The sequence below is a fragment of the Aeromonas sp. INTO2 genome, assembly GCF_049860605.1.
Taxonomy (GTDB): domain Bacteria; phylum Pseudomonadota; class Gammaproteobacteria; order Enterobacterales; family Aeromonadaceae; genus Aeromonas; species Aeromonas caviae.
The window spans coordinates 2,146,688-2,203,526 of the sequence record NZ_CP187588.1 but is presented as its reverse complement, the minus strand read 5'-3'; the positions used below and the strand labels follow the sequence as shown (position 1 = coordinate 2,203,526).

Here is a 56,839-nt window from a genome sequence, read left to right as displayed (position 1 = left end):
CGAGCGCACGCCGGGCACGTTTTTCAGGGCCTGCTGGACGTGCTCGGCGCACGACGTGCAGGTCATGCCTTCGATGTGAAGGGTGATCGCTTCGGCCATGACAGTGCCCTCACTGCTTGACGCTGGAGGGGTAGCCCGCGTTTGCGGTGGCCTTGGTCAAGGCGTCGGCATTGGTCTTCGCGTCGTCGAAGGTGACGACGGCTTCCCGCTTCTCGTAACTGACCTCGGCCTTTTGCACGCCGTCCACCTTGGTGAGTGCCTTCTTTACTGTGATCGGGCACGCGGCGCAGGTCATGCCGGGCACCGACAGGGTAACGGTCTTGGTGGCGGCCCAGGCGGGCGTGCTCAGGGCGGCGGCCAGGGCGATCAGGGTGGCGAGTTTCTTCATGGCAATTCTCCTTTCAATAGAACAGCGGCAGGATGTAGGGGAAAGCGAGGGCAACCAGAACCAGGGCGGCCACGACCCAGAAAATCACCTTGTAGGCCGTCCGCACTTGGGGCACGGCGCAGACGTCGCCCGGCTTGCAGGCATGGGCCGGTCGGAAGATGCTGCGCCAGGCGAAGAACAGCGCGACGAGTGCCGCGCCGATGAAGATCGGCCGGTACGGCTCCAGCACGGTCAGGTTGCCGATCCACGCGCCCGAGAAGCCGAGCGCGACCAGGACGAGGGGGCCGAGGCAACAGGCCGAGGCGAGGACGGCCGCGATGCCGCCGGTCGCCAGTGCGCCGCGGCCGTTCTTGGGTTCCGACATAAGGTTCTCCTTCCGGGACTTCGCTTGATGCTGTAACGTTACTTCCGTAGTCAACTACGGAGTCAAGCACCATGGAGAACGCTCAAGAGAATCTGACCATCGGGGCCTTCGCCAAGGCCGCCGGGGTGAACGTGGAGACGATCCGCTTCTATCAGCTCAAGGGCCTACTGCCCCAGCCGGAGCGGCCCTACGGGGGGTCGTTTGCGGGAGAGGGCGAAATCCTACGCTAAGGCTTTGGCCAACGATATTCTCCGGTAAGATTGATGTGTTCCCAGGGGATAGGAGAAGTCGCTTGATATCTAGTATGACGTCTGTCGCACCTGCTTGATCGCGGCCGCGATAGCTAGATCGCGTTGCTCCTCTTCTCCATCCGCGTTCCAAGCTGCGGAAAGGCACCCATAAGCGTACGCCTGGTCGAGCAGGCGACGCGGATCGACGTCCAGCGCACGAGAGAATGCGTCCGCCATCTGTGCAATGCGTCTAGGATCGAGACAAAGGTCGTCTCTGTCAGCCGGATCGTAGAACATATTGGCGGCGCCAAAGCCCACTTCACCGACCAGACCGACGGGATCTATCACCAGCCAGCCGCGACTGGAGAACATGATGTTTTCATGATGCAGATCGCCATGTAGCCCACGCAGTTCCGAGGCATTGCTCATCATTTGATCGGCTATAATCGCCGCGTGGACGTAGTCAGTTTGACAACCTGCGTTTTGATCATCGCGCGCCCGCTGAAACAAAGCTGCAAAGCGATCCCGGATCGGGAGAAGGGCAGAAGGCAGGGGTTCCTCAGATGCGGCATACAGCTTCGCCATTAGTTCCGCTGCAATTTCGGTCGCCTGGTAGTCGCCGTGCTCGGCAACGATGTGAGAGAGCATTCGCTCCCCGGCATATTCGAGCAACATCAGATTGTTCTCACGACCGAGCAACCGGACTGCTCCCCTCCCATTGCGCCATACCAGATAGTCGGCCCCGCGCAGTTCATCAGCAATGTCTTCTATAGGTTTCAATCCTCAGAGATCCCCTCATTTTTAGAGACTCAAATAATTCCAAGTGTGCGGGTATATAAGCGGTGTTGCTTCAGGTAGTAGATAAATTTATCCATCAACAAGACCGCATTGGCTTCTTTCATTTTAGGCAGCAACTGGTAATAGATGACCCCTTGCCGAAAGAACGAATAGGTTCGGCTCTTGCTGGTATTGACCTTGATCGTTCTCTCTAGACCGACACTGTCTCCAGCCTTACCCAGCAGCGTCAGCAAGACGATGGCCAAGGCACTGAACAAAAACAGTCGGTCACGCCGGACCGGATTACTGATGTGCACATCTCCCATACCCATGCCGAATTTGTAATCTTTGATATCCCGAAAACTGGTCTCGATACCCCAGCGCTGGCCGTATAGTTGCAACGCCTTGGCGGCACTCAGATCGGTCCGGTTACTGGCCAGAAACCACGCGTCTTTCATGCCACTCTTGTGACAACAATAGACCCGCTCGACAGGCTGTCGTTGCCCAGTGAGCTCCACCTCCTTGAGGGTTCGGGTGCGCCCGGTCGGCGTTAGCCAGTCGCGGGCGGGAACCTGCTCTCCACCAGAGTAACCAACCAAAATATTTCCTTTAAATCTAATGATATAGGCAAAGCCTAGCTCTTGTTCCAGGCGCTCGAACAGCTCCATGTAACCAAACCCACGGTCAGCGACTACCGTCACGAAGATACCTTCTGGCAGGGTCTGCTTGAGTTTGGTGAGCAGCTCTTTCTCATGGGCATTGCGTTGCCCTTTGAGCAACGATTTTCGATGGGTTTTCCACAGCAGCGGAGTACTGCGGCCATGGTTGGTTTGCAGGCTGATAACCAAGGTGCTGTGATCATCGGCATCGAATTCGGTCCAGTCCATGGATACCACGATCTCGGTGCGTTCACCGACCACATAGGGAACCCAATCGTCAAAGAGGCTCCAGACGTTGAGCTTGGTGTTAGTGAGCAGGCGGTCCACCTGTTTCACCGCATGTTTGCGCTCGAGACCATTGGCCAAGGAGAGACCATTCCCGATGGCGTGGATGGCCAGCGAACCGGATTCGATAACCCCGAGGGTTGCATTGGCCAGGGAAAGAACACGCTTGGCATGCATGTCCTGTCCAAATATCTCGTTGATGTGGTTGAGGATTAGATCGTGGTTAAACATGGCGATTATCTGTCGGGTATTAGCTGGTCAAGGATGGCGATCATACCTCAGAAGCCGCGCCACGCCTCGCTCATACGAGGGGATGGTTAAGGTTTCAATCCCTTGACGATTGCAGGAGTCCCGTCTGGCAATGAAACTTTCCAAACGAGGCTGGAAAAGGTGTCCGCAATGAGAACAGGTTGCGAAACGTGCCAATGAGCAGGAAAAACAGGCGGCATGAACATCAACCCCAAGTCAGAGGGTCCAATCGCAGATAGAAGGCAAGGCGTTCGCGGTCGGGGGCTTCGATCCCCAATACATTGAATAGGACAGCGAAGGCGCGCTCTGCTTCATCTGGCGCTGCCCAGTTCTCTTCGGCGTTAGCAATCATGAGTGCCAAATCGGCATAGCGATCTGCTGTTCCGAGCCGCCCAAGGTCGATCAGACCCGTGCATTGAAGAGTTTTAGGGTCCACCATGAAGTTCGGCATGCAGGGATCACCATGGCAAACAACCATATCGGTGCGCTCTTGGTCGAGCCGCACCGGTAGCTCTCGTTCGACACGAGCCAAAAGATCGAGCTGCGGCGTACTCTTGTCCTCGTCCGGTAAGAAGTCGGGATTGACGGCATTGCGGGACACCACATCAACGGCGCGTCCGAACATTCGCGACAGCCTGCGCTCAAACGGACATTGATCAACCGATAGGCTGTGAACAGCGCCAAGTTGCTGCCCCATTGACGGCCACGCTTTGAGCAAATCCGCTCCAGACAGATCAGCCGCCGGTACTCCCGGAATTGCCGTTATCACCAAGCATGCACCCTCCTGTTCCTCCTGCCAGTTGATCACCTCGGGGCAAGCCACACCTCGACCTTTGAGCCAAATGAGGCGGTCACGCTCTCCAGCGAGCTCACCGCGGCGGGAAGCAGGTGCGATTTTCGCGAAGGCATGCCCGTCACCACGTCGAAAAACAAAATCACCAGATTCTCCGCCTCTGACAGGCAACCAGTCAGAATGCGATTCACCAAAAAAAATATTAGTTCGATTCAATGGAGGTTCCTTCAGTTTTCTGATGAAGCGCGGAGGTGGCTCAACCTGCGAAAAGAAACGAGTTGCTACGTAAGTCCGAGAACATGCTTTCCATGGTCTCTGAGCTCGCCTTTGGGACCGACATATCGGTAGAGAGTGACGCGCTCGATGCCGAGTTCCTTGCAGAGATCGGAAACTGAAGTATCGCGCTGGGCCATGGCGGCTTGCGCGAGACGCACCTGAGCTTTGGTGAGCGCGAATTTTCGTCCGCCCTTGCGACCGCGCGCTCTCGCGGAGGCGAGACCCGCCATGGTGCGCTCTCGGATCAGATCCCGCTCGAACTCGGCCAAGGTGGCGAAGATTCCGAACACCATGCGACCGGACGCAGTCGTGGTGTCGATCTGAGCGCCCTTTCCAGTCAGAACCCGCAGGCCGATCTTGCGGTCTGACAGCTCCTTCACCGTGTTGACCAGATGGGCAAGCGATCGTCCGAGGCGATCGAGCTTCCAGACCACCAGCACATCGCCGTCACGCAATGACTTGAGGCAGGCAGTCAAGCCAGGGCGATCATCACGACCGCCGGAAGCAAGATCATCATAGATATTGTCCCGTTCGACACCTGCGGCGCGCAAGGCGTCGTGCTGCAGGTCGAGAGACTGCGAGCCATCGGCTTTGGAGACGCGGGCATATCCGATCAGCATGTATCACAAACGTTGGTTTGAGGCGGCGCTTCGGCCACGATTGCATTGACCTCTGGAAATGTATCTCAACCAGCTTCATAAACAAAGCGTCTTGAACGCTATCAGATTTTGAAAAAGGAACATGTATGCCGCGTCGCGTCACTCTAACCGATCGGCAGAAAGACGCGCTGTTGCGCTTGCCGACTTCACAGACGGATTTGCTCAAGCACTATACGCTGAGTGATGAAGACCTTGGGCATATCAGGCTGCGTCGGCGCGCTCACAACAGGTTCGGCTTCGCCCTGCAATTGTGTGTCCTGCGCTATCCCGGCCGGGTGCTGGCTCCAGGCGAACTGATCCCTGCAGAGGTCATCGAATTTATCGGAGCGCAGCTTGGCCTGGGTGCCGACGATCTCGTAGACTATGCTGCCCGCGAGGAAACACGGCACGAGCATCTTGCCGAGTTACGGGGGCTCTACGGCTTCCGCACCTTCTCCGGACGTGGTGCGAGCGAGCTGAAGGAATGGTTGTTCCGAGAAGCCGAGATGGCGGTGTCGAACGAGGATATCGCCCGTCGCTTCGTAGCCGAGTGCCGACGCACCCGCACTGTCCTTCCCGCGACATCCACGATCGAGCGGCTTTGTGCCGCGGCTCTCGTCGATGCCGAGCGACGCATCGAGACGAGGATCGCCAGTCGGCTGCCTATGTCGATCCGAGAACAGTTGCTGGCATTGCTCGAGGAGACGGCTGATGATCGGGTGACCCGTTTTGTGTGGCTGCGCCAGTTCGAGCCTGGCTCGAACTCTTCGTCGGCCAACCGGCTGCTCGACCGGCTCGAATATCTGCAACGCATCGATCTCCCCGAGGATCTGCTTGCCGGCGTTCCTGCCCATCGGGTGACTCGTCTGCGCAGGCAGGGTGAACGGTATTATGCCGACGGCATGCGCGATCTCCCGGAGGACAGGCGGCTTGCGATCTTGGCTGTTTGCGTCTCGGAATGGCAGGCGATGTTGGCCGACGCAGTGGTCGAAACCCACGACCGGATCGTCGGCCGTCTCTACCGTGCTTCGGAGCGTATTTGCCATGCAAAGGTCGCAGACGAAGCGGGGGTGGTGCGTGACACCCTGAAATCCTTCGCCGAGATCGGGGGCGCCCTGGTCGATGCACAGGATGATGGCCAGCCGCTGGGCGATGTCATCGCGAGTGGGTCAGGGTGGGACGGCTTAAAAACCCTTGTTGCAATGGCAACCAGGCTGACCGCCACCATGGCCGACGATCCGCTCAATCATGTGCTCGACGGTTATCACCGCTTCCGCCGATACGCTCCACGCATGTTGCGCCTGCTCGATCTGCGAGCTGCGCCCGTTGCACTGCCGCTTCTGGAAGCGGTGACGGCCCTTCGTACCGGTTTGAACGATGCCGCGATGACCAGCTTCTTGCGGCCCAGCTCGAAATGGCATCGCCACCTTCGGGCCCAGAGGGCTGGCGACGCTCGCCTATGGGAGATCGCGGTGCTGTTCCATCTGCGCGATGCGTTCCGCTCCGGAGATGTCTGGCTTACTAGGTCCCGGCGCTATGGCGATCTGAAACACGCACTCGTTCCGGCACAATCCATCGCGGAAGGCGGTCGTCTCGCTGTGCCATTGCGGCCGGAGGAATGGCTGGCAGACCGGCAAGCTCGCCTCGACATGCGGTTGCGCGAGCTTGGCCGTGCCGCTCGCGCAGGCACGATCCCGGGCGGGTCGATTGAAAACGGCGTTCTGCATATCGAGAAACTCGAAGCCGCCGCGCCGACAGGCGCCGAAGATCTGGTGCTCGATCTCTACAAGCAGATCCCGCCCACGCGCATCACCGATCTCCTGCTGGAGGTGGATGCGGCGACCGGCTTCACCGAAGCGTTCACCCATCTGCGCACAGGAGCACCCTGCGCTGACCGGATCGGGCTAATGAACGTTATCTTGGCGGAAGGGATCAACCTCGGCTTGCGCAAAATGGCGGATGCGACAAACACCCACACCTTCTGGGAATTGATCCGCATTGGACGGTGGCATGTCGAGGGCGAAGCCTATGACCGGGCGCTGGCCATGGTGGTCGAGGCACAGGCAGCGTTACCCATGGCCCGGTTCTGGGGCATGGGCACGTCGGCTTCGAGCGACGGACAGTTCTTCGTCGCTACAGAGCAAGGTGAGGCCATGAACCTGGTCAACGCGAAATATGGCAATACCCCGGGCCTGAAAGCCTATAGCCACGTCTCCGACCAATATGCGCCGTTCGCAACCCAGGTGATTCCTGCAACGGCAAGCGAAGCGCCTTACATCCTCGATGGCCTGCTGATGAACGATGCTGGACGCCATATCCGCGAGCAGTTCACCGACACGGGCGGCTTCACCGATCACGTCTTTGCCGCATGTGCCATTCTCGGCTACCGGTTCGCTCCGCGCATCCGCGACCTGCCATCCAAACGGCTCTACGCGTTCAATCCGTCGGCCGCCCCGGCGCACCTGCGAGCGTTGATCGGCGGAAAGGTCAACCAAGCCATGATCGAGCGCAATTGGCCCGACATCCTGCGCATCGCCGCCACCATTGCTGCCGGGACCGTCGCGCCAAGCCAGATTCTGCGGAAACTCGCCTCCTATCCGCGGCAGAACGAGCTCGCGACAGCCCTGCGGGAAGTCGGTCGCGTCGAGCGCACCCTGTTCATGATCGACTGGATTCTGGATGCCGAACTCCAACGGCGTGCCCAGATCGGGCTCAACAAAGGCGAAGCTCATCATGCGCTGAAGCGGGCAATCAGCTTCCACCGCCGCGGTGAAATCCGCGACCGTTCCGCCGAAGGCCAGCATTACCGCATCGCCGGCATGAATCTGCTCGCCGCCATCATCATCTTCTGGAACACCATGAAGCTCGGCGAGGTCGTTGCAAACCAGAAACGCGATGGAAAGCTGCTATCGCCCGATCTCTTGGCCCATGTTTCGCCGCTCGGATGGGAACACATCAATCTCACCGGAGAATATCGCTGGCCAAAGCCTTAGCGTAGGATTCCGCCCCCTCCCGCAAACGACCCCGGTGACGGGATTGGCAAGGTAGCCGGGTCCAGCCTGCACGCCGGCGTGGCGGCCAGGGCCGATGAACGCAAGAAGCTCGAACGGCTGTGCCGGTACATCAGCCGTCCGGCGGTATCCGAGAAGCGGCTGTCGTTAACACGAGGCGGCAACGTGCGCTACCAGCTCAAGACGCCGTACCGGGACGGCACCACGCACGTCATTTTCGAACCATTGGATTTCATTGCAAGGCTGGCCGCCCTGGTACCGAAGCCCAGAGTCAACCTAACCCGCTTCCACGGGGTGTTCGCACCCAACAGTCGGCACCGGGCGTTGGTCACGCCGGCAAAACGGGGCAGGGGCAACAAGGTCAGGGTGGCTGATGAACCGGCAACACCAGCACAACGGCGAGCGTCGATGACATGGGCGCAACGGCTCAAGCGTGTTTTCAATATCGACATCGAGACCTGCAGCGGCTGCGGCGGCGCCATGAAAGTCATCGCCTGCATTGAAGACCCTATAGTGATCAAGCAGATCCTTGATCACCTGAAGCACAAAGCCGAAACCAGCGGGACCAGGGCGTTACCCGAAAGCCGGGCGCCACCGGCTGAGCTGCTCCTGGGTCTGTTTGACTGACGAGCCTGAAGGCCAACGATACCAATCAAAATGCTGCGTTCACAGCGCCGCGGCAGGGATCCGCCGTGCTGGTTGTCGGAAAAGGAGCCGCTAGTGGGAAAGAGGAGGGTAAATTTTCAGCGTTGCTGGCTCCCCGTCAGCCGGATTGGGTTGCATCGCAGGGGTGTCGAAAGAGTCAACTGCGGTCCAAAGCTGTTGGACTTGGGTGAAAAGGGCGTTTATTCTTCCTATACGTGCCGCGTTCCAGGCGGCGACTATGAGGGCTATGTCGATGCCCATGTGCGCCGGCTGGAGGCGCTACGCCGGGCCGGTATCGTCGAGCGGATCGACGCCGACCAATGGCGCATCCCCGATGATCTGGTCAGCCGTGCCGCCGCCCATGACGCCGGCCGAGACAGTCAGGCCAGCGTTCGCGTCCTTTCCCCGGTCGATCTGAACAAACAGATCGGATCGGACGGCGCGACCTGGCTGGACCGGCGGCTGATCCACGGCGAGACGGCCGACCTTGCGCCAACCGGCTTCGGGCAACAAGTCCGCGAAGCCATGGACCAGCGCCGCGAGCACCATATCGAACAGGGCGACGCCACCCGCAGCCGGGACAGCCGCGTCTTCTACCGGCGCAACCTTCTCGCCATCCTGCGGGAGCGCGAGGTAGCCGGCGTCGGATCGGATATGGCTTTGAGTAAGGGCCTGCCGTTCCGCGCCGCCACGGACGGCGAGAGCGTCAGCGGCAAGTTTACCGGAACCGTGCATCTATCGAGCGGCAAGTTCGCCGTGGTCGAGAAATCCCATGAGTTCACCCTTGTCCCGTGGCGGCCGATCATCGACCGCCAACTCGGCCGCGAGGTTATGGGCATCGTGCAGGGCGGGTCGGTGTCGTGGCAGTTAGGGCGGCAGAGGGGGCTGGAACGCTGAGTGCGCCCATGCCGCATTGCGAAGCAAAAGATAATCGGATAAAATGTAGCAATTCATATTCGTAAGCGTGGAGTAATCAGATGGGAAATTCCAAGTCAGCAGACAAGTAAGCCGCAACAACCAGTATTGTTGTTGCGGCGCTCTGTAAGGCTAGTCTCATCTGATTGCTGACGAGCAGACGTCGCCCGGTATTCCTTAATCGAGGGTTGATTCGTCATGACCACCACACGCCCCGCGTGGGCCTATACGCTGCCGGCAGCACTGCTGCTGATGGCTCCTTTCGACATCCTCGCTTCACTGGCGATGGATATTTATCTCCCTGTCGTTCCAGCGATGCCCGGCATCCTGAACACGACGCCCGCTATGATCCAACTCACGTTGAGCCTCTATATGGTGATGCTCGGCGTGGGCCAGGTGATTTTTGGTCCGCTCTCAGACAGAATCGGGCGACGGCCAATTCTACTTGCGGGCGCAACGGCTTTCGTCATTGCGTCTCTGGGAGCAGCTTGGTCTTCAACTGCACCGGCCTTTGTCGCTTTCCGTCTACTTCAAGCAGTGGGCGCGTCGGCCATGCTGGTGGCGACGTTCGCGACGGTTCGCGACGTTTATGCCAACCGTCCTGAGGGTGTCGTCATCTACGGCCTTTTCAGTTCGATGCTGGCGTTCGTGCCTGCGCTCGGCCCTATCGCCGGAGCATTGATCGGCGAGTTCTTGGGATGGCAGGCGATATTCATTACTTTGGCTATACTGGCGATGCTCGCACTCCTAAATGCGGGTTTCAGGTGGCACGAAACCCGCCCTCTGGATCAAGTCAAGACGCGCCGATCTGTCTTGCCGATCTTCGCGAGTCCGGCTTTTTGGGTTTACACTGTCGGCTTTAGCGCCGGTATGGGCACCTTCTTCGTCTTCTTCTCGACGGCTCCCCGTGTGCTCATAGGCCAAGCGGAATATTCCGAGATCGGATTCAGCTTTGCCTTCGCCACTGTCGCGCTTGTAATGATCGTGACAACCCGTTTCGCGAAGTCCTTTGTCGCCAGATGGGGCATCGCAGGATGCGTGGCGCGTGGGATGGCGTTGCTTGTTTGCGGAGCGGTCCTGTTGGGGATCGGCGAACTTTACGGCTCGCCGTCATTCCTCACCTTCATCCTACCGATGTGGGTTGTCGCGGTCGGTATTGTCTTCACGGTGTCCGTTACCGCGAACGGCGCTTTGGCAGAGTTCGACGACATCGCGGGATCAGCGGTCGCGTTCTACTTCTGCGTTCAAAGCCTGATAGTCAGCATTGTCGGGACATTGGCGGTGGCACTTTTAAACGGTGACACAGCGTGGCCCGTGATCTGTTACGCCACGGCGATGGCGGTACTGGTTTCGTTGGGGCTGGTGCTCCTTCGGCTCCGTGGGGCTGCCACCGAGAAGTCGCCAGTCGTCTAACCGACGACTGGTAGCAGGCCCGCTCCGATGCGGCGCACTAACCATCGAAACCTCGTGAATGTCGGTATCCTGTCTGGCAGGATACCGCTCATTTCCCTTGTTCAGTTCATCGCCGTCGCCGAGCATCTGAATTTTCGGCATGCGGCCAAGGCACTTGGTATCAGCCAGTCGAGCGTCAGCGCGCGTGTGAAAGCGCTGGAGGATAACCTTGGTGTCCTGCTATTTGAGCGCCATGCGCGGGGCGTTCGGCTAACAGACGCAGGCAGGCACTTCATGGAGCGTGTCACGGCGGGTGTCGATCAACTCGATCACGCAGTGAAGACCGCGGAGTGACGGGCACTGGCTGGCAATGTCTAGCAACGGCAGGCATTTCGGCTGAGGGTAAAAGAACTTTCCGCTAAGCGATAGACTGTATGTAAACACAGTATTGCAAGGACGCGGAACATGCCTCATGTGGCGGCCAGGACGGCCAGCCGGGATCGGGATACTGGTCGTTACCAGAGCCACCGACCCGAGCAAACCCTTCTCTATCAGATCGTTGACGAGTATTACCCGGCATTCGCTGCGCTTATGGCAGAGCAGGGAAAGGAATTGCCGGGCTATGTGCAACGGGAATTTGAAGAATTTCTCCAATGCGGGCGGCTGGAGCATGGCTTTCTACGGGTTCGCTGCGAGTCTTGCCACGCCGAGCACCTGGTCGCTTTCAGCTGTAAGCGTCGCGGTTTCTGCCCGAGCTGTGGGGCGCGGCGGATGGCCGAAAGTGCCGCCTTGCTGGTTGATGAAGTACTGCCTGAACAACCCATGCGTCAGTGGGTGTTGAGCTTCCCGTTTCAGCTGCGTTTCCTGTTTGCCAGCCGGCCCGAGATCATGGGGTGGGTGCTGGGCATCGTTTACCGCGTCATTGCCACGCACCTGGTCAAGAAAGCGGGCCATACCCACCAAGTGGCCAAGACGGGCGCGGTCACCCTGATCCAGCGTTTTGGATCGGCGCTCAATCTGAATGTTCACTTCCACATGCTGTTTCTCGACGGTGTGTATGTCGAGCAATCCCACGGCTCAGCGCGTTTCCGCTGGGTCAAGGCGCCGACCAGCCCAGAGCTCACCCAGCTGACGCACACCATCGCCCACCGGGTGGGTCGCTATCTGGAACGGCAAGGCCTGCTGGAACGGGATGTCGAAAACAGCTATCTGGCCTCGGATGCGGTGGATGACGACCCGATGACACCCCTGCTGGGGCACTCGATCACTTACCGTATCGCTGTCGGTTCACAGGCGGGGCGAAAGGTGTTCACTTTGCAAACTCTGCCGACCAGTGGTGATCCGTTCGGTGACGGGATTGGCAAGGTAGCCGGGTCCAGCCTGCACGCCGGCGTGGCGGCCAGGGCCGATGAACGCAAGAAGCTCGAACGGCTGTGCCGGTACATCAGCCGCCCGGCGGTATCCGAGAAGCGGCTGTCGTTAACACGAGGCGGCAACGTGCGCTACCAGCTCAAGACGCCGTACCGGGACGGCACCACGCACGTCATTTTCGAACCATTGGATTTCATTGCAAGGCTGGCCGCCCTGGTACCGAAGCCCAGAGTCAACCTAACCCGCTTCCACGGGGTGTTCGCACCCAACAGTCGGCACCGGGCGTTGGTCACGCCGGCAAAACGGGGCAGGGGCAACAAGGTCAGGGTGGCTGATGAACCGGCAACACCAGCACAACGGCGAGCGTCGATGACATGGGCGCAACGGCTCAAGCGTGTTTTCAATATCGACATCGAGACCTGCAGCGGCTGCGGCGGCGCCATGAAAGTCATCGCCTGCATTGAAGACCCTATAGTGATCAAGCAGATCCTTGATCACCTGAAGCACAAAGCCGAAACCAGCGGGACCAGGGCGTTACCCGAAAGCCGGGCGCCACCGGCTGAGCTGCTCCTGGGTCTGTTTGACTGACGAGCCTGAAGGCCAACGATACCAATCAAAATGCTGCGTTCACAGCGCCGCGGCAGGGATCCGCCGTGCTGGTTGTCGGAAAAGGAGCCGCTAGTGGGAAAGAGGAGGGTAAATTTTCAGCGTTGCTGGCTCCCCGTCAGCCGGATTGGGTTGCATCGCAGGGGTGTCGAAAGAGTCAACTGCGGTCCAAAGCTGTTGGACTTGGGTGAAAAGGGCGTTTATTCTTCCTATACGTTGTCGGCAGCGGGCCAAAAAGGAATACGTCCATGCCCATCGAGGTGAAACCGGCTGTGAGCGCGGGTTCAAGCATATAGCCCGACAGGCGCGTATCCTTGCCGATCACGACACGATGGCGGTGGTCACCGCGACGAAAGACACGGCCAGCCGCCATGCCGACGCGCAAGGCGGTTTCCGCCGTCATCGCGCCTTCGTTGGCTTTGCCACGAATACCGTCTGTGCCGAAATATTTGCGCACCATAAGGTCGATTATCCTGTCGTCGGGTCGCCCTCAAAGGGGACATGCCTGCTGAACCGCGAATATAGAGAAATATCCCGAATGTGCAGTTAACGAATTCTTGCGGTTTCTTTCAGCGCCGCCAATACCGCCAGCCCGTCGCGCAAGGGGCGCGGCTCGTGTGTGCGGATGAAGTCAGCTCCACCTGCGGCGGCGGCAAGCTCTGCAGCGAGTGTCGCGGCCCCGACATCCCCCGGACCACGGCCTGTGAGCGCGCGCAGAAAGGATTTGCGCGAAACAGACAGAAGCACCGGCAAATCGAAGCGCAGCCGCAATTCATCGAACCGCGCCAGCACCGAGAGCGAGGTTTCGGGAGCAGCCCCCAGAAAAAACCCCATGCCGGGATCAAGGACAAGGCGGTTGCGTTTGATACCGGCACCCGTCAGCGCCGCGATGCGCGCGTCAAAGAACGCCGCAATGTGATCCATGATGTCGCCAGCGGGTGCCTCGCGCCGATCTGCCTGCCCGTCTTGCACCGAATGCATAACGACGAGTTTGGCAGATGATTTCGCCAATTGCGGATAGAACGCAGCGTCTGGAAAACCGCGAATATCATTGAGATAGGCCACACCACGCGACAAGGCATAGGCTTGCGTCGCGGGTTGATAACTGTCGAGCGAGACGGGAATGCCATCTGCCTTGAGCGCGTCCAGCACCGGCGCGATACGCGCGATTTCTGTGTCGGACGAAACAGGCGCGGCGTCGGGATTGCTGGATGCCGGACCGAGGTCGATCACATCTGCCCCCTCGGCCATCAGCTTACGCGCCTGCGCAATGGCTGCGTCTGGCGCCAGATACCGGCCTCCATCGGAGAAACTGTCCGAGGTTATGTTGACGATGCCGAAAATGATGAGCGATTTATTCATGGGGGCTTCTATAATAATAATAATCGAGCATGAGTCTCATACGGATGCTCGGGTCGAAAGGGAATCCCCAGGCGAGTAACCTGTTTGCGGTGATCCATTAGCTGCAGGAGCAGAAGAGCATACATCTGGAAGCAAAGCCAGGAAAGCGGCCTATGGAGCTGTGCGGCAGCGCTCAGTAGGCAATTTTTCAAAATATTGTTAAGCCTTTTCTGAGCATGGTATTTTTCATGGTATTACCAATTAGCAGGAAAATAAGCCATTGAATATAAAAGATAAAAATGTCTTGTTTACAATAGAGTGGGAATAAGCGGTTAACGCCTCTCCCTGAGATCACGCAAAACTGTCAAAAAGGCGCCCTTGAGGCGCCTTTTCTTTTTCCAATCGTTTGCGAGAAAATTTTGCTCCTGGCGAAGGGGATAGAGGCCCTGTTGCCAACGTTGTCATGGTAAGTGCCCGAGTCGATAGGCAGAGCCTCATCTATCGCATCCACACAAGGCGGCAGGCTGTGGTTTCTCCGGGCAGGGGAAAGGCTTTGCTGCATAGCCTCTGAAGGCCATCCACGAGTGTTATGCCCAGAAAGGTAAGTGCCACTGTGTCCAGCATCAAACACTTCTTCAAAATCCCCCCAAGTGATAGCAGGCGCACCAGTTACCGTTTCAAATGCAAAACCACGGTGCCGCTGCCCAACCCGCTCCACGGGGAAGCCATGGTGCAGATCTTCCAATCCCTGGATGGGTCGGCTCATATCACCTCCATCACCCCGATCTGGGTGGGTTGCGGGGAGGGGGAGATCGCCTAACCGGTTTGCTCTAACAACCAGCAATAAGAAAGACGCCTTATGGCGTCTTTTCACCTCTGAATGTATGGAGATGGTATTCACCTGACAGTTGCCCACAAAAGGGAGTGGGAAGGAAGTGGGAAGGGAGCGGGTTGTGGCGCCGCTTTCCCAGGTGGTGGTGACCTGGGTTTGCAAGGGAAGGGCATGGAAAACAGTGCCACCGGTATCGGCAGCACTGACGCAAAGCCTGGTGGGATAACGCTCTTTTAGGGGTTATCAGGCCAGGGCGGGGCTGGTTGTGGCGGCGCAGGCCAGGGCGGCCAACTGTGCAAGGTGCTCGCCCAGAGAGACCCCGGCGCCGGTGGCGTTGACCGTCTCGAAGTAGTCGTGCCAGCCCGATGCGGCTATCCCCTGGACGAGGGCATCGATGGCTGCGGCATCCGGCCCGCGCCAGATGGCGAAGAAGGGGTGGGGCGCACCATGGAGGGTGGCAGCATCGGTCTCGCCCAGGGCGATGGGCTCCACCCCGAGGGCGGCGAGGTTGGCCATGCCTGTGCCAATGGCCTCGAAGAACTGCTGACGGGCCGTCTGGCTCAATGCCAGCCAGGCGGGAGTGGGGGTGTAGAGCTCTGCCAGAAAGTGGGTCATAGAGGTTCCTTCGGGAGTTGGCCATTGCGCAAGGTGCGCAAGGCGCGTTGACAAATCCGGGTTGTCGCGGGGCTGGGGCTTTCGCGAGACCAGCGCGAGCAGAGGTCAGTGACCCACTGTGGCCTGTCTTTGCTCGCATCGTTCAGCCAGTTGGCGACGGAGTCCTGCACATAGAGGGCGGGATCGGCCTTGAGGGGCTCGAGCAGCATCAGGGCCTGCTCCGGCGCTTGTCGCAGGGACGCAAGATGGGTACACCAGACGCCGCGGGGCCGGGTCGCTTCGCTGGCAAAGCGTCGCAGCCGCTCGGACGGCTCCACCGTCCAGGGCACCAGGGCGGCAATGGCCGCCTCCAGCTGCGCAGCAATGGTCGTTCGCATTGCGAGCCAGGCCCACTCGCGCACCCCAAAGTGCAGGTCATCGGCGAGGGGGCGAATGAGGGCCAGGCGGTCGCTGAGCGACAGCCCCTCGCTCGCGCCCACCATGAAACAGGCCCAGCCCCGCACGGTATCGGAGGGATGACGGCTGAGCGCCGCAAGATCCCTCATGCCGTTCTCGGTCAGGAGCAGCCTGGCGGCCAGGGCCATGCGCCGGGTAATGCCCTCCCCGGATGCGGCATGCATCGACGCCAGCGCCTGGGGCTCGAGCGAAGGCAGGGTGCACTGCATCAGGGCGGCAAAATCCACCGCCAGGCATTCGGTCAGGTTGCTTGCCTCTATCTCTCCCCGGTTGAGCTGGGCGAGGCGCGAGGGGGCGATATCCGTGATGCGGCTGCGTGTCATGGGTGCTCCTCTGTGGCGGCCTCTGTGCAGCCTGCCCGGGATGAGATGACGTTGAGCCAGGCCCGCTTGAGCAGGGTACTCAGGGTCTCTCGCTCTGCCTGATCGAACCCGGCAAACAGGGAGCCTATCCACTGGCTGTGCTCATCGAGCAGGTGCTGCGCCAGGGCCTGGCCCTGCTCTGTCAGGCGCACCGAGATCTTTCGCCTGTCCTGGCTGTCGCTGTGGCGAGCCAGCAGGCCGTCCCGTTGCAGCCCGTCGAGCAGGCCGGTGATGGTGGCCCGTGTGACCCCCGCCTTGTCGGCGAGCTCGTGGGGGGCCAGCCCTTGTGGCAGGTCGCGCAGCAAAAACAGCAGCACGAACTTGCCTTCGGAGAGGCGGTGAGGGGCCAGGCGCGCCGCGCACGCCTGATCGATGGCAGCGGCGAGGGTCAACACCTCAAAGCAGACGCGTATGTTTTGGGTGTCCGCGTGTCCGCGGCGCTCTGCATCCTCGAGCAGGGCGAGGTGTTTCTGTTCCAACGTGATCATGATAGTGAGTCTCGAATGACTTTGTATGGCGCCATACTATATGGCGCCAACCAAATGATCAACCACCCAAGCGCGACCGGGATGGTTCATGGCAACGGAGAGCGGGAATGTGGCGATGGGGGGCCTTTGCAAGAGAAGGCGTTGCAAGAAAATCGGCCATCTTTGGCCGTCATTCCCTATAATGCCCCTCCTTTGTGGTCTGGGGGGAGTGCCCCGCAGTGAGCCACCGCAAGCCCGAATGTTGATAGAGACGATCCCATGCATACCCTGGAACAGCTTCGCGCAGGCGAACTCTGCGGCGCCCGCCACCTCAAACTTGCTGAAAACCTCGCGGTGTTCCCTCCCGAGATCCTGAGCCTCAAGGAGACCCTGGAGGTGCTGGATCTCACCGGCAACCAGCTGAGCGAGTTGCCTGACACGCTGGCCGAATGCAAGAAGCTGCGCATCCTCTTCTGCTCCGAGAACAACTTCACCGAACTGCCCGAGGTGCTGGGGCGCTGCCCAGCGCTCACCATGGTGGGCTTCAAGGCCAACCGCATCGCGACCGTCCCGGCCGCCTCCCTGCCCGCCAGATTGCGCTGGCTGATCCTGACCGACAATGCCATTGAACGACTGCCGGACGAGCTGGGGCAGTGTGACGCCCTGCAAAAGCTGATGCTCTCTGGCAACCGGCTACATGAGCTTCCCGAGACGCTTGCCGGTTGCCACCGTTTGGAGCTTTTGCGCATCGCCGCCAACCGCCTGCCAGCGCTGCCGAGCTGGCTGCCCTCGATGCCGCGTCTGTCCTGGCTGGCCTTTGCGGGCAACCCATTCTGTGATGAGCAGGCGTGTCTGAACGGCACATCGGAGCTCACTACCGAGATCCCCTGGCAGGCGCTCTCACTGGGGGATGTGCTCGGGGAGGGAGCATCCGGCGTCATCTATCGCGCCGAGTGGGCGGGTGCCGAAGGGCCCGGGGCGGTGGCGGTCAAGCTCTTCAAGGGGGCCGTCACCAGCGATGGCTTGCCCCTGAGCGAGATGACTGCGTCCCTGGCCGCCGGTCGTCATCCAAACCTGGTCGGTGTGATGGGGAGAGTGAGCGATCATCCCTCCGGCATCCCGGCACTGGTGATGCCCCTGATAGACCCCGCCTTCGCCACCCTGGCGGGCCCCCCGAGCCTGGACTCCTGCACCCGGGATGTCTATGGGGAGGATCTGAACTTCACCCCGGCCCAGGTGATGGCCATGGTGCAGGGGGTGGCTGCGGCCGCCCGGCACCTGCACGAGCGGGGCATCCTCCACGGCGATCTCTACGCACACAACCTGCTGTACTCCTTGCAGCCCGCGATGCCTCACTCGTCGCAGGAGGCGCCGGGCCGGGTGCTGCTCGGGGACTTTGGTGCCGCCTCCTGTTACGACCGCGCCGATGAGGTGCTGGCCGGGCGGCTGGAGCGCCTGGAAGTGCGGGCCTTTGGCTGCCTGCTGGCCGAGCTGCTGGCGCGCTGTGATGGGAGGGACGCCGACCTCGACCCCCTTCATCGACTGGCCAGGGAGTGCGGCTTTGAGGTGCCTTCCCGGCGACCCACCTTCGCGCAGATCCTGACCCGGCTGGCTGCGATGGCGACAAGCCTGCCTGGGGTCGTGGCCTGAGGCCTGCCCATCGTGGGCCTTCTCTTGCACTGGGGCGGGATCATGGGGCTTGCGCCACTTCGGTGAAGTTGTGATAGTGATGCACCATTGCAGATGACGAGAGGAAGATGATGGAAGCGGCATTTTGGCACCAGAAGTGGAAAGAGAACCGGATTGGCTTTCATCAGGCAGATTTCAACCGCTGGCTGCAATCCTGGTGGTCGGCCCAGCAAGGAAGCGACCCCGTACTGGTGCCCCTTTGCGGTAAATCCCGGGACATGCTCTGGCTGCGTGAGCAGGGGCATCCGGTGGATGGCTTCGAGCTCTCAGAGATCGCCATCACCCAGTTTTTTGACGAGAACAACCTGAGTGCAGAGAGAAGCGAGGTGGGTCCCTATCAGTGCCACCGGCACGCCGATCTGCGCATCTATCAGGGGGACTTCTTCGCCGCCCCGGAGCTCGGGCAGCGTTATCGCCTGGTCTATGACAGGGCGGCCCTTATCGCCTTGCCGGGCGCCATGCGCCGCCAGTATGCCGCCCTGATGAGCCGCCTGGTGGAGGCGGGGGGGCAGGTGTTGCTGGTGACCCTCGAGTATCAGCCCGAGCAGCAGCAACAGCCGCCGTTCTCGGTGGGGGAGATGGAGGTGCGCACCCTGTTTGAGCGCGACTTTGGTGTCGAGGTGCTGGGCCGGGGGGCGGAGCTGGATCACCCCAGGGTGCTCTCGGGGCAGCTCTCCTATTTCGACGAGGTGGCTTACCGGCTGATCCGCCGGGGCTGAGAGGGCGCGAGGCCGATGCCAAGGATGGAAGTGGCGCTTGTTTTACCTCCTTTGACATAGATCAACGTGGAAAATCAGGGAAATGCCTAAGATGAGGCTGTTTCTCAATCACTGCTGGTGCCGACCGGTGAGCTCTGGTTTGAACGCCGGTCGAACATCAACCCAGTGTCTGATTTTCACGCTCATGTTCACTTTTGGCGGCTCTGGTCGCAATTGATTATGGTTTTTCCAGCCGACCCCACGGGGTCGGCTTTTTATTGCCTGCGCGTTGCCAACAGGGGAGGTCAGCCTTCGAAGGTGGCGGCGTTGAGCCGAAATGCCCTGGGATCGTCGACAAACTGGCCGGTGATCCGCTCGTCGTGCTCGTGGCCCAGGCCATAGCTGCAGAGGATGAGGCGATCGGAGGTGCGGGATCTCAGCTGGGTGATGAAGCGCACCAGATCGGCACGGCTGAGCCTGCCCACCTCCTCGCGTACCCGTTCGCGCTGATCAAAACCCAGATCCTTGTTGCCGATGCTGACCCAGAGCCGCTGGCCGCGGCTGCGCAGGTTGGCATCCCGCTCGCTGAGCTGGGCCTGCAACCCCGCCTTGCTCTCCTGCCACTGCTGCTCGGTGAACTCCAGCATGGCCAGCGGGAAGAGATCGATGAACTCCTCCACCGCATCCAGCAGGATCTGCGGCCCCGCCACCGGCGACTGGATATAGAAGATGAGACCGGGATGGCGGTTGAGGGGCAGGTTGCCGGCTCCCACCACGTAACCGAGCTGTTGGCGGGTGCGCAGCTCATGGAAGAAGGTGGATGACATGATGTGGTTGGCCAGGGTGAAGCAGGCGAGATCCCGGGCCCGGGTGGTGCGCGACTGGTAGTAGACCAGCAGCGCCGAGTCCTCGTGATCGCACCCCTGCTCGCGAATGAGGGTGCCTCTGTCCTGGATGGAGATGAGGGGGCGGCGGGTCTCGGCGCTGGGCTGGCTGTTGGCACCGAGGTGGCGCTCCAGCAGGGCCGCGAGTTCGAGGGCCTCGGCGGCCGTCCAGTCTCCGTGTACCAGGGCCTCCAGATGCACCCTGGCAAAGAGCTCGGAGACGAAGCCGGGCATCTCCCCGAGTTCGACGGTGCGCAGGTGGCGCAACAGCTGCTCGAAGGGCGGGTTGTTGGGTTGCAGCAAACTGGTGAGCTGGTTGAACAACTGGGAGATGGGGCGGGTCTTGGACTGGTTCTCCCAGTTGCGGATAAGCTGCTCCTTGATCTCGCTAAAGCGGGCCGGATCCGGATACCCCAGGGTGCGGTTGCCGAGGATCATGTCGAGCAGCAGCGGTTGCTTGTCGGCAAAGCCGCTGAGGTTGATGGTAAAGCCCCCCTGATGGGCATAAATCTGGTTCTTCGCGGGATCTTGGGGAAGTGGAAGTTGACAGACAGGGTGCTGGTAAACTGGCTGTCTCCAAACACACCACCACCATCACCCTGCTGTCGCCGTGCATCATATTGATATTGCCTCCTTCTGGCCAGGTTATACCGTCATCGCCCAAGCGCTTTCTGCCAACCATCACACCCTGTTTACCCTTGAGCCTCGCGCCGACCTGTTGCCCCGTTGTCGCCGATGCCTGCAACCCACGCCATTGATCCACGACCAACGTATCCGCCGGGTGCGTGAGCGAGACCTATTTGACCGACAAGTCTGGTTACAACTGCCTGTTCGCCGCGTCGACTGTCTGCGCTGTGGTCGCGTCAGTGAACATATCGACTGGCTCCCCTCTGGCTCCCGCCTCACCCGGCGCATGCAGTGCTGGATTGAAGCGCTCGTTCAGTACCTCCCCATCCGCCATGTCAGCCAGCTCACCGGGGTCGGTTGGCACACCATCAAGGAGATCGACAAGCGCCGTTTGCAGACCAGTGTGGGCACCATCGAACTTGGGGAGGTGCGGCGGCTGGTGATGGATGAGTTTGCCCTGCACAAGGGACACCGCTATGCCACCGTGATCATGGATGCCGAGCGAACCCGCGTCCTGTGGGTGGGGCACGGCAACAGCCGGGCCGCTATCCGTCCCTTCTTCGAGCAGCTCGGCGAGCGATGCCAGCAGATTGAGGCGGTGGCGATGGACATGAACACGGCGTTCGACCTGGAGGTGAAGCAACACTGCCCGCAGGCGGAGGTGGTCTACGACCTGTTCCACGTGGTGGCTCGCTATGGCCGAGAGGTGGTGGACCGGGTGCGAGTGGAGCAGGCGAATGCACTGAAAAGCGATAAACCGGCGCGAAAAGTGGTCAAAAGTGCGCGTTGGTTGCTGCTACGTAATCGGGCGAAGCTGAGTGAAAAACAGGATGTGAAGTTGCAGGAGCTGTTGGCGGCGAATCAACCGCTGGCGATGGTGTACGTGCTGAAAGAGGCGTTGAAGGGCATCTGGTATGCGCCGAGCGTGTGGGAAGGATGGCGACGATGGCGGAGCTGGATGCGGCAGGTGAAGGAAAGCGGGCTAGCGCCGCTGCAACGATTTGGTCGAAATTTATCGAAATATATGCGGGGGATCCTGGCGAGTGCAAACTACCCGATGCACACGAGTGTGCTGGAAGGGGTGAACAACAAGATCAAAGTGATAAAGCGTATGGCATATGGATTTAGGGACTCAGAATACTTTTTTCTGAAAATCAAGGCGGCCTTCCCCGGAAAGCCGCGATGAACCATAAATCTGGTAGCCAAGGCCCGCGAGCTCCGCCGGGTAGGTGAGGGCGTTGAGGTGATCCGTGAGCAGTTCCACGGCCAGACGCGCCATGGCGATGTGACGCGGGCTCTTGACCGCATGTTCGCTGTCGACGGAGATGTAAAGGCTGCCCTTGGGTACGCTGAACTGATGCTCGTGCAGGTGCCAGAGCCGGAAACCGGGCCTGTCGATGAGGCAGGACGGCATGTCGGCGGGCAGTGCCGGCAGACGGGCGTCGAGGCGGGTGCTGATGAAGGGGTTGGGCGCCGGCAGGTGCAGGGCGGGATCCGGTTCACTCTGCTGCCAGCGGATCTTCTCGGCTTCGCTGATGCTCTGGACGCTGTAGGGTGTCTGGTACCAGCGGGCGAGGCGATCCGTACTCACTTCCGGGGCCTGGATGGTGACTCGCAGATTGTGGGGGGTCAGCTTGGCGAGGAAGCACCGGATCAGCGGCTCATCGAACTCGCGCATCATGTAATCGCCATAGAGCAGATCGTCCGGCCCGTAGCTGAACAGGTTGAGCACGAGGCCGGAGACGGTGTCGAGGGCCCGTCCACGCTCCTGGAAGCGGAAGGCGGATTCCAGCACGCTGCGCTTCTCCTCATAGCGCCAGGCCTGCACCCCACCCCGCTCGATGAGCTTCAGATAGCCAAACAGGGCGGCGATGATCTCGTCCACATGCTCAAGCCCAAGGGGGGTGAGGCCAAAGCTCACGCCAAAGTCCTTGAAGTTGGCGCCGCTGATGCCGCCGCCGGCGGCGAGCTGATTGACCCAGCCCCGCCCCTTGAGCAGGGAGAGCAGGCTGCCTTCCCCCTCATAGCCGATGAGGTGGCTCAGGAAGGTGAGGGGTTTTTTGTCGTAATACTCATCCACGCACGGCAGCGGGAAGGTCAGCGCCAGCTTGCGGGTCTCCTTGACCGGGGTCAACTGGATGCGAATGCCGAGATCATCGAGCCGATAGAGAGGATGGCTCAGTACCGGAGGGCCGAGGCGGCGATCCGGAATGGCACCAAAGAAGCGATCACACCAGGCCAGCTGGGTCTCGATGGGTGCCGGTGAAAGCATGACCAGCGCCATGCGATCCGCACTGTAGTGGGTTTCGTAGAACGCAATGAGGTCCGAGCGCAGATCCCGGCCGGGAAGATCCGCCAAGGTGTCGAGGTTGCCCACCGAGAATTTGGAGAAGGGGTGGTCCGGATTGACCGTCTCCTTGTGCACCTGGTAGCTGCGGCGCACATCGTCCTGCAGCTTGAGGCGGTACTCGGAGTCCACCGCGTTGCGCTCCTTGTCGACCCACTCCGGTGCAAAGGTGGGGCAGATGAAGAACTGGGAGAACCGGTCGAGCCCCGCCTCGAAGAAGCCGTTGTCGATGTCGAAGAAGAAGTTGGTGAACTCGGTACCGGTCCAGGCGTTGTTGCTGCCCCCGTGACGGCTCATGAATTGCTGGTATTCACCGGGTTTGGGGTAGGTGCGGGTACCGAGAAACAGCATATGCTCGAGGAAATGGGCCATGCCCTGGCGATCCGCAGGATCGTCGAAGTGGCCGGTATTCACCGCCAGGGAGGCGGCGGATTTGTCGGTCTCGGGATCACAGATCAGCAAGACCCTGAGCCGGTTTGCCAGCTCCAGATAGTGATACCGCCGATGGTCATTGGGACTGGCATATGGGCTCATTGGGGAGGGGCTCGCGATGAATTTATTTGAATTTAAACATGATTATCGACCCCGCTATCTTGCGAGGCAAACCCTTTTCTGAGAGGTGGCGCAATTGTTTCCCCCGGCATGGCGGGGTAAGATTCCCCCGCTATTTAAACAGGCCCCCTGGGCGAGGTTGTAATGAAAATCTACATCATGCGTCATGGCCAGGCTGGCATGAACGCAAAGACTGATGAACAGCGTCCACTGACCGAGCAAGGCATCGAAGAGTCCATCCACATGGCGGGCTGGCTGGCTCCCCAATTGGCAGGCTCCCTGAACCTGGTGATCCACAGCAACTACCTGCGAGCCAGACAGACCTGGCAGGCCATCGCCCCCGAGTTGCCCAAGGCCCTCAAGGTCGAGGAGAGCGGCGACATCACCCCCTACGGGGATCCGGCTTTCGTGGCGAGCTACCTCACTGCGCTGGCGGCGGAGCATGACAACATCCTGATGGTCAGCCACCTGCCGCTGGTGGGGTATCTGGTCCAGAGTCTCTGCCCGGCGGCAGGGGCCCCCATGTTCGCGACGTCCGGGCTGGCCTGCATCGAATGGCAAGATGGCAAAGGAGTCTTGCTCTGGCTGGAAGGACCGCATACAATACGGTAAAAGTTAATAATAAGTTACAGTTTGGTTTTTTGGGGAAGAGAGAGTCGAATTTTCCGGTTTTTTATATAAATTTAACGGAATTATTTCGCATAAGCTGCTGTCATACGGATACAACTTCAAGAGGTTGCAAACGATGAGAGTGTTCAAGAAGTACCTGCCACTGATGGTGGCAAAACATGTCAAAACCTTCTTCAAGGGGCGGATTTACATCCACGGCAGGGGGCGCTTCGATTTCCAGTCGGGCTTGCTGATGATGCCATTGCAAGCCGACATTCCCCATCGCCAGACGGTGCTCGAGGTCAATGAACTGATTTCAAGGCTCCACATGGATGCCGCCTGAGGCGCCTCAGGCTGACCCTGGTCCCCCTCATGCCCGCCCCTGTGCGGGCATGATTGTTGATGGAGCCTGGGCGCGGTGCCAACCGTTCGCGTCATGGCGCTTCTTCCTGCGTTGGCAGGCTTGCTTATCCTGATTGCCTCTCTATACTCGCGCGCAATACCCGCCTTTTTATTCTGGATATCGCAATGCCCCTTGCCTTCCTGTTTCCCTTCTCCTGCATGGCCATCTGGGCCGGCAATGGCATCGTCAGCAAGCTGGCGGTCGGGGTGTTGTCTCCTGCGGCGCTCGCCTGGTCGCGCTGGATGGTGGCGGCCCTGGTGTTGACCCCGTTTCTGGCTCACCGGGCCTGGCGCGAGCGCCGCAAACTGCGGGCCGGTTTCTCGAAGCTGGCGGTGCTGGCCCTGCTCGGGATGGTCTTGAACCAGACCTTTGGCTATTACGCGGCCCAGACCCTGGGGGCCACCGAGATTGGCCTGATGATGGGACTGACCCCCTTGATGACGGTGCTGCTCAGCATCTGGTTGCTGCGCGAGCGGCCCACCTGGGGGGCGCTGCTGGGAGGCGCCATCTCCATTCTGGGGCTGGCGATTTTGTTGGGGCAGGGGGATCCGGCCCGGCTGCTGACCCAGGGTATCCATATCGGTTCCGTCTACATGCTGCTCTCGGCGGCCACCTATGCGCTCTACAGCGTGCTGCTCAAGCGCTGGGATCTGGGGCTGGACAACTGGTCCATGCTCTACGGTCAGGTGCTGTGCAGCCTCCTGTTCCTCACCCCCTTCTATCTGCTGGTGGACGGGCACTGGCCCGATGGCAGCGCTCTCTGGCTCATCCTCTATGCGGGGATCCCGACCTCGGCCCTTTCGCCCTGGCTCTGGATGCAGGGCATTGCCCTGCTCGGGGCGAGCCGCACCGCCATCTTCATGAACCTGTTGCCGGTCATGACGGCAGCCCTTGCCATCAGCTGGCTCGGGGAGCGGCTCACCAGCTATCACCTCATCGGTGGCGGCATGACCCTGATGGGGGTGCTGCTGGCGCAGTTGCTGGTCAGGCCCGTGACGGTGCGAAGGGGCGCCCGGCTTGCAGTGGCGGGCTGTCAGGAAAAGTAGGAGAAAAAGACCGCCCTCGAGGCGGTCTTTTGGTTCGGTGCCCAGCGTCACTGCGCCGTCAGATAGAGATCCTTGGCATAGACAAGGTCTTGCGGGTTCTGGTAGGGGTAGCCCTTGACGTTGGGTTTGAGCAGCCGTGATTTCACGTAGAAGTAGACAGGGGCGATGGGGGCCTCCTCGTCGATCAGCACCTCGGCCTGCTGATAGAGGCGGTTGCGCTCGGCGGGGTCCTTGGCGTCATGGGCCTTGGCCAGGAGGGCGTCGTATTCCTTGTTGAACCACTTGCCGCTGTTGGCGCTGCTGCTGGAGGTCATGATGTCGAGGAAGGTGGAGGCATCGTTGTAGTCTCCGTTCCAGGAGTAGCGGCTCACCCCGAAGTCACCCTCGTTCAGGGCCGACACCATGGTCTTCCACTCCATGTTGTTGAGCTCCGCCTTGACCCCCAGGTTGTGCTTCCACATGGAGGAGATGGCGAGCGCTATCTTCTTGTGCCCCTCGTTGGTGTTGTAGAGGATGTCCACCGTCAGCGGCTTGTCAGGGCCGTAACCCGCCTCGCCAAGCAGCGCCTTGGCCTGCTTGATGCGCTCTTCCTTGCTCATCAGCTCGCTGGCGGGGCGTTTGAGCTCGAAGCCGTCCACGCTCGGCGGGGTCAGGCTGAAGGCGGAGAGCTGCCCCTGTCCCAGGATCTTCTCCGTGATGGTGTCCCGGTCGATGGCAAGAGACAGTGCCTTGCGCACCCTGACGTCGTCAAAGGGTTTGCGCTGGGTGTTGAAGACGTAGTAGTAGGTGGCGAGCATGGGGGCGCTCACCAGCTCCTCCGGGCTCTGGCGCTTGATCTGCTGATACTGCTCCAGGGGATAGGTGGTGTAGTGCAGCTCGCTCGCACGATAGCGGTTGTAGGCCGCGGTATCGGAGACGATCTCCAGATAGATCACCTTGTTCAGCACGGTGTGCTCGTTGTCCCAGTAGTGGGGGTTGCGCTCGGCGATGAGGCGCTCGTTCGGGGTCCACTCCTTGAGGGCGAAGGCGCCGTTGGAGACGATGTTGGCCGGTTTGACCCACTCATGACCGAACTTCTCGATGGTGGCCTTGGGCGCCGGGAAGGTGGTGTAGTGGGAGAGGGTCTTGAGGAAGAAGGGGACCGGGTTTTTCAGGGTGATCTGCAGGGTGTAGTCATCGAGCGCCTTGATCCCCAGGGCATCCGGGCTCTGCTTGCCCTGCACCACGTCGCTGGCATTGGCGACGCCGGTCAGCTCGATGAACCAGGCGTAGTTGGAGGCGTTCTTGGGGTCAGCCGCCCGCTGCCAGCCATAGACGTAGTCCGCCGCCGTCACCGGCTCGCCGTTGGACCATTTGGCATCGGGTCTGAGCTTGAAGGTGTAGACGGTGCCCGTGGCATCGAGCTCGTAGCCAAGGGCGCCCGCCGCCTGCAGCTTGCCGTTGCCATCCAGGGTATAGAGCCCCTCGAACAGATCGTTGACGACGTCGCTGCCCGCGCTCTCTTCCACCATCTGGGGATCGATGGAGGCAGGCTCGGTGCCGATGTTGCGCACGAACACTTGCTGGGTGGCTGGCAGAAGCTGGGTGCCTTCAGGCACCTGGGCGGCGAGGACGGGGAGGGTGAGCAGAGCGGCAACCGCCCCGGCGATAAGCGACTTTTTCATTGAATATCCTTATGTTTTTTTGCTTCCAAAGCGCAGCCAGTGTGCGGGATTGGGGGGCAGATCTCAAGAGGGGAGCCTCTGGCGCAACATTGCCGGGCGCCAGGGGGAGCAAGGCGGGCAGCCGCGTCGGCCCGGATGCATTCTTGTCACGAATTAACCCCCCAAAAGATGCCGGATGGCACCCTTGTTTCACGCCGAAAGCCCGTGGTGGCGCGGTTTTCTGGCGATTTAAAGAACGGCTTAATTCGCTGCAAAAACAAAAAACAGGCGTTACATTGGGTTACAAAACAACGCTGCCGGGGATCGGCACTTTTTTTGCCGACACTTGCAAACGTTTTCAACGGCCAACGGAAACGATCTTAAAGGAACAAGAATGCGAAACATGATCACCATGGGCGAGTTCATCGTCAAAAAGCAGGCGGACTACCCGACCGCGACCGGCGAGCTGACCTCCTTGCTCAGCTCCATCCGCCTGGCCGCCAAGGTGGTGAACCGGGAGATCAACAAGGCGGGTCTGGCGGACATCATCGGCTCCATCGGCGCCGAAAACGTGCAGGGCGAGGTGCAGCAGAAGCTGGACGTCTATGCCAACGAGCGCTTCAAGGCGGCGCTGGAGGCCCGTGGCGAGGTGTGCGGCATGGCCTCTGAGGAGGAGGAGGACTTCGTCTCCTTCGATTCCGAGCTCTCTCGTCACTCCAAGTACGTGGTGCTGATAGACCCCCTCGACGGCTCCTCCAACATCGACGTCAACGTCTCGGTCGGGACCATCTTCTCCATCTACCGCCGGGTCAGCAAACCGGGCGCCGGCGTCACCCTGGAAGACTTCCTGCAGCCGGGTCACCGTCAGGTCGCGGCGGGCTACGTGGTCTACGGCTCCTCCACCATGCTGGTCTACACCACCGGCTTTGGGGTCAACGGCTTCACCTATGACCCCTCCATCGGCTGCTTCTGCCTCTCCCACGAGAACATCCGCATTCCGGAGGAGGGCAAGATCTACTCCATCAACGAGGGCAACTACATCAAGTTCCCGGACGGGGTGAAGAAGTACCTGAAATACTGCCAGGAGCGTGACGAGGCGACTCACAGGCCCTATACCTCCCGCTACATCGGTTCCCTGGTGTCGGATTTCCACCGCAACCTGCTCAAGGGGGGCATCTACATCTACCCGTCCGGCACCAACTCTCCGAACGGCAAGCTGCGCCTGCTCTATGAGTGCAACCCCATGGCCTTCCTGGTGGAGCAGGCCGGTGGCAAGGCGTCCGATGGCTTTGGCCGCATCATGGACATCCAGCCTACCGCCCTGCACCAGCGCACCCCCTACTTCGTCGGGTCCACCAGGATGGTGGAGCGGGCCGAGGCCTTCATGCGGGAGTTCTCCGCTCACGAGGATCCGGCCAACCAGGGCTAAGCCCGGGCCAGCGTACCTTCGTCACGGGAGCCGTCAAGGCTCCCGTTTTTATTGGCGTGCAGGCGGGTGTAGCCAGGTTGATATGCTGACGGACTGACGGACTGACGGACTGACGGGCTGACGGACTGACGCGACGCTTCGGTTGTCGCGGTGCAATGGCTGGTGGCCCCTTGCCGGGATGCCTGGTCTGGATACGTGGGCGGGATAAATACGGCACGGGCCATCTGCGGGGCTATCGAGGCGCGATGAGCCCGTGTGTTTCCCACAATCATCCCCACATCCATCTGTTTTTCAGATGGGTTATGACTCAATGCATCGCATTAATAGATGGATTAGGCGGTAAAATGGTGTAGCCAGGAGGGCGAACCGAGGCATCGAGAGGCAAGAAGGCGGGCCGGGGGCGAGATGCCGCCCCTTGCCAGCAACGAAACGGGAGCCCTGGGGCTCCCGTTGTTATAGGCGGCAGGTCGCGCCCTGCTGACGTCATGCTTTCCCTCAGGGGGTGGCATGGCGGGCGAGATCCGCCAGCAGGCCGTCCACCAGTTTGAGGCGCATGGCCCTGTCCTGGGTCGGCACCTGGAAGCGCAGCCGGGTCGGTCCGTCCATCTTGTAGATGCGCGGCTGCTCGGAGAGCAGCTTGACCAGATAGGCCGGGTTGACGCGGGTTTCCTGGGTAAAGTCCAGATAGCCGCCGCGCTCGCTCATCTCCACCCGGCGAATACCCAGCGCCGTGGCGCGCTGGCGGAAGGCGGCCAGCTCCATCAGCGTCTTGGTCGGCTCCGGCAAGAGGCCGAAGCGATCGATTAGCTCCACTTTGAGCTCCCGCAGCTCCTGCTCATCGGCGGCACTGGCGATGCGCTTGTACATGGAGAGGCGCATGTTGACGTCCGGGATGTAGTCGTCAGGGAGCAAGGCGGGCAGACGCAGCTCCACCTCGGTATGCTGGCTCATGAGCTGCTCGAGCGACGGTTCCTTGCCATGTTTGAGCGCCTCCACCGCTTGCTCCAGCATCTCCATATAGAGGGTGAAGCCCACCGATTCGATCTGGCCGCTCTGATCGTCGCCGAGCAGCTCGCCCGCGCCCCGGATCTCCAGATCGTGGGTGGCGAGCGCAAAGCCGGCGCCGAGATCTTCGAGGGACGCAATGGCCTCCAGCCGCTTGGCCGCATCCTTGGTCATCAGCTTGGGATGGGGGGTGAGCAGGTAGGCATAGGCCTGGTGGTGGGAGCGACCGACCCGGCCCCGCAGCTGGTGCAGCTGGGCCAGACCGAGATGATCCGCCCGGTCCATGATGATGGTGTTGGCGCTCGGCACGTCGATGCCGGTTTCGATGATGGTGGTGCACACCAGCAGGTTGAAGCGCTGGTGGTAGAAGTCCGACATCACCCGCTCGAGCTCCCGCTCGCGCATCTGGCCGTGGGCGATGCCGATGCGCGCCTCCGGCACCAGCTCGGCAAGATCGGCGGCGCACTTCTCGATGCTCTCCACGTCGTTGTGCAGGTAGTAGACCTGGCCGCCACGCTTCAATTCCCGCAGTACCGCCTCGCGCACCACCGCAGGTTCGTGCTGGCGCACGAAGGTCTTGATGGCGAGCCGCTTGGCGGGCGGGGTGGCGATGATGGAGAGATCCCGCATGCCGGACATGGCCATGTTGAGGGTGCGGGGAATGGGGGTCGCGGTGAGGGTGAGGATATCCACGTCGGCGCGCAGCGCCTTGATCTTCTCCTTCTGGCGCACCCCGAAGCGGTGCTCCTCGTCGACGATGAGCAGGCCCAGATCCTTGAAGGTGAGCTCGGCGCCGAGCAGCTTGTGGGTGCCGATGATGATGTCCACCTTGCCCTCGGCCATCTCCTTCATCACGGCGCTCTGCTCCTTGGCGGAGCGGAAGCGGCTCAGCACCTCCACCCGCACCGGCCAGTTGGCGAAGCGGTCGCGGAAGTTGTCGTAGTGCTGCTGGGCCAGGAGGGTGGTGGGCACCAGCACGGCCACCTGCTTGCCGCCGTGCACGGCCACAAAGGCCGCCCGCATCGCCACTTCGGTCTTGCCAAAGCCCACGTCGCCGCACACCAGGCGGTCCATGCTCTTGGCCTGGCACATGTCGCCGAGCACGGCGTTGATGGCATTGAGCTGATCCTCGGTCTCCTCGAACGGGAAGCTCGCGGCAAACTGGCGGTAGGCCTCCCGGTCGTGTTTGAAGGCAAAGCCGTGACGGGCTGCCCGCATGGCATAGACATCCAGCAGCTCGGCCGCCACGTCCCGCACCTTCTCCGCCGCCTTGCGCCGCGCCTTGACCCAGGCCTCGCCGCCGAGCTTGTGGCTGGGCGGGTTGTCCGAGCCGGTGTAGCGGCTGATCAAGTGCAAACTGGTGACCGGCACGAACAGCTTGTCGCCGCCGGCGTATTCCAGGGTCAGAAACTCGGTGGGCAGGCCGCCGGCATCGATGGTCTCGAGCCCCAGGTAGCGACCGACCCCGTGATCCAGGTGCACCACCGGCTGGCCCTGGGTCAGCTCGCCCAGGTTGCGGATCACCGCATCCGAGCTTAGGTTCTTGCTCTTGTCCCGCTGGCGCTTGCTGCGGATCTTGCCGCCGAGCAGCTCGGCCTCGGTGATGAGGGCAAGGGGCGTCTGGCCGGGCTCTTGCAGCAGGAAGCCCCGCTCCAGGGGGCAGACCAGCAGCCCGTGGCGCGCATCGCTCGAGAGGAAGGCGTCGAGGGAGGCAAACTCCCGGGGTTGCAGGTTGATCCGTGCGAGCAGATCCCCGAGCCCCTCGCGCCGCCCCTCGGACTCCACCGCAAACAGGGTGCGCCCGGCAAAGCCTTGCAGGAAGCCGTCAAGGGCCAGCAGGGGCTGCTCCTTGCTGTGGTCGAGCTGCAGATCCGGCAGGGGGGCGAGGGGCAGATCCTGCTGACCCGCTCCGCCGTCAACGGTCGCCTCCTGCAGACGCACGGCGCCATAGTCCCCGAGGGCGGCGAAGAGCTGTTCCACCGGCAGATAGATCTGCTGGGGCGGCAGCAGGGGACGGGTGTTGTCCCAGCGCCTGTCTTCATAGCGCTGGCCGATGTCGTTCCAGAAGCGCTGGGCCGCGGGGTAGATCTCCCCCACGGTGAGCAGCAGGGTGTTGCCTGGCAGGTAGTCAAACAGGCTGGCGGTCTGGTTGAAGAAGAGCGGCAGGTAGTATTCGATGCCGGCGGGCCAGCGCCCCTTGCTCACCTCCTGATAGACGGAGCCCTCGGCGCGGGAGATCTCGAACTGTTCGCGATACTGGCCACGAAACAGCTCGATGGCCCCCTCGTCGGTGGGAAATTCCCGTGCGGGCAGGAGGCTCACCGACTTCACCGGCTCGCTGGAGCGCTGGGTCTCGGGGTCGAACGGGCGGATGGAGTCCACCTCGTCGTCGAAAAAATCAATGCGATAGGGGCGGCTGCTCCCCATGGGGAAGAGATCCAGCAGGGAGCCGCGGGCGGCGAATTCGCCGTGCTCCAGCACCTGTTCCACCGCCACGTAGCCCGCCTGCGCCAGACGCCCGCGCAGCTGCTGCAGATTGAGGCGCTGGCCGCTTGTGACCATCAGGCTGTATTTGTCGAGATAAGCCTGGGGCGCCGTGCGCAGCATCAGGGTGGAGATGGGCACGATGAGCACGCCGTGGCGCATCTGCGGCAACTGGTAGAGGGTCTCGAGGCGCTGGGAGATGATGTCCTGGTGGGGAGAGAAGCTGTCGTAGGGCAGGGTCTCCCAGTCCGGGAACAGCAGCACCGGGCAATCCTGATCCGCCAGCAGGAACCCCAGTTCCTGTTCAAGGCGCAGGGCGCTCGGGGTATCGGCGGTGACCAGCAGGACGGGTCTTCGGGCTTCCCGGGTGAGGCGGGCGGCAACCAGAGCCAGGCTGCTGCCGACCAGCTGGCCGAACGTTGTCTTCTGGCCCGCTTTGGCGGGCAAGGCGGGGAGGGTCATTGGCATCATCGGAGTCTTTTACTGTTGGCGTTCTTTTGACATGGACCTGGGTTAGCGCTGACGTTCCTGGGCACGCAGCTTGAGCTGTTTCGACTGCACATGCAGGCTGGCGCGCACCAGCAGCTCCCGGTCATCCTCGCGGATGCGCACGTAGTCGAGCACCACGTGGGTGCCGTGCTCTCCGGCGTCCCGCTGCACGACCTCGCCGTAGCAGTAGACGGCGGAGGCCTCTTCCCGCAGGAAGATCTTGAGCCGCACGATCTGGTGCAGGGCGGGGACCTCCCCGTGCCCCTGGTGGGGGTGCAGGTAGGTGAGCTGCCCGGCGCCAAAGCGCAGGGTGTGGAAGCGGTGCTCGGGGTGATCCTGGGCCGCCAGCACATAGCCCATGATCATGTCGATCTTGCGGGACTGCTGGTTGATGATCTCCACCAGATCGTGCATGGACTCGTTCTGGCTGCGCAGCAGCCGGCTGCTCACCAGATCGATGGAGGTGATGGCGGAGGCGATGCGAAACGGCTCGGGCAACTCGGCCTCCAGGGCCTCCAGCGTCGGCAGACGAAAGTCGGCCGGCATGGGGATCACATTGACCGGCGTGGCATGGGTGACGCTGAAGAACTGTTCCTGCATGGAGGCTATCCCTTGTTGTCATAGACGGTTTCCCTTTATTATCCGGTATCTTATTTCGTTGGCAACGTAGATATCCTTGAAGACCGGACTTTTTCAGCCACTGTCGCTGGCCATCGGCCTGCGTTATGCAGGCTCGCGACGCAGTAACCGCTTCGTCTCCTTTATCTCCCTGTTCTCCACCTTTGGCATCGCCATCGGGGTCGCCGCCCTGATGGTGGTGATCTCGGTGATGAACGGGTTCGAAGGACAGCTCAAGGGGCGCATCCTCGGAGTGATCCCCCATGTGGTGGTGACCAATCAGGCTGGACGCATCGAGGCCGAGCCCGAAGGTCTGCCCGATCTGGCCCGCCTGCCCCACGTGGTGGCCACGGCCCCCATGCTCGACAGCGAAGGCATGCTGCAAAGCCCGGGTCAGCTCACCGGTGTGAGCGTGCAGGGGATTGATCCCGCCCGCTGGCCCAAGGATGACATCCTGCACGCCCAGATGCTGGGTGGGCGCCTTGACAGCCTGCAGGCCGGTGAATACCACATCGTGCTGGGGCAGGGGGTGGCCAGCCGCCTCAAGGTCTCCATCGGCGACCAGGTGCGTCTCATCCTGACCGAAGGTACCCGCTTCACCCCCTTTGGCCGGGTGCCGGCCCAGCGTCTTTTCACCGTCTCCGGCATCTTCGGGGTCGGCGCCGACGTGGACAGCCAGGTGGCCCTGATTGCCCTGGGGGATGCCCAGCGCATGCTGCGCCTGCCCGCAGACAAGGTGGGCGGCATCCGCCTCTGGCTGGACGATCCCTTCGCCGCCGACGAGGTGGTGAAGACCGCGTTGCCGGACGGGCTGGAGTGGCAGGACTGGCGCCGCGAGCGCGGCGAGCTGTTCCAGGCGGTGGCCATGGAAAAACGGATGATGGGGCTGATGCTGGTGCTGATCATCGCGGTCGCCACCTTCAACATCCTCTCCGCCCTGGTGATGGTGGTCACCGACAAGGAAGGGGAGGTGGCCATCCTGCGTACCATGGGCATGAGCGAATCCGGCATCGTCAAGATCTTCATGGTGCTGGGGGCGTCGAGCGGCGTCATCGGCGCCCTGTTCGGGGGGCTGGCGGGGCTGGCGCTCTGCTTCGGCCTCAATCCTCTGCTCAATGCCCTTGGGCTCAACCTCTATATGGCGGCGGGGGGCAGCGGTCTACCGGTCATCGTCGAGCCGGCCCAGGTCATGACCATTTTGCTGGGCGCCGTGCTGCTCAGCTTCAGTGCCACCCTCTACCCGGCCTCCCGCGCGGCCCGGGTCAAACCGGCGGAGGCGCTGCGTTATGAATAATTCATCTTCTGTTGTTACTGGTGCAAGTGGAGCCCCCGTTATGAATCAATCCGTCTCCTGCGAGCCGCTGCTGCGCTGCCAGGCCCTCAATCATGTCTACAAAGAGGGCAATCTGGAGACCCAGGTACTCAAGGGGATCGAGCTGGACGTTGCCCCCGGGGAGATGCTGGCGGTGGTGGGGAGCTCGGGCTCCGGCAAGACCACCCTGCTGCACCTGATGGGGGCGCTGGACAACCCCTCCAGCGGCGCCGTGCTGTTCAAGGGGCAGGACATCCATGGCTGGGACAGCCGCACCCAGGCGAGGTTTCGCAACCAGGAGCTGGGTTTCGTTTACCAGTTCCACCACCTGCTCTCGGAATTCAGCGCACTGGAAAATGCGGCCATGCCGCTGCTGATCGCCGGTGAGTCGGTGGCCAGCGCCACCGAGAAGGCGAGCAAGATGCTGGGGCGGGTGGGGCTCTCCCACCGTCTCAACCACAGACCGTCCGAGCTCTCCGGTGGCGAGCGCCAGCGGGTGGCCATCGCCCGAGCCCTGGTCAACGAACCCAGCCTGGTGCTGGCGGATGAGCCCACCGGCAACCTGGATCACGCCAGCGCCACCGCCGTCTATGAGCTCTTGTGCGAGCTCAATCGCGAGCTTGGCACCGCGTTCGTGGTGGTGACCCATGACTTGAGCCTGGCGGCCAAGCTCCACCGCCGGGTCACCCTGGTGAGCGGCATCATGGCGGAGGTCGCCTGATGTTCAAGCCGCTGCCCCTGTTCCTGGGCCTGCGTTACAGCCGCTCCCGCCGTCGCAACGGCTTCATCGCCTTCATTTCGGCCTCCTCCCTCATCGGCATCGCCCTCGGGGTGATGGCCCTCATTCTTGGCCTCTCCGCCATGAACGGGTTCGAGCGGGAGCTCAAGAACCGGGTGCTCTCCGTGGTCCCCCACGGCGAGCTCATCGGCATGGAGGCGCCACTGCCTGACTGGCCGCGGCTCAGGGACTACCTGCTGGCTCAGCCCGGGGTGGAGGCGGCTGCCCCCGTCATTCGCCTGGACGGCCTGCTGGAGCACGGCTCCGCCCTCAAGGGGGTCCAGCTGCGTGCGGTGCTGCCGGAGCTGGAAGCTAATCTCTCCGATGCGGGCAACTTCATGACGGGTCGGGGCCTTCGCGAGCTGCAGGCGGGTGAACACGGGGTCATCCTCGGCAAGATCATCGCCGACAAGCTGGGGGTCAAGACAGGGGACACCGTCACCCTGCTGCTGCCCCAGGCGGGTGATGCCGCCGGCATCAAGAACCCGAAACGGGAGGCGCTCACCGTGGTGGGGCTGCTCGAGATCGGCGGCCAGCTCGACGGCCTGCTCGGCTTCATGCACCTGGCGGACGCCCAGGCCATCACCGGCATGGGCAGCGCGGTGGAGGGGTTCAGCCTCAAGGTGAACGACGTGCTCAAGGCCCAGTCCATCACGGTGGCGGCGGCCCAGAAATTCCCGCACTACGTCTATATCAGTAGCTGGATGAGCCGTCAGGGTTATCTCTATCAGGACATCCAGATGGTGCGCACCGTGATGTACGTGGTGATGCTGATGGTGGTGGCGGTGGCCTGCTTCAACATCGTCTCTACTCTGGTGATGGCGGTGAATGAGAAGCGCAGCGAGATTGCCATCTTGAAGACCATGGGGGCGAGCCCGGGCCAGATCCGGCTTACCTTCGTCATCCAGGGGATGGTGAACGGGGTGGCGGGAGCCTTGCTCGGCGCCCTGCTTGGCGGTCTGCTCTCCAGCAAGCTGACCCAGATCCTGAGCGCCATCGAAGGGGTTATCGGGCACCGTTTCCTGAATCCCGACATCTACTTCATCGACTTCCTGCCGACCGAGCTGCACATGCAGGACTTGCTCATCGTGACCGGCGCCGCCATCCTGATGAGCCTGGTGGCGACCCTCTATCCTGCCTGGCGGGCGAGCGGCCTGGTGCCGTCCCGGGAACTGGGGCATTGATGCCCATGGATGTGATAAAGGGCCCTGCGGGGCCCTTTTTATTGTCACTCTTTTGTGGGGAAACCCCCGACGTGGCGGTTATCGGGGCAATACGCAGGAGGAGATGATGCCCGGTGCCGTGTTGATGGCATCAATGGGCATTCAACTCATCGAGAGGCAGTGAAAAACTCCCCACGAAGACATCGATGAAGTAGCGCATGGCGGGGTTCATCCTGGCGTCCAGCATCTGCTCGAGGCGCTTTCGCGCGGGCTCGAACTCCCGGTTGCCGACGCTCAGCTCCTCCAGACACTTGGTGTAGGCGCAGAGGGTGTCTGCATCCTTCACCAGGCTGGTGAGGGCCTCGTCCTGGGCGCCGGAGTCGAGCAGGGGGCGAAAGTCCTCTACCAGCTCAGGCGGCAACATGCCCAGCAGGCGCTGCTCGGCGGCAAGCTCAATCTTCTTGTATTCGCGGGCGATTTCGGGATTGAAGTACTTGACCGGGGTGGGCAGATCCCCGGTCAGCACCTCGCTGCTGTCGTGGTAGAGGGCCATGACGGCGGCCCGGTCTGCATCCACCTGAGCGCCGAACAGGCGATTGCTGATAAGACCGAGGGCGTGGGCCACCATGGCGACCTGCAGGCTGTGCTCGGCGATGTTTTCGGGCTGGATGTTGCGCATCAGGGGCCAGCGGTAGATGAGGCGCATACGGGCGAGGTTGGCAAAAAAATGGCTGGGCAGCATGGAAGACCTCGAATGGGGCAATGAAAAAGGGCAGACCCTAGTCTGCCCTTTTTTCCACCCGCAAGGATAGCCTGAGATGGGCCCTCAGCGGATGTAGCGACCCGATTCGGCCTCGTGGTTGGTCACTATCATCTGGCCGATGGGGGCCAGGCTGATGAGGGCCAGCTTGAGGTGCTGGATGCCGAACGGGATGCCGACGATGGTGACGAAACAGGCCAGCGCCGAGGCAATGTGGCCGATGGCCAGCCAGACCCCGATGAGCACAAACCAGAGAATGTTGCCAATCAGCCCCAGGGCGCCGGTGCCGATGTCGCTCTGGCCCGTCATGCTCTTGCGGCTCACCGCCTGCTTGCCAAACGGGAAGAAGGTGAAGGTGCCGATGACGAAGCAGGCGCGTCCCCAGGGGATCCCGATGAGGGAGACGAAGCAGAGCAGCCCCGCCAGCCACCAGGCCAGCCCCATGAAGACGCCTCCCAGCACGAACCAGAACAGATTGAACAAGAAGCGGAAAAAGGACATGTGGGTGACTCCAGCAGCACGTGAATTGGCTGTCACCATAGCGAGCCCGGCCGGGGGACGCAATGGCACAGGCGAGAAGGTGGACAATTTGGGTCGCAGCACGCCATTTTTGTGCCCGATTGGCGGCGGATGGCGATCAAAATGGCCCGTTTACCGTGAAAAAGAGTGAGCCAGTGCAAATTATTGCGGATGGAATGCTTGAACTCGGTGCAAGGCTTCCCCATATAGGAGAAAGTCTTGCGCAAATTGTGTTGTCTGTGCCCCGGATGGGGGATGTGCGGCTCGACGCGACCACTGCACGCCGCTATAATGTCGCGTCATATTTTCTCATCACAAAGACAGTCGTTGTCTTTATAAACAGGAAGACTCCGGGCTTGCCCGGGGGCAATAAAGGGTCAGCACGCAGTGCTGAGTTGAACGAGGTAAAAGAATGCAAGTTTCTGTAGAGACAACCCAGGGTCTGGAACGCCGTCTTACCATCACTGTACCGGCCGCTACCGTTGACGCCGCCGTGCGCAAAGAATTGAATGGCCTGGCCAAAACCCGTCGCATCGACGGTTTCCGTCCTGGCAAGGCTCCGGTTGCCATCATCAAGAAGATGTTCGGTGCCATGGCTCACGCCCGCGTTGCCGATGAAATGATGCAGAACAACTTCATCAAGGCCATCATCGAGAACAAACTGAGCCCGGCTGGCGCCCCGACCATGGATCCGAAAGAAATCAAAGAAGGTCAGGATTTCGAGTTCACCGCCACTTTCGAAGTGTATCCGGAGTTCGAAGTTGCCGGTCTGGAGAGCATCAAGGTCGAGAAGCCGGTTGCCACCGTTAAGGACAGCGACCTGGAAAACATGATCGACACCCTGCGCAAGCAGCACGCCACCTGGACTGAAGCCGCTGTGGCTGCCGCCAACGGCATGCGTGTGACCATGGACTTCGTCGGTTCCATCGACGGTGAAGAGTTCGACGGTGGCAAGGCTGAAGGCTTCACCCTGGAACTGGGCGCTGGCCGCATGATCCCGGGCTTCGAAGACGCCATCCTGGGCAAGAAAGCGGGCGACGAGTTCACCATCGAGGTGACTTTCCCGGCTGACTACCACGCCGAAGCCCTGAAGGGCAAGGCTGCCAAGTTTGCCTCCAAGCTGCACAAGGTTGAAGAGCAAGTGCTGCCCGAGCTGACCGAAGAGTTCGTCAAGCGTTTCGGCATCGAGAGCGGCAGCGTTGAAGAGCTGAAGGCTGAAGTGCGCAAGAACATGGAGCGCGAACTGGCCCAGGCCCTGAAAAACAGCGTGAAAGAGCAGGTACTGAACGGCCTGGTTGAAGCCAACCAGATCGATCTGCCGAAGGCTGCCGTTGCCCAGGAAATCGACACCCTGCGTCAGCAGGCCCTGCAGCGCTTCGGTGGCTTCCAGGGCGGCAACGCCCCCGAGCTGCCGGCCGAGCTGTTCCAGGCCCAGGCCGAGCGCCGTGTCCGCGTTGGTCTGCTGCTGGGTGACGTCATCCGCACCAACGAGATCAAGGCTGACGACGCCCGTGTGACCAGCATCATCGAGTCCATGGCCACTGCCTACGAAGATCCGAAAGAAGTGATCGAGTACTATCAGCAGAACGAGCAGATGCTTAACGGCGTGCGCAACCTGGCCATTGAAGATCAAGCCATCGATCTGATCCTGTCCAAGGCGCAAGTCACCGAGAAAGAAGTTGCCTTCGACGAAGTGATCAACAAGTCCGGTGCCGCTGCCTAAGAACATTTGACTTAAGGTCAAAACTGTTAAGTATAATGGCTCGTGTGATCTCCACTCGGGCCATTTTATTTTAGGGACAATGCCTTATGTACAAGAACTATAACGATGTGACTGAATCCCCACGCAATGCGCTCATCCCGATGGTGGTAGAGCAAACCGCGAAAGGGGAGCGTTCCTACGACATCTATTCCCGTCTGCTGAAAGAGCGGGTGATCTTCCTGACCGGTCAGGTTGAGGATCACATGGCGAACCTGGTGGTGGCCCAACTGCTGTTCCTGGAGTCCGAGAATCCGGATCAGGACATCAGCATCTACATCAACTCGCCGGGTGGCGCCGTCACTGCGGGTATGTCCATCTATGACACCATGCAGTTCATCAAGCCGGACGTGAGCACCGTCTGCATGGGGCAGGCCTGCTCCATGGGGGCCTTCCTGCTGGCCGGTGGCGCCAAGGGCAAGCGTTTCTGCCTGCCCAATGCCCGAGTGATGATCCACCAGCCGCTGGGCGGCTTCCAGGGGCAGGCTTCTGACATCCAGATCCATGCCCAGGAGATCCTGAAAATCAAGAATACCCTGAACGATCGTCTGGCGTTCCATACCGGTCAGGACATGGCCACCATCGAGCGCGACACCGACCGTGACAACTTCATGTCCGCCGAGCAGGCCGTTGCCTATGGTCTGGTTGACGGCATCCTGAGCCAGCGCGGCTGAGCAGGGTACCCCGTCCTGTTGTAAACTCAACAGGACGATCCATCCTCTATTGATAAAACGAGGTCGCTGAATGACAGAGAAACGCAAGGGTGAGGGCGACAAGCTGCTGTATTGCTCTTTCTGCGGCAAAAGCCAGCATGAAGTGCGCAAGCTGATCGCTGGCCCTTCCGTCTACGTATGTGATGAGTGTGTCGAGCTGTGCAACGATATCATCCGCGAGGAGATCCGCGAGGTCTCTCCCAAGCGCGATGGTAGCGAGCTGCCGACCCCTCATGAAATCCGCGCCCATCTGGACGACTACGTGATCGGTCAGGAGTACGCCAAGAAGGTGCTGGCAGTGGCTGTCTACAACCACTACAAGCGTCTTCGCAGCGGCAGCGAGTCCGGTGGCGTGGAGCTGGGCAAATCCAACATCCTGCTGATTGGCCCCACCGGTAGCGGTAAGACCCTGCTGGCCGAGACCCTGGCTCGTCTGCTGGATGTGCCCTTCACCATGGCCGATGCCACCACCCTGACCGAAGCCGGTTACGTGGGCGAGGACGTGGAGAACATCATCCAGAAGTTGCTGCAAAAGTGCGACTACGACGTGGAGAAGGCCCAGCGCGGTATCGTCTACATCGACGAGATCGACAAGATCTCCCGCAAGTCGGACAACCCCTCCATCACCCGCGACGTCTCCGGGGAAGGGGTGCAGCAGGCCCTGCTGAAACTGATCGAAGGCACCATCGCCTCCGTGCCGCCTCAGGGCGGTCGCAAGCACCCGCAGCAGGAGTTTTTGCAGGTCGACACCTCCAAGATCCTCTTCATCTGTGGTGGTGCCTTCGCGGGGCTGGACAAGGTGATCGAGCAGCGCTCCGTCAAGGGCACCGGCATCGGTTTTGGCGCCGAGGTGAAATCCAAGAATGCCAAGGCAACCCTGAGCGAGAATTTTGCCAAGGTGGAGCCGGAAGATCTCATCAAGTACGGTCTCATCCCCGAGTTCATCGGTCGTCTGCCGGTGGTCGCGACCCTGACCGAGCTTGACGAGGCTGCCCTCATCCAGATCCTGAAAGAGCCGAAGAACGCGTTGACCAAGCAGTATGCCGCGCTGTTTGCCCTGGAAGAGGTGGAGCTGGAGTTTCGTGATGACGCGCTCAATGCCATTGCCCGCAAGGCCATGGAGCGCAAAACCGGTGCCCGGGGTCTGCGTTCCATTGTCGAGGCCGTGCTGCTCGACACCATGTATGACCTGCCCTCCCTGAAAGGGGTCAGCAAGGTGGTGATCGACGAGACGGTGATCAAGGGAGACTCCGCGCCCCTGATGATCTACGACAATCCCGAGACTCAGGCCGCAGCCTCAGAGTAACTGTCTGATTTTTAATCACATAAAGGGGCTTTTTGCCCCTTTCATGCTTTTTACGGCCAAGGCGATTGAATCTCATCTTTGCGCCCCCATATACTCAGCCAAGCCTTTGCCAACGGTATAACAAGCCGAGAGGACATATATGAACCTAGAGCGTTCAGAACGCATCGAGATTCCCGTCCTGCCTCTTCGTGACGTGGTGGTCTATCCCCACATGGTCATTCCACTCTTTGTGGGGCGGGAAAAATCCATTCGCTGTCTGGAAGCGGCCATGGAGCAGGACAAGAAAGTCCTGCTGGTGGCCCAGAAGGATGCGTCGACTGACGAACCGACGGTGGAGGAAATTTTCTCCGTCGGGACAGTGGCCAATATTCTGCAGATGCTCAAGCTGCCGGACGGCACCGTCAAGGTGCTGGTGGAGGGGGGCCAGCGTGCCCGCCTTGAGCGGATGATCGACGATCGCGACTTCTTTGTCGGGGAGGCCCAGTACATCGCGTCCGCCCCCATCGAGGAGAAGGATCAGGACGTGCTGGTGCGCTCTGCCATCGGCCAGTTCGAAGGTTACATCAAGCTCAACAAGAAGATCCCGCCCGAGGTACTCACCTCGATTTCGGCGATCGACGATGCGGCGCGCCTGGCCGATACCATGGCTGCCCACATGCCGCTCAAGCTCGAAGACAAGCAGAAGGTGCTGGAAATCGCCTCCGTGTCCGAGCGCATCGAGTTTCTGATGGCCATGATGGAGTCGGAGATCGACCTGTTGCAGGTCGAGAAACGCATCCGCTCCCGGGTCAAGAAGCAGATGGAGAAGAGCCAGCGGGAGTATTACCTCAACGAGCAAATGAAGGCCATCCAGAAAGAGCTGGGTGAGCTGGAAGACAGCCCGGATGAATTCGAAGCCCTCAATCGCAAGATTGAAGAGGCCGGGATGCCGGAGGATGCCCGCGAGAAGGCCCAGGCCGAGCTGGCCAAGCTCAAGATGATGTCCCCCATGTCGGCGGAAGCCACCGTGGTGCGCAGCTATGTGGACTGGATGGTGCAGGTGCCCTGGAAGGCCCGCTCCAAGGTCAAGAAAGACCTGGGCAAGGCCCAGGAGGTGCTGGATGCGGATCACTATGGCCTGGACAAGGTCAAGGATCGCATCCTCGAATACTTGGCGGTACAGGCGCGGGTGAACAAGCTCAAGGGCCCCATCCTCTGCCTGGTCGGGCCTCCCGGGGTGGGCAAGACCTCCCTGGGCCAGTCCATCGCCAAGGCTACCGGCCGCAAGTATGTGCGCATGGCCCTGGGTGGGGTGCGTGACGAGGCGGAGATCCGCGGTCACCGTCGTACCTATATCGGCTCCATGCCCGGCAAGCTCATCCAGAAGATGGCGAAAGTGGGCGTGAAGAACCCGCTGTTCCTGCTCGACGAAATCGACAAGATGAGCTCGGACATGCGTGGCGATCCCGCTTCCGCCCTGCTGGAGGTGCTGGATCCCGAGCAGAACAGCAGCTTCAACGATCACTATCTGGAAGTGGATTATGACCTGTCGGACGTGATGTTCGTGGCCACCTCCAACTCCATGAACATCCCGGGTCCGCTGCTGGACCGGATGGAAGTGATCCGTCTGTCCGGTTACACCGAGGACGAGAAGCTCAACATTGCCAAGCAGCACCTGGTTGCCAAGCAGATCCAGCGCAACGGCCTGAAGCCTTCCGAGATCACCATCGAGGATTCGGCGCTGATCGGAGTGATTCGCTACTACACCCGCGAGGCGGGTGTGCGCAGCCTGGAGCGTGAAATCTCCAAAATCTGTCGCAAGGCAGTCAAACGCATCCTGCTGGACAAGAGCATCAAGCATGTTCAGGTCAACCAGGAGAACCTCAAGGAGTTCCTGGGGGTACAGCGCTTTGACTATGGCAAGGCCACCGACCAGAACCAGATTGGTCAGGTGTGCGGGCTGGCGTGGACCGAAGTGGGGGGCGATCTGCTCACCATCGAGACCACCAACATGCCAGGCAAGGGCAAGCTCACTTACACCGGTTCCCTCGGTGACGTGATGCAGGAGTCCATCCAGGCGGCCATGACGGTGGTGCGTGCCCGCGCCGAGAAGCTGCGTATCAACGGTGACTTCTACGAGAAGCGCGACATCCACGTGCACGTGCCGGAAGGGGCGACCCCGAAAGACGGCCCGAGCGCCGGTATCGCCATGTGTACCGCCCTGGTCTCCAGCCTCACCGGCAACCCGGTGCGCGCCGACGTGGCCATGACGGGTGAAATCACCCTGCGTGGCGAGGTGTTGCCCATCGGTGGTCTCAAGGAGAAACTGCTGGCGGCCCACCGTGGTGGCATCAAGCGTGTGCTGATCCCGAAAGAGAACGAACGTGACCTCGAGGAGATCCCGGCCAACGTCAAACAAGATCTTGAAATCTATCCGGTTCGCTGGATTGATGAGGTGCTTGCACTGGCGTTGCAGGACAATCCGCAAGGTTTCGAACGCGTTTCTGTCGTGTAAATGTTGATGCGCCGCAAATTTGGCGCATTCGGGGGGTGGTTAAGGCTTGCATGCACCGGACAACGGAAGTAGCCTTGACCACCGATCGGGTACTCATGATGAGTCGCAATGCGTGATGTGGCGCGGGTTTGCGCCAGATTGTCACTTGCAACTGATCAGGAGGCTTGTTATAAAACCTCCACTTGTTGTGGCCAGGGAAATCAGCGCCGCAGCGATGTTCGATAAAAGGGGAATATAAGAGTGAATAAATCTCAACTGATTGACAAGATTGCAGACGGTGCTGATATCTCCAAAGCTGCCGCTGGTCGTGCGCTGGATGCCTTCATCGATGCCGTGGGCGAAGCCCTGAAAGAGGGTGACCAGGTTGCTCTGGTTGGTTTCGGTACTTTCGCCGTTCGCGAGCGTGCAGCCCGTTCCGGCCGCAACCCGCAAACTGGTGCGACCATCGAAATCGCTGCCGGTAAAGTTCCTGCCTTCAAAGCCGGCAAGGCCCTGAAAGACGCGGTCAACTAAGCCGGTCGCTGATATCTATCGGCACCGTCCTTGGTCTCTGACCAGACAAGTGAGAGGGCTCTCCCTCATACTGCTTGACCAAGGCGCATCGCAATCGGTGCGCCTTTTCATTATTTACGCCCATCGAGTTCGGGAGCATAAGTACAAACATGATGTTGGATAAACTACGCGAAGGGGCGCAGGGCAAGGTAGCCAAGGTTATCTTGGGCCTGATCATCCTCTCCTTTGCCTTGGCCGGCGTAGGCAGCTACCTCAATGGCCCGGCACGTACCGCCCCCGCCACCGTCAACGGCAATGACATCAGTGCCCCCGCACTGGAGAATGCCTACCGCAATGAGCGGGCCCGCATGGAATCCCAAATGGGTGAGGCCTTCAACCAGCTGGCCGCCAATCCCGATTACATGAAACAGTTCCGCCGTGGCGTGCTGGACCGTCTGATCGATCAGGCGCTGATCGATGACAAGGCCCGCTCCCTGGGTCTGCGCGTCAGCGATGAGCAGATCAAGCAGGCCATCGTCGCCATGCCCGAGTTTGCCGAAAACGGCAAGTTCAGCAATGACCGCTACCTGCAGCTCATTCGCCGTGCCGGCATGACCCCCGAGATGTTCCGCGACTCCCTGCGCCAGGACATGGTGCGCCAGCAATTGATGGGCGCCGTGCTGGGATCGGAGTTCGCCCTCAAGGGTGAGGCCGAGCAACTGGATCGTCTCTACAACCAGACCCGTGACCTGCGCCTGATCCGTCTGGCCGCTTCCGCCTATGTGGACGGGATCGAGGTGAGCGATGCCGAGGTGGAGCAGTTCTACAAGGCCAACAGCGCTCGTTTCATGAACGACGAGACGGTCAAGGTCGACTATCTGCTACTCGATGCCGCCAACCTTGGCAAGAACATCAAGGTCACCGAGCAGGATGCCCAGGATTACTACGACCAGCATCAGGATCTGTTCCAGCGTCCCGAGCGCCGTCAGGTGGCGCACATCCTGATCCCGTTTGGCAAGGATGAAAAGGCCGCCGAGAAGCAGGCTGAAGAGCTGCTGGTCAAGGCCAAGGGCGGTGAAGACTTCGCCGCGCTGGCCAAGGCCGACTCCTCCGATACCTTCTCCGCGAAGAAGGGCGGGGAGCTCGACTGGTTCGAGAAAGGGGTGATGGATCCTGCCTTCGAGAAAGCCGCGTTCGCGCTGGACAAGGCTGGCGATCTCTCCGCCGTGGTGAAGAGCCCGTTCGGCTTCCACATCATCAAGCTGCTGGGCGTCGAGCCTGCCAAGACCAAGCCCTTCGTGGACGTGATGAGCGATACCATCGCCCGTCTGCAGTCTGAGAAGGCCAAGGAGCAATTCTTCGCCGAGCAGCAGAAGATGGCCGACAGCAGCTTCGAGAACCCGGACTCCCTGGACTTGACCGCCGAAGCTATGGGTCTCCAGGTGCAGTCCACCGGCTATTTCAGCCAGGCCGATGCGCCGGCACCGCTCAATGATCCCAAGGTGCTCTCCGTGGCATTCTCCGAACAGCTGCGCGATGACAACACCAACTCCGACGTGATCGAGCTGGCTGACGGCAAGGCGCTGGTGCTGCACATCATGGGTCACCAGCCGAAGGCGGCCAAGCCGCTTGCCGAGGTGAAAGAGCAGGTGATCACCGCCATCAAGCACGACAAGGCCAGTGAAGTGGCCCGTGGCAAGGCCCAGGGTCTGCTGGACAAGCTCAAGGCCGGTGAGAACGTTCAGGCCGACCTGACCGCGCTGGGTCTGAAAGTGGATACCCATACCGGTGTATCCCGTTTCGCCCAGGAGATGGACCAGAACCTGGTGACCCAGGCGTTCCGCATGCCCCATCCGACCGATGGCAAGCCGAGCGTCGAGCTGGTGACCGAAGCAAACGGTGATCGTGTGGTGGTGGCGCTGGACAAGGTCAACGTCATCAAGGAGCCGTCCCAGATGGTTAGCCTGCTGCAAGGTCAGCTGGGTCAGGGCAAGGCACAGGCCGACTACAAGTCGCTGATCGACGAGCTGCGCAAGGCGGCCAAGATCGAATACTTCACCGACGTGGAAGCCACTGTCGAGTAAGTCAGCCTCACGGCCCCAAGTGTGAAAACGGCTCCATGATGGAGCCGTTTTTTTGTGCCATCGACAGCCCGGCAGAGCGGGCGGGCGCAGGAGGGAAGGGCCAGGCACGGGCTTGTGCTGCCTATCCTGGCTGGGGATGAGCGGGACAAGTGTATGACAGCGCGCTGTACTCTTGCTCTCCCTATCCCCAATTCTTCTCTTGCTGTGGGGCGTGATAAAGGAGGCATAAAAAAACCGGCGCACGAGGCGCCGGTTCTGATCGCTTTGCTTGAAGGCGGGGGATTACACCACACCCTGGGTGCGCAGGTAATCCTCGTAGGTACCGCCGAAGTCGCGGATGCCGTCTTCGGTCAGCTCCAGGATGCGGGTCGCCAGGGAGGAGACGAACTCGCGGTCGTGGGAGACGAAGATCAGGGTGCCTTTGTACATCTCCAGCGCCAGGTTCAAGGATTCGATGGATTCCATGTCCAGGTGGTTGGTCGGTTCGTCCATGATCAGGATGTTGGGGCGCTGCATCATCAGCTTGCCGAACAGCATGCGGCCCTGTTCACCACCGGAGAGCACCTTGACCGGCTTCTTGATGTCGTCCTGGGAGAAGAGCAGACGACCCAGCACGGAGCGCACCGCCTGCTCGTCTTCGTTCTCCTGCTTCCACTGGGCCATCCAGTCGAACACATTGAGATCGGTGTCGAAATCTTCGGCGTGATCCTGGGCGTAGTAGCCGATCTGGGCGTTCTCGGACCACTTGATGGTGCCGGTATCCGGTGCCAGGGCACCGACCAGCGTCTTGATCAGGGTGGACTTACCGATCCCGTTGGTACCCAGGATGGCGACCTTCTCGCCCACTTCCAGCATCATGTTGAGCCCCTTGAACAGGGGACCGTCGCCATAACCCTTGGAGACGCCTTCGATCTCCAGGATGTTGCGGTAGAGCTTCTTGTCCTGCTCGAAGCGGATGAAGGGGTTCTGACGGCTGGAGACCTTCACTTCCTCAATCTTGATCTTGTCGATCTGCTTGAGGCGGGAGGTAGCCTGGCTGGACTTGGAGGCGTTGGCGCTGAAGCGGGAGACGAAGGATTGCAGATCGGCGATCTGGGCCTTCTTCTTGGCGTTGTCGGCCAGCAGGCGCTCGCGGGCCTGGGTGGCAGCCAGCATGTACTCGTCGTAGTTGCCCGGGTAGACCCGCAGCTCGCCGTAGTCCAGATCCGCCATGTGGGTGCAGACGGAGTTCAGGAAGTGACGGTCGTGAGAGATGATGATCATGGTGCTTTCACGATCGTTGAGCACCTGCTCCAGCCAGCGAATGGTGTTGATGTCCAGGTTGTTGGTCGGTTCGTCCAGCAACAGGATGTCGGGGTTGGAGAAGAGCGCCTGCGCCAGCAGTACCCGCAGTTTCCAGCCCGGGGCCACTTCGCTCATCGGGCCGTTGTGCTGCTCGATGGGAATACCGGCACCCAGCAGCAGCTCGCCTGCGCGGGATTCGGCGGTATAGCCATCATATTCGGCGACCAGGCCTTCCAGCTCGGCGGCCTTCATGTAGTCGTCGTCGGTGGCTTCCAGGTTGGCGTAGATGGCATCGCGTTCGACGATGGCGGCCCACAGCTCGGTGTGGCCCATCATGACCACGTCCAGCACGCGCATCTCTTCGTAGGCGAACTGGTCCTGGCGCAGCTTACCGATGCGCTCGTTGACATCCAGGCTCACATTGCCGCCGGTGGGTTCGAGATCGCCGCCGAGGATCTTCATGAAGGTGGACTTGCCACAGCCGTTGGCACCGATGAGGCCGTAGCGGTTGCCGCCGCCAAACTTGACGCTGATGTTCTCAAACAGCGGCTTGGCGCCGAACTGCATGGTGATGTTGTTGCTTGAAAGCACTGGAATGTCCCGGTTGGTCTGTCAAATGGCGCGCATTATGGCACAGATCCCCCGAAAGTTTTAGCAGGAACTGTGATCTGGCCCCATTGCAGGGGGGAAGGTTTCACGACCAGGCCGGCAACGGGCTCCGGCCTCTCTTGCAGAGAGGAGGCGAGGGGCGGTCATGAAAAAAGCCGGCACTGGGCCGGCTTGGATGCGTGGGATGCCACTTAGTGGGCGGAGGCGCCGGAGGCACCGAGCCCGGTCTGGGAGCGGACGAACTGCGGGAAGAACTTCGCATGCTCGTCGGAGGCTGCCTGGGACTTGTCGGTGACCGAGAAGAACCAGATCCCGATGAAGGCCAGCCCCATGGAGAAGAGCGCCGGGTATTCGTAGGGGAAGATGGCCTGGGCATGACCCAGCACCTTCACCCAGACGGTGGGGCCCAGGATCATCAGGGTCACGGCGCTGATGAGACCGAGCCAGCCGCCATAGACGGCGCCACGGGTGGTCAGGCGGGACCAGAACATGGAGAGGAAAAGCACAGGGAAGTTGCAGCTCGCCGCGATGGAGAAGGCCAGGCCCACCATGAAGGCGATGTTCTGCTTCTCGAACAGGATGCCAAGGCCGATGGCGACCACACCCAGCACCAGGGTGGTCATCTTGGAGACACGCAGCTCGTCGGCCTCGTTGGCCTTGCCTTCCTTGATGACGCAGGCATAGAGGTCGTGAGAGACCGCGGAGGCCCCCGCCAGGGTCAGCCCGGCCACGACCGCCAGTATGGTGGCAAACGCCACGGCGGAGATGAAGCCCAGGAACAGGCTGCCGCCCACCGCATCGGCCAGATGGACCGCCGCCATGTTGGTGCCCCCCAGCAGGGCGCCGGTGGCGTCCTTGAAGTCCGGGTTGGTGCTGACCAGCAGGATGGCGCCAAAGCCGATGATGAAGGTGAGGATGTAGAAGTACCCGATGAAGCCGGTGGCATAGAACACCGATTTACGGGCTTCCTTGGCATCGCTCACGGTAAAGAAGCGCATCAGGATGTGGGGCAGACCTGCGGTACCGAACATCAGGGCCAGCCCAAGGGAGATGGCGGAGATGGGGTCGGCGACCAGGCCGCCCGGGCTCATGATGGCCGCACCATTGGCATGCACCTTGACCGCTTCGCTGAACAGGGTACCGACGTCGAAGTTGACGGACTTCATCACCATGATGGCCATGAAGGAGGCACCGGAGAGCAGCATCACCGCCTTGATGATCTGTACCCAGGTGGTGGCCAGCATGCCGCCGAACAGCACATAGAGCACCATCAGGATGCCGACCAGCACCACGGCCACATGGTATTGGAGGCCGAACAGCAGCTCGATGAGCTTGCCGGCACCGACCATCTGGGCGATGAGGTAGAGGGCGACCACCACCAGGGAGCCGCTGGCGGAGAGGCTGCGCACCGAGGTCTGCTTGAGGCGGTAGGAGGCCACGTCGGCAAAGGTGTACTTGCCGAGGTTGCGCAGCCGCTCCGCGATCAGGAACAGGATGATGGGCCAGCCCACCAGGAAGCCGATGGAGTAGATGAGACCGTCGTAGCCCGAGGTATAGACCAGGGCGGAGATGCCGAGGAAGGAGGCGGCGGACATGTAGTCACCGGCGATGGCCAGACCGTTCTGGAAGCCGGTGATGCGCCCGCCGGCGGCGTAGTAGTCGGAAGCCGAGCGGTTGCGCTTGGAGGCCCAGTAGGTGATGAACAGGGTCGCGGCCACGAAGATCACGAACATCACGATGGCCGAGATATTGAGGGGTTGGCGTTGCACCTCGCCGCTGATGGCGTCGGCCGCCAGCAAAGGGGTGGAGATCAGACCTGCCAGCGGCAGCAGAAACTTGCCTTTCATGATTGCGCTCCCTTGAGGATCTTCTGGTTCAGTTCGTCGAACTCGCCGTTGGCACGAAATACGTAGATACCGGTCAGCACGAAGGCCGATACGATGAGACCAATCCCGACCGGGATACCACGGGTGATGCTGGAGCCTTCACTCAAGGGGGTGCCAAGCCAGCCCGGCGCAAAGGCGATGAGCAGGATGAACGCCAGGTAGAGCCCCAGCATCAGGATGGAGAGGGTCCAGGCAAAACGCTGGCGTTTGGCGACCAGTGCCTGGAAGTTGGGATCTTGCTGGATCCGAAGATACGGTTGCTGTTCCATTGCAGTTCTCCATGACAGTGAATGTCAGCGGTGGATGAGGGGTTCCCTACCGGACAGCACGGCTGTCCATGTAAGCAAAATGTGAATTAAATGTTATTTCCGAACAATTAGACTTTGGGATAAGCCAGCGGGCCGCCCTGATGCAGGCGTACAAAGACAAGGGCGGCGGTGACGGCATCGCTCAGGGCGTCGTGGGGGGGCAGGGCTGGCAGCGCCAGATGGCGACAGATCGCGGCCAGGTGCAGATCGATGGCGGCATCGGGATAGCGGCGATAGAGGTGATCGTGATAGAGGCGGCTCACCTCGATGCCGCGCTGGGGCAGGGTGAGCCCCCACAGCCGTTGGCAGGCGAGGTTGAGAATGCGCAGGTCATAGGCGATGTGATATCCCACCAGCTCACGGGGGCCGATGAACTCCAGCAGCGCGCGCAGCGCGGGCTCCAGTGCCATTCCCTGTTGCAGATCCTGATGGCGCAGGCCGTGGATCACCACGGACCCGGCGCTCAGGCTGGCGGGAGCCTGGACCCGGATGGCAAGGGCATCGCCCGTCTCTATCCGGTTGCCCCGGATGCGCACCGCCCCGATGGAGACGATCTCCGCCAGCGCCGGATCCAGGCTGGTGGTCTCGAAGTCCAGCGCCACCCACTCGTCGCCAGCAGGGCGGGCAAAGAGCGGGGCAAACTCCCCCTCCCGAAACGTCCTGCCAAGCCAGCGGCGGCGCCAGTGTATCCACATCGCTATTGCCTAAGACGAAAGTGCAAGGTGAGCCATTGCTGGAACTTCTTCACCTGGTGCAGGGCATGGCGCAGCAGATCCCGCTCTGCGGGGCCGAGGTCGGCCACCCGCACCCGTCCGTCTCCCTCCTGCAACTGGCTGCGCAGCCGAAGCCGCATGAACAGCCGGAAGGCCTCCGCCAGATTGGTGCCATAGTCCCGGCTGAGGCGTCCCTGGCCCACCAGGGCCTCGATGCGTCCTGTGGTCGAGGTCTCCAGGATCCCCGCCTCCAGGGAGAGCACCCGGACGCCGTGGACAAGGGGGAAGAGGCCGCCCCGCTTGAGATCCAGCCCCTCCGGGGCTTGCTCCAGCCTGCCAAAGAGGGTGAGGGGGGCGTGAAAGGCGACGGCGGCCCTTGCCATCTCCGCCAGCAGATCCGGCCTCTCGGCGAGGCAGGCCCGCAGGTGGCGGGCGACGGGGGCGAGCCGGGCGCGATCTCCCGTGATGGCCTGGGCATCGGCCAGGGTGGCGAGCCAGAGCAGATCCGCTTCGCTGGCGCGCACACAGGCCTGCTCTATCCCTTGCAGCCAGCCGCCAAGCGGCTTCACCCAGGCCGGGTTGTTGACCATCACCCTGCCCGGGCAAGGGGGATAACCCAGGCGCGCCAGCAGGGCGCTGAAGGCGGCCAGATCCACCGACTGGGTGGGCCACGGCAGGCCATCCGGCAGGATCAGGGCATTGTCCTGATCGGTTTTCTGGATCTGCTCGCCACGCCCCTCCGACCCCAGCATCAGCAGGCACACCTGCTCTTGCTGCGCTGCGGGGATCACCAGGGAAAAGGCCTTGGCGATCAATTGCTCGTTGATGGTGGCGATGAGCTTCATCAGGAACAGGGTGTGGATCCCCTGGGCAAACAGGGAGCGAATGAGCTGCTGCTGCTCCCGGGCGACCGCCTCGAGGGCGGCCGGGGAGTCGGCGCGGGCGATGCGCAGGGTCAACACATGGGAGTGGGTGGAGAAGAGCCCGAGTACCTGGGTCAGATGCAGGATGCCTGCCACCTCCTGCCCCTGCCAGATGACCAGGCGCTTGATGCGGTGGCGGGTCATCAGCAGCAGGGCATCGAACAGATAGCTCCCCAGTGGCAGACCCGTCAGCGGGGTGGGGGTCAGCACCGCCAGCGGCGCACTGAGCGGCAATCCCTTGAGGGTGAGGGCGTGGAGCAGGGTCTTGCGGGTTGCCAGGCTCAGGCTGCCGTCTGCTCCGGGATAGAGCAGGCAGTCGGTGCCCCTGGCCACCATTGCCTCGGTGGCGGCCAGGAGCGAGAGGCTGTTTTCCACGATGAGCGGCGCCTGCAGATGGTCGGGAGCGATGCGGGTCAGGATGAACTCCGCCAGATTCTGCTGTCCGAGCTGGCTGCGCCGCTCCTGCTCGCGTTGGCGCTCCGCCAGGGTGGCGGTGAAGTAGCGGGCGATATGGGGGTGTGCGTCGCACAGGGCCAGAAAGACGGGGCGGGGAATGAGCTGGCAGAGGGTATCTTCCAGGGCGGCGAAACGGTGGCGGCAGTGCCCGTCAAACTGGGCACGGACGTCGAACATGTCCCCCTCGCCATAGTCCCCAAAGGATTGATGGGGGGCAGACTCTTCCACGGCCCCCTTGATGATGAGGTAGAGCCCGGCGGGCTCCTCCCCGGCGTGCTGCACCGTCTGGCCCGCGCGAAAGTAGCAGATGCTGAGGTGCTGACCGAGCCGCTGGCGTGCCTCCTCGTCCAGGCCGTCGAACGGTGGACGGGCAAAATTGAACAGAAGTGACATGACAGGCTCCACCGTGACCATGGGGCCAGTCTGACAAAGGCTCCACCACCGGGCCAGCCGACTTTAGTCGCAGGCCCGGGGCTGCCTCCCTGTACCTGCCCATAACACTCTGGTAACGTTGTGGTATGACCAGTTGAATCAAAGGACGAAGACGGAGATGGAAAAGCCAAGGGTCAAATGGGTGTTTCAGGAGGGGATCGCCGAGGTGATGCTCTGCCGGGGGGACAAGCTCAACGCGCTGGATCGGGCCATGTTCGACGCCATCGACGAGACGCTGAACGCGCTATCCCGGCAAAAAGGGCTGCGGGCCGTGATCCTGCACGGGGAGGGGCGGGCGTTCTGCGCCGGGCTGGATGTGAAATCCATGCTGAAGCAGCCGGTGGCGCCGCTGGAGATCCTCAAGCGCGAGGCGGACGAGGCGACCAACCTGGCCCAGCGGGTGGCCTATGGCTGGCATCAACTGCCGGTGCCCGTGATTGCGGTGACCCAGGGGGTCTGTTTTGGCGGCGGTCTGCAGATAGCGCTCGGCGCCGATTTTCGCTTCAGCACCCCGGATTGCCGCTTCTCGGTGATGGAGATCAAGTGGGGCATCATCCCCGACATGAGTGGCAGCGTCACCCTGCGCAACCTGATGGGGATGGATACCGCCATGGAGCTTGCCATGAGCGGGCGCGAGCTGGAAGCCAGCGAAGCCAAGTCCCTCGGCCTGGTGAGCCGGGTGTGCGCGGATCCCCTGGAAGAGGCGCGGGCCTTTGCCCGGACCCTGATCACCAAGTCGCCGGATGCGCTGGCGGGGATCAAGCAGCTCTACACCCAGGCCTGGGCTCGCAGTGACGAGGCCATGCTCAAGGAAGAGACCCGGTTGCAGAGGCAGATCCTGGGGCGCCCCAACCAGTGGCGGGCGATCCTCAACAGCCTGTTTCGCTGGCGCCTGCCATTCGGACCCCGCCGCAACGCGCTTTGAACCCCTCACCCATCCAACACAAATGAAAATGGCAGCCGAAGCTGCCATTTTGCATTGTGCCGTCTGATTACTTGGCAACGGTATCCGGGTCCGCCTCGAAGGGGTGGCCGGTTTGCTCGCGCATCAGGTTTACTTCGGCGCGGTTTTCAATCCAGTAGTCCGCGTTCTTGATGCCGAGCTTTTCCGGGTGGAACACGGGATCCAGACCCTTGGCCAGCTGTGCCTCGTAGTCTTTCAGACAGGCGAAAGCCGGCTTTTGCAGCATCAGGATGGCACCGATGTTGAGCCAGGCCATCAGGCCGACCCCGATGTCACCCAGGCCCCAGGCCAGATCGGCGGTCTTGACGGTGCCGTAGACGGTGGCAGCCATCAGCGCAATCTTCAGCAGGAAGGTGAGCCAGGGGCGGTTAATCTTGCGGTTGACAAAAGCGATGTTGGTTTCGGCGATGTAGTAGTAGGCCACGATGGTGGTGAAGGCGAAGAAGAACAGGGCGATGGCGACGAAGTAGTTGCCAAAGCCTGGCATCATGCTCTCCATGGCGGTCTGCACATAGCCGGGGCCTGCCGCGATGCCGGCGATGCCGGTGTAGAGGGCGGCACCGTCCGGCCCCTGCACGTTGTACAGGCCAGTGATGAGCAGCATGAAGCCGGTGGCGGAGCAGACGAACAGGGTGTCGATATAGACGGAGAACGCCTGCACCAGGCCCTGCTTGGCCGGGTGGCTCACCGCCGCGGCGGAGGAGGCGTGGGGGCCAGTCCCCTGGGCGGCTTCGTTGGAGTAGACCCCGCGCTTGACACCCCACATGATGGCCAGACCCAGAATGGCGCCGAAGCCGGCTTCCATCCCGAAGGCACTCTTCCAGATGAGCAGGATCACGCCCGGCAGTTGGCCGATGTTCAGGGCGATGATGACGCAGGCCACGATGATGTAACCCAGCGCCATGAAGGGCACCACGGTACTGGCGAAATTGGCGATGCGTTTGACGCCGCCGAAGATGATGAAACCGAGCAGCAGCGCCAGACCGGCGGCGGTCACGTTGGGGTCGATGGCAAAGGCGGTCTGCAGGCTGGAGCCGATGGAGTTTGCCTGCACGCCCGGCAGCAGCACGCCGCAGGCGAAGATGGTGGCGATGGCGAAGGTCCAGGCATACCACTTCATGCCCAGGCCCTTCTCGATGTAGAAGGCCGGACCGCCGCGATATTCACCGTTGATCTTCTCCTTGTAGACCTGGCCCAGGGTGGACTCCACGAAGGCGGAGCTGGCGCCAAGGAAGGCGACCATCCACATCCAGAACAGGGCGCCCGGGCCGCCGAAGGTGATGGCAGTGGCCACACCGGCGATGTTGCCGGTACCGACGCGACCGGCCAGGGTCATGGAGAGTGCCTGGAAGGAGGAGACACCGGCATCGTTGCCCTTGCCCTGAAACATCAGGCGTATCATGCCTTTCAAGTGGCGCAGTTGCAGGAAACGGCTGCGCAGGGAGAAGTAGAGGCCTACCCCCAGACACAGATAGATGAGCGCTGGGCTCCAAATCACGCCATTGATGGCATTGACGATCTCATTCATGTACAACAACTCCTTTGTTGCGCTGTCTTGGCGAGGTCTATATGCCTCGCTCCCTTAACATTGAAATATGCGGTGACCAAGGGGGTCACTCAGGATTGTGCGGGACTTTCGACTGGTTAGTCCGCGGGATTTAACATATCGGTTTGTTCAGGGCCTTCCTAGTGAAAAGTGTTGTGGCTTTGTTAATTTGTGAATTGACATTAACAAATGGTGAATGGAACTGGACAAGATTCGGTACATACCCATCATCTGCCGCTTTGCCATGCCCAGAGGGCTGATTGAGGTAATGCAAATAGGAGGCCAGGAGTGGCAACAAGGGAAAACAGATACATCATTCGCCTCGCCGGGGAGGCGGATGGGGCCGGATTGACGGGGTTGTTTGCCCAGTTGGGCTACCCCAACCCTGACGGGGCGGTCAGCGCCAGGCTGGCCCAGCCCGATCCGGCGCGGGAGGTACTGGTAGCCCTGTGCGAGGGGATCCCGGTGGGGGTGCTGGTGTGGCACCACTTGCAACCCATGCACCTTGCACCAGCCTGGGGCCTGATCTCGGCGCTGGTTGTCGATGAGGGTGCAAGGGGCGGGGGCATCGGGGCCCTGCTGCTGGCGGCGGCAGAGCAGCGGGCGGCAGCCCTGGGGTGCGGCCAGCTGGAGCTCTCCAGCAGCCTCAAGCGCGAAGGGGCGCACCGATTTTATCTGGCGCAAGGGTATTGCGAGCGTCCGAAACGTTTTGTGAAAGCTGTCTGATTGGCAAGAGGAGTCTGTGTGTTCTGGTCCAGGTTGAAAGAGGTATTGGGTGGTGCATCTCCCCGGGAGCCTCGTCTCCCAGAAGAGCAGGAGTGGCGCGAGGCGCTGGCGGCGGTGCCCATCTTGCAGGGGCTTGAAGAAGAAGAGGCGCAGAGGCTGATGGAGCTGGCGCGCCATTTTCTCTCGCGCAAGACCCTCACCCAGATCGGGGTGGAACTGACGCCCCGCCAGCAGGGGGTGCTGGCCCTGCAGGCAGTGCTGCCCATCCTGCACCTGGGGTTCGATTGGTATCGAGGTTTCCACGAGGTGATCATCATCCCCGAGCCCGTGACCCGTCGTCAGGAGGTGCAGGACGAGTTCGGGCTGGTGAGCGAATTTGAAGAGGAGAACGCCGGTGAATCCTGGCCCCAGGGGCCA

General features: G+C 61.3%; 49 protein-coding genes and 5 pseudogenes (2 of these 54 cut by a window edge). 27 read left to right on the top strand and 27 right to left on the bottom strand.

Annotation, left to right across the window (positions count from 1 at the left end):
• The 3 genes in view from merA to merT are tightly spaced (at most 13 nt apart) and all read right to left on the bottom strand, a layout consistent with a single transcriptional unit that may run on beyond the window.
• Positions 1-99, bottom strand: the beginning of a protein-coding gene (gene merA / locus ACPW74_RS10445; protein ID WP_031294484.1) for a mercury(II) reductase. The gene continues 1,590 nt to the left of window position 1, outside the view; 99 of the gene's 1,689 nt are visible here — the first part of the coding sequence; it begins with the start codon at positions 97-99; its stop codon lies off the left edge, out of view.
• Between the two features lie 10 nt (positions 100-109).
• Positions 110-388 (bottom strand): mercury resistance system periplasmic binding protein MerP, encoded by a 279-nt coding sequence (merP, locus tag ACPW74_RS10440; RefSeq protein WP_022579741.1) that lies wholly within the window; start codon positions 386-388, stop codon positions 110-112.
• A gap of 13 nt (positions 389-401) precedes the next feature.
• Positions 402-752, bottom strand: coding sequence for a mercuric ion transporter MerT (gene merT, locus ACPW74_RS10435; RefSeq protein ID WP_022579740.1), 351 nt, complete (start codon positions 750-752; stop codon positions 402-404).
• Positions 753-823: 71 nt separating this feature from the next.
• Here merT and ACPW74_RS10430 point away from each other — a divergent pair, with 71 nt between their 5' ends.
• The gene (locus ACPW74_RS10430) at positions 824-982 is read left to right on the top strand and encodes a MerR family DNA-binding transcriptional regulator (protein WP_425859117.1); all 159 of its coding nucleotides are present in this window, start codon (positions 824-826) and stop codon (positions 980-982) included.
• A gap of 69 nt (positions 983-1,051) precedes the next feature.
• On the opposite strand, the pseudogene ACPW74_RS10425 reads toward ACPW74_RS10430, so the two are convergent.
• From ACPW74_RS10425 to ACPW74_RS10405, 5 genes and pseudogenes are all read right to left on the bottom strand, one after another.
• Positions 1,052-1,765 (bottom strand): annotated as a pseudogene (locus tag ACPW74_RS10425) (APH(6)-I family aminoglycoside O-phosphotransferase); the annotation flags it as partial.
• Between the two features lie 26 nt (positions 1,766-1,791).
• Positions 1,792-2,934: an IS4 family transposase gene (locus ACPW74_RS10420; RefSeq protein WP_041205622.1), complete on the bottom strand. Its 1,143-nt coding sequence runs from the start codon at positions 2,932-2,934 to the stop codon at positions 1,792-1,794.
• 89 nt (positions 2,935-3,023) lie between these two features.
• Positions 3,024-3,158 (bottom strand): annotated as a pseudogene (locus tag ACPW74_RS10415) (aminoglycoside phosphotransferase family protein); the annotation flags it as partial.
• On the bottom strand, positions 3,158-3,961 hold the full coding sequence (aph(3'')-Ib, locus tag ACPW74_RS10410) for an aminoglycoside O-phosphotransferase APH(3'')-Ib (RefSeq protein ID WP_001082319.1): 804 nt from the start codon (positions 3,959-3,961) through the stop codon (positions 3,158-3,160). The gene aph(3'')-Ib and the pseudogene ACPW74_RS10415, both read right to left, overlap by 1 nt.
• 65 nt (positions 3,962-4,026) lie before the next feature.
• Complete coding sequence (locus tag ACPW74_RS10405; protein WP_000904906.1) at positions 4,027-4,641, bottom strand: recombinase family protein; 615 nt, start codon at positions 4,639-4,641, stop codon at positions 4,027-4,029.
• 125 nt (positions 4,642-4,766) lie between these two features.
• On the opposite strand from ACPW74_RS10405, the gene ACPW74_RS10400 reads away from it, so the two are divergent.
• From ACPW74_RS10400 to ACPW74_RS10375, 6 genes and pseudogenes are all read left to right on the top strand, one after another.
• On the top strand, positions 4,767-7,652 hold the full coding sequence (locus ACPW74_RS10400) for a Tn3 family transposase (protein ID WP_001138082.1): 2,886 nt from the start codon (positions 4,767-4,769) through the stop codon (positions 7,650-7,652).
• 15 nt (positions 7,653-7,667) lie between these two features.
• Positions 7,668-8,297: pseudogene (locus ACPW74_RS10395) on the top strand (IS91-like element ISCR2 family transposase); the annotation flags it as partial.
• Between the two features lie 30 nt (positions 8,298-8,327).
• Positions 8,328-9,212 (top strand): DUF3363 domain-containing protein, encoded by an 885-nt coding sequence (locus tag ACPW74_RS10390; RefSeq protein WP_001447541.1) that lies wholly within the window; start codon positions 8,328-8,330, stop codon positions 9,210-9,212.
• A 216-nt stretch (positions 9,213-9,428) separates the two neighbouring features.
• Positions 9,429-10,643, top strand: a complete 1,215-nt coding sequence (floR, locus tag ACPW74_RS10385) for a chloramphenicol/florfenicol efflux MFS transporter FloR (protein ID WP_000214119.1) — start codon at positions 9,429-9,431, stop codon at positions 10,641-10,643.
• A 54-nt stretch (positions 10,644-10,697) separates the two neighbouring features.
• Positions 10,698-10,976, top strand: a complete 279-nt coding sequence (locus tag ACPW74_RS10380; protein WP_001100557.1) for a LysR family transcriptional regulator — start codon at positions 10,698-10,700, stop codon at positions 10,974-10,976.
• 111 nt (positions 10,977-11,087) lie between these two features.
• The gene (locus ACPW74_RS10375; RefSeq protein WP_001120888.1) at positions 11,088-12,581 is read left to right on the top strand and encodes an IS91-like element ISCR2 family transposase; all 1,494 of its coding nucleotides are present in this window, start codon (positions 11,088-11,090) and stop codon (positions 12,579-12,581) included.
• A gap of 175 nt (positions 12,582-12,756) precedes the next feature.
• Here the strand turns inward: ACPW74_RS10375 and ACPW74_RS10370 are convergent, their stop codons facing one another.
• The 6 genes from ACPW74_RS10370 to ACPW74_RS10345 form a co-directional block, all read right to left on the bottom strand.
• Entirely contained in the window at positions 12,757-13,059 is a 303-nt protein-coding gene (locus ACPW74_RS10370) for a phosphoglucosamine mutase (protein WP_000251875.1), read from the bottom strand.
• Positions 13,060-13,145: 86 nt separating this feature from the next.
• Positions 13,146-13,961 carry a sulfonamide-resistant dihydropteroate synthase Sul2 gene (gene sul2, locus ACPW74_RS10365; protein ID WP_001043260.1) on the bottom strand — a complete coding sequence of 272 codons (816 nt, stop codon included), beginning with the start codon at positions 13,959-13,961 and terminating at the stop codon, positions 13,146-13,148.
• Between the two features lie 343 nt (positions 13,962-14,304).
• A complete protein-coding gene (locus tag ACPW74_RS10360) occupies positions 14,305-14,706 on the bottom strand; it encodes a hypothetical protein (protein WP_162231286.1) in 402 nt (133 codons plus the stop codon).
• A gap of 309 nt (positions 14,707-15,015) precedes the next feature.
• On the bottom strand, positions 15,016-15,387 hold the full coding sequence (locus ACPW74_RS10355; protein ID WP_275873076.1) for a DUF6616 family protein: 372 nt from the start codon (positions 15,385-15,387) through the stop codon (positions 15,016-15,018).
• Positions 15,384-16,166, bottom strand: a complete 783-nt coding sequence (locus tag ACPW74_RS10350; RefSeq protein ID WP_275873077.1) for a DNA alkylation repair protein — start codon at positions 16,164-16,166, stop codon at positions 15,384-15,386. Before ACPW74_RS10350 ends, ACPW74_RS10355 begins: the two co-directional genes overlap by 4 nt.
• Positions 16,163-16,693 carry a MarR family winged helix-turn-helix transcriptional regulator gene (locus ACPW74_RS10345; RefSeq protein ID WP_029314450.1) on the bottom strand — a complete coding sequence of 177 codons (531 nt, stop codon included), beginning with the start codon at positions 16,691-16,693 and terminating at the stop codon, positions 16,163-16,165. The genes ACPW74_RS10350 and ACPW74_RS10345 overlap by 4 nt, the downstream gene beginning before the upstream one ends.
• A 258-nt stretch (positions 16,694-16,951) precedes the next feature.
• Here ACPW74_RS10345 and ACPW74_RS10340 point away from each other — a divergent pair, with 258 nt between their 5' ends.
• A complete protein-coding gene (locus ACPW74_RS10340; protein WP_275873078.1) occupies positions 16,952-18,322 on the top strand; it encodes a leucine-rich repeat-containing protein kinase family protein in 1,371 nt (456 codons plus the stop codon).
• A gap of 110 nt (positions 18,323-18,432) precedes the next feature.
• Positions 18,433-19,080, top strand: a complete 648-nt coding sequence (locus tag ACPW74_RS10335) for a thiopurine S-methyltransferase (RefSeq protein ID WP_275873079.1) — start codon at positions 18,433-18,435, stop codon at positions 19,078-19,080.
• A 284-nt stretch (positions 19,081-19,364) separates the two neighbouring features.
• On the opposite strand, the pseudogene ACPW74_RS10330 reads toward ACPW74_RS10335, so the two are convergent.
• Positions 19,365-20,456 (bottom strand): annotated as a pseudogene (locus ACPW74_RS10330) (insulinase family protein); the annotation flags it as partial.
• Positions 20,457-20,553: 97 nt separating this feature from the next.
• Here ACPW74_RS10330 and ACPW74_RS10325 point away from each other — a divergent pair.
• Positions 20,554-21,756, top strand: a complete 1,203-nt coding sequence (locus tag ACPW74_RS10325) for an ISL3-like element ISAeme19 family transposase (protein WP_084865641.1) — start codon at positions 20,554-20,556, stop codon at positions 21,754-21,756.
• 3 nt (positions 21,757-21,759) lie between these two features.
• Here ACPW74_RS10325 and ACPW74_RS10320 read toward each other — a convergent pair.
• Positions 21,760-23,451: pseudogene (locus tag ACPW74_RS10320) on the bottom strand (insulinase family protein); the annotation flags it as partial.
• 162 nt (positions 23,452-23,613) lie between these two features.
• Here ACPW74_RS10320 and sixA point away from each other — a divergent pair.
• The 3 genes from sixA to ACPW74_RS10305 all read left to right on the top strand — a co-directional run bounded on the left by sixA (position 23,614) and on the right by ACPW74_RS10305 (position 25,527).
• On the top strand, positions 23,614-24,081 hold the full coding sequence (sixA, locus tag ACPW74_RS10315; RefSeq protein ID WP_069651167.1) for a phosphohistidine phosphatase SixA: 468 nt from the start codon (positions 23,614-23,616) through the stop codon (positions 24,079-24,081).
• A 133-nt stretch (positions 24,082-24,214) separates the two neighbouring features.
• Entirely contained in the window at positions 24,215-24,421 is a 207-nt protein-coding gene (locus ACPW74_RS10310; RefSeq protein ID WP_005324080.1) for a DUF1107 domain-containing protein, read from the top strand.
• A 185-nt stretch (positions 24,422-24,606) separates the two neighbouring features.
• Positions 24,607-25,527 (top strand): DMT family transporter, encoded by a 921-nt coding sequence (locus ACPW74_RS10305; protein WP_104452888.1) that lies wholly within the window; start codon positions 24,607-24,609, stop codon positions 25,525-25,527.
• A 47-nt stretch (positions 25,528-25,574) separates the two neighbouring features.
• Here the strand turns inward: ACPW74_RS10305 and ACPW74_RS10300 are convergent, their stop codons facing one another.
• The gene (locus tag ACPW74_RS10300) at positions 25,575-27,191 is read right to left on the bottom strand and encodes a peptide ABC transporter substrate-binding protein (RefSeq protein WP_045524768.1); all 1,617 of its coding nucleotides are present in this window, start codon (positions 27,189-27,191) and stop codon (positions 25,575-25,577) included.
• Positions 27,192-27,334: 143 nt separating this feature from the next.
• Here ACPW74_RS10300 and ACPW74_RS10295 point away from each other — a divergent pair, with 143 nt between their 5' ends.
• Both ACPW74_RS10295 and fbp read left to right on the top strand, forming a co-directional pair.
• Positions 27,335-27,577 (top strand): hypothetical protein, encoded by a 243-nt coding sequence (locus ACPW74_RS10295; protein ID WP_124244103.1) that lies wholly within the window; start codon positions 27,335-27,337, stop codon positions 27,575-27,577.
• Entirely contained in the window at positions 27,565-28,599 is a 1,035-nt protein-coding gene (gene fbp, locus ACPW74_RS10290) for a class 1 fructose-bisphosphatase (RefSeq protein ID WP_029314452.1), read from the top strand. Before ACPW74_RS10295 ends, fbp begins: the two co-directional genes overlap by 13 nt.
• Positions 28,600-29,094: 495 nt before the next feature.
• Here the strand turns inward: fbp and mfd are convergent, their stop codons facing one another.
• Both mfd and ACPW74_RS10280 read right to left on the bottom strand, forming a co-directional pair.
• Entirely contained in the window at positions 29,095-32,559 is a 3,465-nt protein-coding gene (mfd, locus tag ACPW74_RS10285) for a transcription-repair coupling factor (protein WP_103260032.1), read from the bottom strand.
• A gap of 42 nt (positions 32,560-32,601) precedes the next feature.
• On the bottom strand, positions 32,602-33,177 hold the full coding sequence (locus tag ACPW74_RS10280; RefSeq protein ID WP_270822392.1) for a PilZ domain-containing protein: 576 nt from the start codon (positions 33,175-33,177) through the stop codon (positions 32,602-32,604).
• Positions 33,178-33,253: 76 nt separating this feature from the next.
• Here ACPW74_RS10280 and ACPW74_RS10275 point away from each other — a divergent pair, with 76 nt between their 5' ends.
• From ACPW74_RS10275 to lolE, 3 genes are read left to right on the top strand one after another with little or no spacing between them, the layout of a single operon-like run.
• Complete coding sequence (locus ACPW74_RS10275) at positions 33,254-34,489, top strand: lipoprotein-releasing ABC transporter permease subunit (RefSeq protein WP_010674566.1); 1,236 nt, start codon at positions 33,254-33,256, stop codon at positions 34,487-34,489.
• Positions 34,490-34,529: 40 nt separating this feature from the next.
• The gene (gene lolD, locus ACPW74_RS10270) at positions 34,530-35,228 is read left to right on the top strand and encodes a lipoprotein-releasing ABC transporter ATP-binding protein LolD (RefSeq protein WP_010674567.1); all 699 of its coding nucleotides are present in this window, start codon (positions 34,530-34,532) and stop codon (positions 35,226-35,228) included.
• Complete coding sequence (gene lolE, locus ACPW74_RS10265; RefSeq protein ID WP_010674568.1) at positions 35,228-36,469, top strand: lipoprotein-releasing ABC transporter permease subunit LolE; 1,242 nt, start codon at positions 35,228-35,230, stop codon at positions 36,467-36,469. Before lolD ends, lolE begins: the two co-directional genes overlap by 1 nt.
• 130 nt (positions 36,470-36,599) lie before the next feature.
• Here lolE and yfbR read toward each other — a convergent pair whose 3' ends face one another.
• Together yfbR and ACPW74_RS10255 are read right to left on the bottom strand one after the other, a co-directional pair.
• Complete coding sequence (gene yfbR, locus ACPW74_RS10260; protein ID WP_010674569.1) at positions 36,600-37,190, bottom strand: 5'-deoxynucleotidase; 591 nt, start codon at positions 37,188-37,190, stop codon at positions 36,600-36,602.
• Between the two features lie 84 nt (positions 37,191-37,274).
• Complete coding sequence (locus tag ACPW74_RS10255; RefSeq protein ID WP_010674570.1) at positions 37,275-37,709, bottom strand: YccF domain-containing protein; 435 nt, start codon at positions 37,707-37,709, stop codon at positions 37,275-37,277.
• Positions 37,710-38,139: 430 nt separating this feature from the next.
• On the opposite strand from ACPW74_RS10255, the gene tig reads away from it, so the two are divergent.
• The 6 genes from tig (at position 38,140) to ppiD (ending at position 46,575) form a co-directional block, all read left to right on the top strand.
• Positions 38,140-39,450 (top strand): trigger factor, encoded by a 1,311-nt coding sequence (gene tig / locus ACPW74_RS10250; RefSeq protein ID WP_010674572.1) that lies wholly within the window; start codon positions 38,140-38,142, stop codon positions 39,448-39,450.
• 86 nt (positions 39,451-39,536) lie between these two features.
• A complete protein-coding gene (gene clpP, locus ACPW74_RS10245) occupies positions 39,537-40,160 on the top strand; it encodes an ATP-dependent Clp endopeptidase proteolytic subunit ClpP (RefSeq protein ID WP_005324106.1) in 624 nt (207 codons plus the stop codon).
• A 70-nt stretch (positions 40,161-40,230) separates the two neighbouring features.
• Complete coding sequence (gene clpX / locus ACPW74_RS10240) at positions 40,231-41,505, top strand: ATP-dependent protease ATP-binding subunit ClpX (protein ID WP_275874187.1); 1,275 nt, start codon at positions 40,231-40,233, stop codon at positions 41,503-41,505.
• A 139-nt stretch (positions 41,506-41,644) separates the two neighbouring features.
• Positions 41,645-43,999, top strand: coding sequence for an endopeptidase La (lon, locus tag ACPW74_RS10235; protein WP_010674574.1), 2,355 nt, complete (start codon positions 41,645-41,647; stop codon positions 43,997-43,999).
• A gap of 240 nt (positions 44,000-44,239) precedes the next feature.
• Positions 44,240-44,512 (top strand): nucleoid-associated protein HU-beta, encoded by a 273-nt coding sequence (hupB, locus tag ACPW74_RS10230; RefSeq protein WP_005315375.1) that lies wholly within the window; start codon positions 44,240-44,242, stop codon positions 44,510-44,512.
• Positions 44,513-44,661: 149 nt separating this feature from the next.
• Positions 44,662-46,575: a peptidylprolyl isomerase gene (gene ppiD / locus ACPW74_RS10225; protein WP_425859098.1), complete on the top strand. Its 1,914-nt coding sequence runs from the start codon at positions 44,662-44,664 to the stop codon at positions 46,573-46,575.
• A 282-nt stretch (positions 46,576-46,857) separates the two neighbouring features.
• On the opposite strand, the gene ACPW74_RS10220 is transcribed toward ppiD, so the two are convergent.
• From ACPW74_RS10220 to ACPW74_RS10200, 5 genes are all read right to left on the bottom strand, one after another.
• Positions 46,858-48,450 carry an ABC-F family ATPase gene (locus ACPW74_RS10220; protein WP_425859096.1) on the bottom strand — a complete coding sequence of 531 codons (1,593 nt, stop codon included), beginning with the start codon at positions 48,448-48,450 and terminating at the stop codon, positions 46,858-46,860.
• Between the two features lie 209 nt (positions 48,451-48,659).
• On the bottom strand, positions 48,660-50,315 hold the full coding sequence (locus ACPW74_RS10215) for a cation acetate symporter (RefSeq protein WP_010674577.1): 1,656 nt from the start codon (positions 50,313-50,315) through the stop codon (positions 48,660-48,662).
• Complete coding sequence (locus ACPW74_RS10210; RefSeq protein WP_039039049.1) at positions 50,312-50,623, bottom strand: DUF485 domain-containing protein; 312 nt, start codon at positions 50,621-50,623, stop codon at positions 50,312-50,314. The genes ACPW74_RS10215 and ACPW74_RS10210 overlap by 4 nt, the downstream gene beginning before the upstream one ends.
• 107 nt (positions 50,624-50,730) lie before the next feature.
• Complete coding sequence (locus ACPW74_RS10205) at positions 50,731-51,357, bottom strand: 3'-5' exonuclease (RefSeq protein WP_275874188.1); 627 nt, start codon at positions 51,355-51,357, stop codon at positions 50,731-50,733.
• Between the two features lie 2 nt (positions 51,358-51,359).
• Entirely contained in the window at positions 51,360-53,147 is a 1,788-nt protein-coding gene (locus tag ACPW74_RS10200) for a putative nucleotidyltransferase substrate binding domain-containing protein (protein ID WP_425859094.1), read from the bottom strand.
• A 157-nt stretch (positions 53,148-53,304) separates the two neighbouring features.
• On the opposite strand from ACPW74_RS10200, the gene ACPW74_RS10195 reads away from it, so the two are divergent.
• Positions 53,305-54,111: a crotonase/enoyl-CoA hydratase family protein gene (locus ACPW74_RS10195; RefSeq protein WP_275874190.1), complete on the top strand. Its 807-nt coding sequence runs from the start codon at positions 53,305-53,307 to the stop codon at positions 54,109-54,111.
• A gap of 67 nt (positions 54,112-54,178) precedes the next feature.
• Here the strand turns inward: ACPW74_RS10195 and ACPW74_RS10190 are convergent, their stop codons facing one another.
• Positions 54,179-55,678, bottom strand: a complete 1,500-nt coding sequence (locus ACPW74_RS10190) for an alanine/glycine:cation symporter family protein (RefSeq protein ID WP_010674582.1) — start codon at positions 55,676-55,678, stop codon at positions 54,179-54,181.
• Between the two features lie 330 nt (positions 55,679-56,008).
• Between ACPW74_RS10190 and ACPW74_RS10185 the strand changes: the two genes are divergently transcribed.
• Together ACPW74_RS10185 and ACPW74_RS10180 are read left to right on the top strand one after the other, a co-directional pair.
• The gene (locus ACPW74_RS10185) at positions 56,009-56,422 is read left to right on the top strand and encodes a GNAT family N-acetyltransferase (RefSeq protein WP_029314462.1); all 414 of its coding nucleotides are present in this window, start codon (positions 56,009-56,011) and stop codon (positions 56,420-56,422) included.
• An 18-nt stretch (positions 56,423-56,440) separates the two neighbouring features.
• Positions 56,441-56,839: the 5' portion of a zinc-dependent peptidase gene (locus ACPW74_RS10180; RefSeq protein ID WP_039039054.1), read on the top strand. The gene runs 411 nt beyond the window's last position; the window shows 399 of its 810 coding nt (coding positions 1-399); its start codon is at positions 56,441-56,443; its stop codon lies off the right edge, out of view.

Bases quoted from the DNA above. Each gene is read 5' to 3' on its own strand.
- lon (WP_010674574.1), top strand. From the start codon at position 41,645: ATGAACCTAGAGCGTTCAGAACGCATCGAGATTCCCGTCCTGCCTCTT.
- ACPW74_RS10210 (WP_039039049.1), bottom strand. From the start codon at position 50,623: ATGGAACAGCAACCGTATCTTCGGATCCAGCAAGATCCCAACTTCCAG.
- ACPW74_RS10420 (WP_041205622.1), bottom strand. From the start codon at position 2,934: ATGTTTAACCACGATCTAATCCTCAACCACATCAACGAGATATTTGGA.
- clpP (WP_005324106.1), top strand. From the start codon at position 39,537: ATGTACAAGAACTATAACGATGTGACTGAATCCCCACGCAATGCGCTC.
- ACPW74_RS10375 (WP_001120888.1), top strand. From the start codon at position 11,088: ATGCCTCATGTGGCGGCCAGGACGGCCAGCCGGGATCGGGATACTGGT.
- ACPW74_RS10305 (WP_104452888.1), top strand. From the start codon at position 24,607: ATGCCCCTTGCCTTCCTGTTTCCCTTCTCCTGCATGGCCATCTGGGCC.
- ACPW74_RS10350 (WP_275873077.1), bottom strand. From the start codon at position 16,166: ATGACACGCAGCCGCATCACGGATATCGCCCCCTCGCGCCTCGCCCAG.
- floR (WP_000214119.1), top strand. From the start codon at position 9,429: ATGACCACCACACGCCCCGCGTGGGCCTATACGCTGCCGGCAGCACTG.
- ACPW74_RS10360 (WP_162231286.1), bottom strand. From the start codon at position 14,706: ATGAGCCGACCCATCCAGGGATTGGAAGATCTGCACCATGGCTTCCCC.
- ACPW74_RS10255 (WP_010674570.1), bottom strand. From the start codon at position 37,709: ATGTCCTTTTTCCGCTTCTTGTTCAATCTGTTCTGGTTCGTGCTGGGA.
- ACPW74_RS10310 (WP_005324080.1), top strand. From the start codon at position 24,215: ATGAGAGTGTTCAAGAAGTACCTGCCACTGATGGTGGCAAAACATGTC.
- ppiD (WP_425859098.1), top strand. From the start codon at position 44,662: ATGATGTTGGATAAACTACGCGAAGGGGCGCAGGGCAAGGTAGCCAAG.
- ACPW74_RS10195 (WP_275874190.1), top strand. From the start codon at position 53,305: ATGGAAAAGCCAAGGGTCAAATGGGTGTTTCAGGAGGGGATCGCCGAG.
- ACPW74_RS10345 (WP_029314450.1), bottom strand. From the start codon at position 16,693: ATGATCACGTTGGAACAGAAACACCTCGCCCTGCTCGAGGATGCAGAG.
- ACPW74_RS10280 (WP_270822392.1), bottom strand. From the start codon at position 33,177: ATGCAGGAACAGTTCTTCAGCGTCACCCATGCCACGCCGGTCAATGTG.
- merP (WP_022579741.1), bottom strand. From the start codon at position 388: ATGAAGAAACTCGCCACCCTGATCGCCCTGGCCGCCGCCCTGAGCACG.
- ACPW74_RS10370 (WP_000251875.1), bottom strand. From the start codon at position 13,059: ATGGTGCGCAAATATTTCGGCACAGACGGTATTCGTGGCAAAGCCAAC.
- merT (WP_022579740.1), bottom strand. From the start codon at position 752: ATGTCGGAACCCAAGAACGGCCGCGGCGCACTGGCGACCGGCGGCATC.
- ACPW74_RS10205 (WP_275874188.1), bottom strand. From the start codon at position 51,357: ATGTGGATACACTGGCGCCGCCGCTGGCTTGGCAGGACGTTTCGGGAG.
- tig (WP_010674572.1), top strand. From the start codon at position 38,140: ATGCAAGTTTCTGTAGAGACAACCCAGGGTCTGGAACGCCGTCTTACC.
- ACPW74_RS10400 (WP_001138082.1), top strand. From the start codon at position 4,767: ATGCCGCGTCGCGTCACTCTAACCGATCGGCAGAAAGACGCGCTGTTG.
- ACPW74_RS10190 (WP_010674582.1), bottom strand. From the start codon at position 55,678: ATGAATGAGATCGTCAATGCCATCAATGGCGTGATTTGGAGCCCAGCG.
- ACPW74_RS10355 (WP_275873076.1), bottom strand. From the start codon at position 15,387: ATGACCCACTTTCTGGCAGAGCTCTACACCCCCACTCCCGCCTGGCTG.
- lolE (WP_010674568.1), top strand. From the start codon at position 35,228: ATGTTCAAGCCGCTGCCCCTGTTCCTGGGCCTGCGTTACAGCCGCTCC.
- ACPW74_RS10405 (WP_000904906.1), bottom strand. From the start codon at position 4,641: ATGCTGATCGGATATGCCCGCGTCTCCAAAGCCGATGGCTCGCAGTCT.
- ACPW74_RS10390 (WP_001447541.1), top strand. From the start codon at position 8,328: ATGCTGCGTTCACAGCGCCGCGGCAGGGATCCGCCGTGCTGGTTGTCG.
- clpX (WP_275874187.1), top strand. From the start codon at position 40,231: ATGACAGAGAAACGCAAGGGTGAGGGCGACAAGCTGCTGTATTGCTCT.
- fbp (WP_029314452.1), top strand. From the start codon at position 27,565: ATGCGAAACATGATCACCATGGGCGAGTTCATCGTCAAAAAGCAGGCG.
- ACPW74_RS10200 (WP_425859094.1), bottom strand. From the start codon at position 53,147: ATGTCACTTCTGTTCAATTTTGCCCGTCCACCGTTCGACGGCCTGGAC.
- lolD (WP_010674567.1), top strand. From the start codon at position 34,530: ATGAATCAATCCGTCTCCTGCGAGCCGCTGCTGCGCTGCCAGGCCCTC.
- mfd (WP_103260032.1), bottom strand. From the start codon at position 32,559: ATGATGCCAATGACCCTCCCCGCCTTGCCCGCCAAAGCGGGCCAGAAG.
- sul2 (WP_001043260.1), bottom strand. From the start codon at position 13,961: ATGAATAAATCGCTCATCATTTTCGGCATCGTCAACATAACCTCGGAC.
- ACPW74_RS10300 (WP_045524768.1), bottom strand. From the start codon at position 27,191: ATGAAAAAGTCGCTTATCGCCGGGGCGGTTGCCGCTCTGCTCACCCTC.
- ACPW74_RS10430 (WP_425859117.1), top strand. From the start codon at position 824: ATGGAGAACGCTCAAGAGAATCTGACCATCGGGGCCTTCGCCAAGGCC.
- yfbR (WP_010674569.1), bottom strand. From the start codon at position 37,190: ATGCTGCCCAGCCATTTTTTTGCCAACCTCGCCCGTATGCGCCTCATC.
- ACPW74_RS10340 (WP_275873078.1), top strand. From the start codon at position 16,952: ATGCATACCCTGGAACAGCTTCGCGCAGGCGAACTCTGCGGCGCCCGC.
- sixA (WP_069651167.1), top strand. From the start codon at position 23,614: ATGAAAATCTACATCATGCGTCATGGCCAGGCTGGCATGAACGCAAAG.
- ACPW74_RS10335 (WP_275873079.1), top strand. From the start codon at position 18,433: ATGGAAGCGGCATTTTGGCACCAGAAGTGGAAAGAGAACCGGATTGGC.
- ACPW74_RS10215 (WP_010674577.1), bottom strand. From the start codon at position 50,315: ATGAAAGGCAAGTTTCTGCTGCCGCTGGCAGGTCTGATCTCCACCCCT.